Genomic DNA, 57671 nt, shown 5'->3' with positions numbered 1-57671 from the left:
AAATTTTAGACTTAACTAAAAATAAAGTTAAATGTCCAGTTGTTTCTGTCTCATCAACAGATAAAATTGGAATTGAAGATTTAAAGAATGAAATAATAAGAGTCTTACCTAAAGACAGCACTGAATTTAAATTGGTATCAGATTTAATTGAACCAAATGATTTAGTTGTTTTGGTAGTTCCAATAGATAAAGCCGCCCCAAAGGGAAGACTTATACTTCCTCAACAGCAAGTTATAAGGGATATTTTAGATACTGGAGCAATTTCTATAGTTACAAAGGAAGATAGTTTAAAAGAAACTCTATCTAGTCTAGGTAAAAAACCAAAACTTGTTATTACTGACTCTCAAGTATTTCCACAAGTAGATAAAGATACTCCAAAAGATATTCCTCTTACATCTTTTTCTATATTATTTGCTAGACAAAAGGGAGACCTTAAAGAATTAATTAATGGCGCTTATGCTTTAGAAAATTTAAAAGATGGTGATAAAGTCTTGATGGCTGAGGGATGTACCCATCACAGACAGACTGATGATATTGGAACAGTAAAGATTCCTAACATGATTAGAAAGAAAACTGGCAAAAATATTACTTTTGAATTTAGTTCTGGAGTATCCTTCACTGAAGATATAAATAAATATGCACTTGTAGTTCATTGTGGAGCTTGTATGATGAATAGAGCTGGAATGTTATCTAGAATAGAAAAGGCAAAATCTTTCAATGTACCTATAGTAAACTATGGTATTTTAATAGCATATGTAAAAGGTATTTTAGAAAGATCACTTGAACTTTTCAATTATTAAAAATTTAACCATATTTAATAATTACATATTTAGATATGACTAAAAATAAGATTAAATACTTTATAGATAAACTTTACAGCATAAATTCATTAAGCTTTGATGAACTACTATATTTAATAGAAAATATCGACAATGAAGAATATAACTTTGAACAAAATTTAAGAAACTATCTTTATAAGCAAGCTAGCGACATGAGAAATAAGCATTATGGAAACAGAATCTATTTGAGAGGACTTATAGAACTTACAAACTATTGTAAAAATAATTGCTACTACTGTGGAATACAATCTTCTAATAAAAATATCATAAGATACAGACTTTCACTTGATGAAATACTTGAATGTTGTGATATAGGATATAAAATAGGATACAGGACTTTTGTTTTGCAGGGTGGTGAAGATACATATTTTAATGATGATAAAATATGTGAAATTGTTTCAACTATAAAAAATAAATATGAGGATTGTGCCATAACACTATCACTGGGAGAAAAGAGTTATGACTCATATAAAAAATACTTTTTAAGTGGTGCAGACAGGTATCTTTTAAGACATGAAACTGCTACAGACAGTCATTATAAAAAATTACATCCACCAAACATTGAACTTAAAACTAGAAAGGAATGCCTAAAAAACCTTAAGGAAATTGGTTATCAAGTAGGTGCTGGATTTATGGTTGAGTCACCATTTCAAACCAATGAGGACCTTGTTCGTGATTTATTGTATCTAAAAGAATTAAATCCTCATATGGTTGGAATAGGACCTTTTATTCCACATCATGACACAATATTTAAAGATTATAAACATGGAGATTTAGAAAAGACACTACTTATGCTTTCAATTACAAGACTTCTACTTCCAAAAGTTTTATTACCTGCTACAACGGCCCTTGCATCTATAAACCCTAGTGGAAGAAATGCAGGTCTTTTAGCTGGCTGTAATGTAATTATGCCAAACCTTTCTCCTCAAGAATTTAGAAAACAATATTCTCTTTACGATAACAAAGCCTTTACTGGTCAAGAAGCTTGTGAGTATCACCAAAGTTTAGAAGAAAACATCAAGTCATTAGGACTTAAAGTCGACTATTCTCGTGGTGATAATATTGAATGGAGGCGTTTGTAAATGTTCATAAAACATGAACTAATTAATTCTTTATTAGAGGATGCAAAAAATTCAACTTATGATGATATTGAAAAGGTACTTGATAAGGCTGATAGAAGGGAAAAACTTACTTATAAAGATATAGCTACTCTTCTTGAAGTGGAAGATAAAAAACAACTAGATAGATTATTTAGTATAGCTGGGCAAATAAAAAACGAAATATATGGTAATAGAGTGGTTTTATTTGCCCCTCTCTATGTATCAAACTACTGTGTAAATGAATGTGTTTACTGTGGTTTCAGTACATGCAACAAATTTAAAAGAAAAAAACTTACTATGGATGAAGTAAAAGAAGAGGTTAAAATACTAGAAAAAATGGGTCATAAAAGACTTGCTCTAGAAGCTGGTGAAGACCCTAAAAACTGTGATATAAATTATATTTTAGATTGCTTAGATGCAATTTACTCAACATATAACGAAAATGGAAATATAAGAAGGGTAAACGTTAACATAGCTGCTACAAGTGTAGATGAATACAAGTTACTAAAGGAAAAGGGAATAGGAACTTATATATTATTCCAAGAAACTTATCATAAACCAACATTTATAAAGATGCATGGTCATTCTATAAAAAATGACTACTATTACCATTTAACAGCTTTTGATAGAGCTATGGAAGCTGGTGTTGATGATGTTGGTGCTGGAGTCTTATTTGGCTTATCTGACCCAAAATTTGAAGTTCTAGGACTTATGATGCATAATGAACACTTAGAGGAAAAATTTGGAGTAGGATTCCACACTATATCTTTCCCTAGATTAAAAAAAGCTGAAGGAATGAGTTTAGAAGATTTTCCTCACTTAGTTTCTGATGATATGTTCAAAAAAATAGTAGCTATAACTAGATTAGCTGTTCCTTTTACTGGAATTATAATGTCCACTAGAGAAACTGCTGATATGAGAAATGAATTGCTAAAATATGGTGTATCACAAGTCAGTGCAGGTTCTCTGACAGGTGTTGGAGGATATAAAGCATATGAAGATGGTGACAATACAGAACAATTTGAAGTTGGAGACCATAGAAGCCCTGTAGAGGTGCTTAAAGAACTAATAACTGATGGATATATCCCTAGTTATTGTACAGCTTGTTATCGCAAAGGTAGAACTGGAGATAGATTTATGAGTTTAGCTAAAAGTCGCCAAATCCACAATGTCTGTACACCAAATGCTCTTACTACATTAAACGAATTTCTAATTGATTATGGTGATGAGGAACTTAAAGCTATGGGCAAAAAACTTATCACAGAAGAAATAGCTAAGATAGAAAGAGAAGATATAAGAAACATAGTATCTAACAATATGACTGCCTTAGAACGTGGAGAAAGAGACTTATACTTATAAAATTTTATTACTTATATATTATTTATTGTATATTCTATGGGTTAGTAGTAATATTATCTAAAGGGAAAGTTTAAGGGAGGGAGATTAACATTGAAAGATAACAACAATACCAATAAAACTATTCAATTTGGAGAAAAAAAAGCTAGCCTAGAAAGCAATATTCAAAAAAATAAAAATATCAAACTTGATAATACACACAAAGTCATTCCTTACCCTAAAAATAGAAAAAAGGATGATAAAAAGAAAAGTAACAAGAAAAAGAATATAAATACCAATAAATCTAAAGTCAATAAAAATAATTATGGTCATTCTTTTTTTAACAACAAATACAAATATAAAAGAAAACCTTATGTTATTGCCTTATACACAGTAATTTTTATTCTTTTAGCAATATTAATTATAACTAAATTAACAGATAATACAAGTAAAGGTAACTACTCTCGTAATACTGTTTCTGATGCTCACAAGAATGACATCCAAAACATGACCCTTAATGAATCAACTAATCTTCTTACTTGTGGGTAATTTAAAAGAGTTATCTCATTTCAGAAATTACTTTCTAAAACTGAGATAACTCTTATTTTTATTTATATGTATTTTACCAACCTTGAGTTACTTCATATACTTCATCACCAATTCTACCATTTAAATAATCATCTATTGCAGAATCTATGATACTCATTGCTTTATCTACTTGTTCCTTAGTTATTACTAGAGGAGGTTGTACTCTTAAAGTAGATTGACCTAAGAATATCATTATTAAACCAGTTTGTATACATCTATAACATATCTTAGCTGTAGCATCTGGATTTTTTTCATTAGAGCCATTTCCTTTAACTATATCAACTCCTATAGATAATCCTAAAGCTCTTATTTCTCCAATTATATCGTATTTTTCTCTTAACTTCTCAAATCCTGCTTTAATATAATCTCCCATTTCTATACTCTTTTGAAGTAAGTTTTCTCTTTCAATTATTTCTATAGATTTTAAAGCAGCTACACATACTGTTGTATTTCCAGCTAAAGTAAATAGATGTGCTGGAGCATCAAGGCTTTGCATTATCTCAGTTCTTCCAACAACTGCTCCTAAAGGTAATCCACCTCCAACAGATTTTCCAAGAACTATAAGGTCTGCTTCAACTCCGAAATTTTCTATACCAAACCACTTACCTGTTCTTCCCATACCTTGTTGTATTTCATCACTTATAAGTAGTATTCCATTTTCTTTACATATTTTACTTAAACCTTGTACCCACTCTACTGGAGGTACTATTATTCCTGCATCTCCTGCAATTGGTTCTATAAATATTGCAGCTACTTCTTCTGCTGGTAAATAGTGCGCAAAAGCATATTCTATCTCATCTAAACATTCTTTAGCTGTTCTATTTTTATCAGGGTAATGGAAGTGATAAACTTCTGGTAACAATGGACCCATTTTTCTTCTCATATTTGTACTTAATGCAGATATAGATATAGCTCCATAAGTACTTCCATGATAAGATTCATACATAGATATTATTTTTGTTCTTCCAGTATACCCTCTTGCTAGTTTTATAGCAGCATCTATACAAGCAGAACCTGTTGCACTGTATAATACTTTTTTATCATTATCTCCAGGGGCTATTTCCACAAGCTTTTCAGCTAATTTTACAGGAGGATCACTATGGAAATACGCAAGTGTATATTGTGTGATATCATCCATTTGTTCTTTAACTGCTTGTGAGATTTCCTTATTTCCATGACCTACATTCGCAGAGCCTGCACTTGCTAAAAAATCAACATACTCATTACCTTCATAATCATATAACATTGCACCATCACCTGATTTAAATGCTACTGGATAGTAAGGTATTTTTTGTGTTTTAGCAACATATTTTTTTTCTTCTGTACTTATCATTTGACTAGTTATCTCGCTCATTGGCAAATCATCCCCTCTTTAAATAGATTTATGTTTTAAAATTATTGCGATTTATAAAGATATTTCTATATAAAATTCTTTATATACTTAATGTTATTATCTTTGGCACAAATTGTCAATATATGTTTTTACAATTTTCAAAATATTTGTTATTCAGGAACAATATATTTTATTCTTATCAAATAAACATTATTCCACAAAAAATAAAGGACTCTATTCTATTTTTATAGAGTCCTTTAAAAATTAACTTATAAATACCATTATTCTGTTTATTTTCTATTAAATTATATAATTATTTTTTATTTTCTCTAATAATACCTTTGAAATACTCTAATTGCTCTTGTTGTTTTTTATGTTTTATATATGGAAAAGCTTTGATAACTCTTTTTTGTAGGATAATATTGGACTCTATACGGTCTAATTTACTGTTTATTTTGTTTATTTTTTCTCTAGTTTCCAATTCATCTTTATTTACTGTTTTAAATAAAGCTTGTATTTCGCCTCTATCAAATTTATCAAGTTTCACATTTATATCACTAAGGTCTGCAATTATCTCATCTAACAAGCTTAACTTTATATCCAATTTTTTGAGTGTTATAATAGTAACAATCAAATCAATTATAGTCCAAAGTGTTGTAATTATAGCCATTGATATTAATATTCTATATGGAATTGTTCCTACAAAATACTTTATAAATGGATGTATCAACTTTACTATTATAACAGACATTACACCAAAGTATATTGCATTTTTTAAACATACTCTACCCTTTATATTGAATTTTCTGTCAGAATAATCCCACCATTTTGCATGAAATAAGGTCTCTAAAATAAATCCTGTAAAATACTCTAATATTGTTGTTAAAATCATGCCTAATAGAAATATTATGACTATATTATCAAACCTTTCCAATAATGATATTATAATCACTGCTCCAAAACCATAAACAGGACATATTGGACCATTTAAAAAGCCTCTATTAATTATTCTTTTGCTCGCTATAGAACAACCTATACTTTCTACTGTCCATCCTAAAAAAGAATATATAAAAAAGTACAAAACATACCTTATTATTTCCATAATTTATCTCTACTCCTTCACTAAGTTGTCTTATTTTATGCATAATGTAAAAATAGTTATAGAAATAGTTTTTTCGTTTTTTATGTTTGTTATTCTTTTATATTAAATTAATGTCCTATTCCTTTAATCCAATTAACAATTTGCTAGCTACAATCCCATGTTTATCTTTTGATTGGTTTTCTTTATCAATCCAAACATAAAATGTATCGTATTTCCTTAATAATGGTAAATTTTTAACATCAAATTCTTGATATTTAACTACATCACTTTTTGATTCTTCAGTAATCACATAAGATACTAATCTTGTATTTTCACTTAAATAAATTCTTATATTTCCATCACTATCAATTATATTTTCTGGTCTCTTTACTTTATTATTAGAACCAGCTTTAATGGTTATTGTGCCTTTTTCAAATCTCTCAAATGTACCAATTATGTCTACCTCATCTTTATTTATATCCTTGATTATTTCCTTATTTTCCTCAATTAATATTTTTGATATTTCTTTATTTGATTTAAATTTAAAGTTTAGCAAATCTTGATAATTTATAGAAATAATTCCTAGCCCTATAACTCCTAAAACCAAGCTAGTTCCTATTATAGCCTTGAACTTTATTATATTATTAGGAAATAATTTAGTCATATTTATGTAAATAGCAATACCAATTATACCACCCAATGAATTTAAAATAATATCATCTATATCACTACTTCCAAGAGCAAGAATATATTGTATTGTTTCAAATCCTAAACTAATAAATATAATTGCTGTAATCATAGTTTTTTTATTTAATTCTTTAAATACTATAGGGAAGAAAATCCCCATTGGAATAAATATGCCTATATTTCCTATAATATTTACAGTAGCTCTCATAAAACTAATATTATTATCTATGATAAATTGCCATATTGTATAAAATGGTATTAAATTTACAGACCTGAACATTCCTTTAAAAATAGCGTAAATTGGTACATCTTTAAATAAAATTATTCTTATAGTCAATAAAACATATACAAAAAATATTATGTACACAATTGATAGTAAAAATTTTTCTAATTTTTTATTTTCTTCCACTAATAATCACCTTCTCTCTTAATATTTCAATGGTAGCAATAAACATTTAAGACGATTTTAAAATTTTCTTAAAATTTCCTTAAATATTTATTAAAAACAAAAAAAAGCCTACACTAAAAAGTGTAGACCTTAACAAATCCTTAAACAAATATCTTCTAATGAATAACGAACAATATAATTGTTGAAAAAACAATAACTAATGTTAAAAGAAGCCTAGCATATAAAAAGTTTTTCTCTTTTAACATAACTCCTACTATTCCAAATATAAAAAATATAGATGCAATAAACTTGCCAAGAATATTGCTATTTGGATAATAACTAAAAAGCATAAAACAAAGCACAAATGTAAGTACCCCTATTGCATTAAATACAAATTTATTAGATGCTATTTTTCCTTTGTTAAAAAAGAAGCAAAATATTGATACTAAATCTAAAAATAAAAATACATAAAACATTCCTTTGAAAACGTCCATTTTTATACCCCCTAAAAATTCTAATTATAATATCCAGTTTATTTCACATAGTTATCAATATACTCAATAATCTCTATAATATCATAGGTTTATATTACTAGTGTATTACTTCATATTCATACATATTATAATCACACTCATACATATTTAAAGACTCATATGTTGCTTTTGCATTTATGTTTTCTTTTTCTACATATAATCTCATTCCAACAATAGTTTCATCTCTATCACACATATTTTTTATATAATTAAATAAATAATTAAAAATACCTTTTCTTCTATATTCTTTCTCTACATATACACTCTGAATCCAAAGAAAATTCCCATTTCTCCAATCACTCCACTCATACGTATACATAATCTGTGCAACAACTTTATCAAATACTGTATAGACATGATATTTACCTTTTCTTTCATCCAATAATAATGCTTTTACACCTTTAGTCAGAACATCCATATCAAGCTCTTTTCCTTCAGTTTCCTTAGCTAAATTATAATTAAATTTTGCTATTACATCCAAATCATCTATACGAGCTTCCCTTATCTCTATTAATTCTTCATTTTCATATAACTCTATATAATCCTTTTGTTGTTCCATGTTTATTCCCCCATATCTATTTTATTACATTGATGTTTTTGCTTAAATATATTTATAGAGTTTTTTCTAGCTTCATAAATGCATAATCAAGTGTAGCTTCTAAATTACCATTATTTTTTCCTCCACCTTGAGCTAGTACTTGGCTTCCTCCACCTTTACCATCTATAAGACTTATTGCATCTTTTAATAAATTTCCCATATTAATATTTTTCAAGTTTTTAGAACATGCAAAAATTAGATTTATTTTATCTTCAAATTTAGCAGCAAATAATGCAATATTATTTTCATCTTCTGTAATTTTGTTTGCTATTTTGTTTACATATTTTAAATCTTCATTATCATAGACCTTTTTAATAACTGAAATAGTATTAATTTTATTTGCATTTTCAATCATTTCTTTAACTTGATAATTAGCTACTACTTCTTCAATCTTTCTTTTTTTACTTAGAGCTTCTTCCACCTTATTATTTAAATTTACAATACCATTTATAGCATCCTCTTCACTGCAACTCAAATATCTACATATTTTAGTCAGATATATATCCCTCTTTAATACTTCATCCACTGCCCTTTTACCTGCTAGAAACTCTATTCTTGTACTTGACTTATGTTTTTCCCATTTCTTTATTTTTATCATTCTTAATTCACCAGTTGATTTTGGATGCACTCCACAACACGCATTTGTATCTAAATCACCTATTTTTATTACTCTTATCTCTTCATTAGTATTTGGCAAGTCACGTCTTAACCAAATCTTTTTTAGTTCTTTTTTTGTTGGAAGTAAGGTTTCTACTTGTATATTTTGACGAATAATTTCATTAGCAAGCAACTCTATCTCTCTAATTTTATCCTCTTCTAAATTACCTTCTATATCTACTGTACTATACTCATTTCCTAGATGAAAACCTGTCGTATTTGCATTAAAAGTTTTAAAAAAACATCCAGATAATACATGTTGTCCAAAATGTTGATGCATTCCATCCTCTCTTCTCTCCCAATCAATACTACACTTTACCTTATGTATCTTTATAGGTTTTTTATCTAATACATGGTATATATTTTTTCCATCTTCATACACACTTATTACATCATAATTCTCTATTTTTCCTAGGTCTCCAAACTGACCTCCTCCACCAGGAAAAAACGCTGTCTTATCTAATAAAACATGATACTTATTTTCTATTTCTTTTATTTCAATTATTTCTGCTGTAAAATCTCTTACATATTGGTTTGTATAATATAACTTTTCCATTATAATTCTATCTCCATTTTCTTAATTCTAGACTACTTTACTTTTTAAATACAAATTTCAACCTAAGCTTAATTTAATTGTATTAAAATAGAACTCATCCTATTATTTACTAACATCATCTACTATATTTTAACATATAGATATTAGTGTTAACAAATTTATAATTGTATATTATTCCAATATTTTATAACATGTATGCTTACTTATTTTCTTATATAATGAAAAGTATATTAAAACATGTTAAATTGTAAAATAAGCTTTAATCTCTTTTACTAATTTCATCCATTATTAATGATTTTGAAATATACATTGCTTCTATAATATTCTTAAAACGTGTGTGATGAGAAGTCCCCTCTGAAAATTTCATCTGTCCTTTTTCACATTTGCTAATAATCGAAGTTATAGGTGGTAAAGCTTCTATTAACTCTTCTTTTGTATATTTATCCATAATATCCTCAGATTCTATCAATGCCTTAGAAATATACAAGGCTTTTATCCTATTTCTAAGAAGGGAATGCTGAGAAGTCCCCTCTGAAAATTTTGGTTGTATTTTTTCACAATTAATAATACTTGAAGAAACTACTCTCAGTGCTTTCATCAATTCTTCCTTTGTGTAATAATTCATAACACATTTACTCCTTTATTTTTTAATTTGAAAAAACAGTATACCTCAATTTAATATCATTATCAACCGACATCATTATTATTTATGCACATATTCTACTCTTAAATATTTTAAATATCCGTGACATTACATATTTTAATAATTATTAATAATTTTAAATATACATATAATACTTTAACATTCATTAATATAGAGTATATTAACATTGATTTTTTAAAAATTTTAGTATAAAATCATATTAAATAAATTTTCTGAAATAATAGAATATTAAAATATACAAAAACAGCTTTTAATAACATCTATAATTTTCTTATAAATGTGTCGTTGTTTTAGGGGGAGTGATATAAAATGGCAATAAAACCAAGAAAAATATCTATTGTGGGTTCAGGGCATGTTGGGTCTCATTGTGGATTTAGTTTGATAACTCAAGGGGTTTGTGATGAACTCTTTATGATTGATATAGATGAGGTTAAAGCAAAAGCTCAAGCTTTAGACTTAGCTGATGCAGTTTCTTATTTACCACATAAAGTATCTATAGACAAGGGAACTTTTGATGATTGCCAAGATTCTGATATAGTAGTAATAAGCGTTGCTGACTCTTCAGAAGGACCTTTACGTAGACAAAACACAACTAGATTAGACCTACTAAGACCAACCATTGGAATGATAAAGTCTATAGTAGAACCTATAATTAACTCTGGTTTTGATGGTATATTTATAGTCATATCTAATCCTGTTGATGTAGTCACAAATTATATTTGGGAAAAATCTGGTTTTCCTAAAAATAAAGTTATTGGAACTGGCACAGCTTTAGATTCAACAAGACTTAGAAGACTTCTATCTGAAGAAACTGGAATAGCTCAACAGTCAATACAAGCTTATTCTATGGGTGAACATGGAGACTCTCAAATGGTTCCTTGGTCTCATGTTTCAATTGGTGGTAAGCCTTTATTAGACATGATAAAGGATAATCCAACTACTTATGGAGAACTAGATTTGCCATCAATAGTTGAAAAAAATAAGAAAACAGGTATAAGTATAATAAATGGTAAAGATTGTACAGAATTTGGAATAGGCACTGCTTTAGTAGAAATTGTAAAAGCTATATTACATAATGAGAAAAAAATTCTACCTGTCTCTACACTGTTAGAAGGTCAATACAATGAGACAAATGTATTTGCAGGTGTTCCTTGTGTTATAGGAAAAGATGGCATAGAAGAAATTATTGAAATCAATCTGACTGAAGATGAGCAAAATGAATTTAGTAAATCTTGCTCTGTTTTAAGAGAACATATTGCACTTTCAAAAACACTTTAGATTCAAAATTATTTTAAGAGAGTCTTATCTAACTCATTTAAATAACTCTATGATTATTGTAGAGTATCATGATATGTATACATAAAACAAAATGTGATGAGATGCTAAGTTTTACAATAAAACCTAGAAAAATATCAATAATCGGAATTGGTCATGTTGGTTCACATTTTGGATTTAACTTGGTAGCTCAAGGTGTTTGTTATGAGCTACTAATGGTCGACTAAGATACTTTTTTTAAATTTTAAAACTTTATATTAAAAGCAGGTAAATTACTCATAACAAAAATCTTTTAACTAAGTTAATGTTAAAATCATCTATACCTGCTTTTAATTTCAATACTAAAATATCAACCTACTTATTTCCATCAAATTTTATAACTTTGCTTTTTTTATTTATATTTTGAGATAATAATCCCTTTTTTAGTCCCATTAACAATTCTAAATCTTCTGGATAAAGATTTATTCCAAATTCTTCTAAACTAGATACTATACTATTTGTACTCATTATTTTATTTTCTATCAATAATTCGACTGCTCTTTTTAAATACATTGGACTTGAACCTTTCATTTTATCTAGAGGTTCTTCTCTTAACCACCCTTTTTTCTCCATCTCATTCATAAGATAATTATATTTTTTATAATTTATCTTACCTAGATTATATGCTCTAAAAAGCATAGCAGACATAGGTACAATCCACTTCTTCTTTAACTCTACATAATAATCTATGTCTTCTGGATGAATCAAGTCTTCTAAAAAACTCTCTTTTGGTAATAAAAATGCACATGCATACTCATCTGCTGAAAATTGCTTATTTGGTATTCTCAATTCACTTGACACTATATAACCAAGTTCATATGCTAAATCATAGTTTCTAATTGATGCTGATTTTTTATCATTACCCAGAGATATTAAATATTTAACTTCTTTTCCAATTCTCTGTTTTTGGGTAAAGATTGTTGCCCCTTTTTTATCTACATTCATACCAGATATTATAATTCCATTAGATTCTAGTAAGTTTACCATATTTACTATTGGGCTGTTATTTAAATTCCAAAATTCTCTTGTTTTATATGCAAGACTTTCTATATCATTTATGTTAGTATCTGACATTATTCTTTTACTTGGTAAATTTTCTTTTGGAAACTTAATATAACTCTCCATAAATGAGTATATTTTATGAATAATTATCATTTTTTCTCTATAAGAAATTTCTTCTACTCTAGGTAGTTTAGATTGAGGATTAAAATGACTATCCTCAACAATAACATTCATATTTTCATGTTTATAAAAATACTCTTTTGGAAAATTTAATATATTTGATAATTTTAATGTATTTTCCATATTAGGAATATATTTATTTTCTTCAAAAGCCTTCAAATCTTTCTTATTTATTTTCGTTTCCTTAGCTAACTGTTCTATAGTCTTTGCTCTAAAAACTCTAGCTGATTTTAATCTCTTTCCATTAAAGTCTTTTAAATTCATTTGTTTTCTCTCTTTCAAAATTAAATTCTTAATCTATCAATATAAATTATAATATTACAATTAATAATTTATCATATTATTGACAAAAAAACAAAAGATGAAAATATATCTTTTATTTTCACCTTTTATCTAAGTCTATAATAGCTAATCTTAATTATTTAAAAAGTTTTAGATATTCTCCATATCCTAAACCTTCCATCTCTTCTTTAGGTATAAATTTAAGAGAGGCAGAATTTATGCAGTATCTTAAGCCTCCAAGTTCTTTTGGCCCATCATCAAATACATGACCTAAATGAGAGTTTCCTTTAGCACTTCTTACTTCAACTCTGTACATACCTTGTGAGAAATCGCTTCTCTCAACTATAGATTTATCTATTACTGGCTTTGAAAAACTTGGCCATCCACATCCTGCATCAAATTTATCTTTTGATGAAAATAAAACTTCTCCACTTACAACATCAACATAAACCCCTTCTTTATCATTATCATAGTATTCATTTTCAAAAGGTACTTCTGTCATATCATTTTGAGTAACTTCAAATTGTATAGGAGTTAAAGTCTTTTTTAACTCTTCTCTATTTATATTATTTCCATCCCAGTGACTTTTTACAAAGTTATACCTACCTGAACCTTTATAATACATATTATAGTTTAATGGTCTTTTTTTATAATAATCTTGATGATTTTCTTCTGCATCATAAAATTTAGTTGCTGGAATTATAGCTGTTACTATTTCGCTATCAAATATTTTACTATTTTCTAAGTCTTCTTTTGACTTTAAAGCTATATTTTTTTGTTCTTCATCATGATAAAATATAGCAGTCTTATATTGAGTCCCTCTATCACCAAATTGTCCACCATCATCTGTAGGATTAATCTGTTTCCAAAATATATTTAGTAACTCATCATAGCTTATTATATCATCATCATAAGTTATTTGAATAGCTTCTACATGACCAGTTGTTCCTGAACATACTTCTTGATATGTGGGATTTTCAACATGACCACCTATATATCCAGAAACTACCTTTATAACTCCATCATATTTATCAAAAGGCTTCACCATACACCAAAAACATCCACCTGCAAAAGTAGCAAGTTTTATCATTTTCATCACTCCTTAAAAAAATTATATTTTATTTATTCCCTAAGAAGTAGCTTAATAATCTTGTATTTTCTTGTTTTTATCTAATTAGTAAAATAATGTTTGTAAATGTAATTATAAATTAAATCTATTTTCTATAAAAACTCTTTTTACTTATCCATCCAAAAGCATCCTTTATATCACAATTTTCGCCCAAAGATAACAGATATTCCAACTCATCATAATCATCCATAGCTACATTCTTTTCCATTTTTGGATTTAGTCTATAGTAATTATCTCCAAGAAGTTTTTGAGAAAATAACTGGCTCATTTGAGAATTTCCTTCTAATGTTATAGATATAATTGGTAAATCGGGTTCTTTATTAATTATCCAATCAATAGCTCCCCATTCAGTAGTATCTGCCTTTATACTATTATACACATATCCAGTTCCTATTGAAAAAAGTCTTGTATTTTTAAGTTTAAACCCACTATCAATGGCATGAATTATACATGCTAAACTTGGGTCAGTTGCTATTATTCCTCCATCGATATGTCGATTATACGTTGGAAAAAACACAGGAGCAGCACTACTTGCCATTGCTACATCTATAACCTTACTAGTCTTTGTAAGAGAACTTGGCATATTATTATAAAACACTGGTTTCCATGAGTTTTCTTCATTTCCTATATAAAAGCTTGGTATCATTACTAATTTTTTCAAGTCTTTTAATTCTAATTCTTCTGGAAATATACTTAGTAAAACTTCTTTTAAATTTTTATTTTCATACTTAGGTCTTAACATTTCTGCATAACTTTTACTGAAAATATGCTTTGAATTTTCTATTGAATAGAGTTCTTTTATATCTTTTGGACTTACACCATACGCAAGACCTAATGCGATTAAACTTCCTGTAGATGTACCTCCAAACATATTTATATTATCTAACAAATTTGGATACTGATTTACCATTCTCTCAAGTATGGCTATACTCAATGCTCCTCTTAATCCACCACCATCAAAAGTCAATATATTAAAATTAGAATTTTTCATATATATATACCCCCATACAAAATACCTTATCGATTTTAAATTTCAGTTAAAATAATTTCATTATAGTAGTATATATATTTTATGCAAGTTCTATATAACGATGTTACTATTTCGGTATTTAAAGTACTTTGTACTGTACATACCTTATAATATCTAAAATAAATATTATAGAATATAGTATTTGTTTTAGATATTATAAGTAATAAATTTAACGAATCAAAATAATTTCTGTACCTTAACATATTATAAAAAATAAATAAGAGGCTGTCCCAAAATAGAGATAAACCTCTTTTTTATTATTGAAATGATAAAAATATATTTGATTTCATAAAAAAAAGAGTGCCTCATGAACTAAAAAGTTAATTTGAGACACTTCCTTATTTATTTTAATTACAAATACTTCCCTTCTTGAATATACTTATTTTCTTTATCCTAGTATTTTCTTCATATCTTCTTCTGGAGTAGATATAGGTGTTAATGCAAATTTATCAACCAATATATTCAATACATTTTGAGATAAGAATGCTGGTAAAGAAGGTCCTATATAAATATTTTTGATACCTAAATGAAGTAATGTAAGAAGTATACAAACGGCCTTTTGCTCATACCATGATAATACCATACTAAGAGGTAATTCATTTACTCCACATTCAAAAGCATTCGCCAATGAGACTGCTACTTGTATCGCACTATAAGCATCATTACATTGCCCCATATCCATTAAACGAGGCAAACCTCCAATTTCTCCAAGGTCTAAATCATTAAATCTATATTTTCCGCATGCAAGTGTCAATATGACAGTATCTTTAGGGGCTTGTTTTACAAATTCAGTATAATAGTTTCTTCCAGGTTTTGCACCATCACAACCTCCAACTAATAAAAAGTGTCTTATATCTCCACTTTTAACAGCATCTACTACTTTATCCTGTACAGATGAAACTGTACCTCTTGCAAAACCAGTAGTTAATGTATCTCCTCCATTAATGCCAGTCATATGAACATCTTCTTTATAGCCTCCAAGTTCAAGAGATTTCTCTATTACACTAGAAAAATCTTTATCTTCATCAATATGAATCATTCCTGGATAAGCAACTACTTCTGTAGTAAATACTCTATCTCTATAACTGTCTTTAACAGGCATTAAACAGTTTGTTGTAAACAGTATTGGAGCAGGAATATTATCAAACTCTTTTTGTTGATTTTGCCATGCTGTACCAAAATTTCCTTTTAAGTGCTTATATTCTTTTAATTTTGGATATGCATGTGCTGGTAATAACTCTCCATGAGTATATATATTTATTCCCTTATCTTTTGTTTGTTCTAATAATTTGTGTAAATCATAAAGGTCATGTCCTGTAACTACTATGAATGGCCCTTTCTCAATTTTCATAGGTACTTGAGTTGGCTCTGGTATTCCATAAGTTTCAGTATTTGCTCTATCAAGTAATTCCATGCATTTTAAGTTTATTTCTCCAGTTTTCATAACCAATCCTAAAAGTTCATCAATCGCTAAGTCCCCTCCAACTGCTATTAATCCTTCATAGAAAAATTCATTTACTTCTTTGTCTGTATAACCAAGTACCATTGCATGATATGCATAAGCAGCCATACCTCTTAGTCCAAATAGAATTAATGATTTTAATGAACGTACATCTTCATTGTCATTCCACAAGTTTTTCATATCATAGTTATCATTTCTACTACATTTTGTTTCACAATCTAAACATCTAGGTACAAGTTTACTTTTTTCTATCTCAGTTTTTTCAATTTGTCTTTTTATAGCTTCATCATCAAAACTTACATTTGTTATAGTAGTGAATAATCCCTCTATCATAACTTTATCTGTTTCACTTGTTGGTCTATTTTTATTTCCAATAGTTGCTCTTGAAAGACCAATTAATACTCCTGTAAGCTCATCTTGTAAGTTGGCTGTACCCCCCTTTTTGCCACAAACTCCGTTTATAGTACATCCTTTACCCCCTGCTGTTTGTTCACATTGAAAACAAAACATATTCTCCATTTTTATTCCTCCATTTTTATTTATTAAAATTTATTACATTTTTTGTTATTAGCTTAATTAAATTTCTCCATCCACAATTTTTCCATCTACAGATATAGTAACTATTTGCCATGGTATCATCTTTCCACTATTTTGTAGAGCTGTCTTAACAGCATTTACTATACCACCACAACAAGGAACTTCCATACGTGTTACTACTATATTTTTAATATCATTCGTTTTTAAAATCTCTGTAAGTTTTTCAGCATAATCTACTTCATCAAGTTTAGGGCAACCAATTAATGTAACCTTGTTTTTCATAAATTTATTATGGAAATTTCCATATGCATATGCTGTACAGTCAGCTGCTATTAAAAGACTTGCATTTTTTAAATATGATGCATTAGCTGGTACTAGTTTTATTTGTACTGGCCACTGATTAAGCTGAGACCCTTGTGTTTCAGCTGCTATATTATTATTTACCTGTTCATTATCTGACACGTCTCTATTTATAGATTTAGACTGAGAGCCTGGACATCCACATGCTAGATTTGTATTTTGTTCTTTCTTTGCTTCCATGTTTGCTTTTACTGCTGCTTCATCATACTCTGCTGCTTCTCTATATTCAAATGAAATAGCATTTGTTGGACAAGTTGGTAGACAATCTCCTAGACCATCACAATAATCATCTCTTAAAAGTTTTGCTTTTCCATTTACCATTCCTATAGCTTCTTCATGGCAAGCTTCAACACATAATCCACAACCATTACATTTTTTCTCATCGATTTTAATTATTTTTCTCATCATTTATATCACCTCATAAAATTTTTTTAATTTAAAATATTGATTTTTTATATATTTATTTTCAAGACTTACATCTTTTTCTTTCAAATTTTTTGTAATAAGATTTTTATATCTTCTTGCTTTTATAAATTTAGTATAGTACAATAAAAACAAATTATCGGTTGCATATGCAACAAGGAAGTGATTGTTTGAAAAAAATTTTAGAAAAACATATAAGTCTGCTAAAAAAAATTCCTCTCTTTGAAGGAATTAAAAATGACGAACTTGAAGCAATGTTAGAATGTTTAGGTGTTGTTGATAAGATTTATCCAAAGGATAGCATAATATTCTCAGTTGGAAGTGAGGTCACTTCTATTGGAATTATGCTTAAAGGAAGTGCACATATAATAAAGGAAGATATTGAAGGTAATCGAAATATTGTAGCTGAACTATTACCTGGAGATTTATTTGGAGAAGTATTTGCATGTACTAGACTACATAAAAGCAATGTCACAGTGACTACAACATCTTCTTGTGAAATTTTATTTATAAAATTTAAAAGTGTAACTGGTATTTGTTCATCAACATGTGTATTTCATAATAGATTAATTGAAAACATGTTACAATTAATAGCTGAAAAAAATATTTTACTTCACAATAAAATAGAATTACTTTCTCGTAAAACGACTCGTGAAAAATTACTTATGTATTTTTCAAAACAAATAGAACAAACAGGTAGTCACAAATTTACAGTTCCTTTTTCAAGAAATGAAATGGCTGATTTTTTGTGCGTTGATAGGAGTTCTATGTCAAGAGAGCTTGGTAAGATGAGAGATGAAGGTTTGTTATCTTTTAATAAAAACAAGTTTGAAATATTCTGTTTTCAAAAATAGACTAGACATCTAAACTTGTCTACCTCAATATAAATTATGTTAATTGATTAAAATTATAAGTATTGTACTTGAATCTTAAATTTATATTTTTACTCAAAAAGTTAATAGATGTCTAATTTATCCAAAATTAGACATCTATTAACTTTATATATTAATTGGATTTATAATTAGCTTATTTTTTTTGTAGTAATTGATGTTTTATCTATAAGCCAGTCTTTTCCTTCCACTAATCGTGCAACTAACATTGATGTTACTGTATTACCAGTTGTATTTAATATAGTATTAGGAATATCAGTTATAGTAGTTATAACTGTCAACAATGGAATTGCTTCCACTGGAAAGCCGAAGATGCTAACCACGAGCATCTCTCCGATAAGTCAGCCCCCTGCTACAGGAGCCATAAATACTCCAACAACAAATACAGTTACAAATAATTGACCTATTGTTGCTGGATTTGCCATACCACTACCTAAAATACCTGATAAAAATGCAACTTTTATTATTACTGCTAAAACTGACCCATCTTTATGTATATTTATTCCAAGAGGTATAACTGTTTCTGATATATCATCGGGAACTCCTATATTTTTACTAGCCTCTAAATTTGATGGTATACATGCTGAACTTGAAGAAGTAGCTAATGCTGTTGCTATTGGTTTTATAGCATTCTTCCAAAATTGTCTAAACCCTTGTTTTCCTGCAGATAGAAAAGCATATAAACTATAAAATAATAAGAAATACAGTGCTGCTGTTAGAGAATAAATTACAAACACTCTTACATACCCTTGAATTATTTTACTTCCAAGTTCTCCAATTATTGTAGCTGTGTAACAACCTAACCCTATAGGAGCATAAAGCATGACTATACTTACTACTTTTAATATTGCCTCTGTTCCTTCCGATAATAGCTTTCTTATAGTATTTCCTCTATCCCCCATCATAGCTATTGCTGTTCCAACTAAAACTGCAAATATAACTAATTGTAATAAATTACTACTAGAAAATAAATCTCCAAAGTTTTTAACTGTAATACTTGATACTACTTGGTCTAATAATGTTCCTTTTGATTCTAAACTCTCTGCATCTTGAGCCACCATTAAACTTTTTACACTCGATACATCTAATCCTTTAGATGGATTAAATAATAATGCAGATGTAATACCTAAAACTGCAATTACAAGTGTTGTTCCCATAAATACTATAGCTGTATTTTTCATTATTTTTCCAAAGCGTTCCATATTTTTTACACTAGCAACACCTGAAGAAACACTAAGAAATACTAATGGTACTACTATCATTAATAGAGCATTTATAAATAAATCTCCAAATGGTTTTAGTATTGAAGCTTTTGGACCAAGTATTAATCCTACTATTGCCCCTATTATGGTACATAATAAAAGTATAATTGATGACTTATAATTTTTTAAAAAGTCCTTCATTTATATTTTCCCTTCTAATGTTTTATATTGTAAATTACTTAAAACTCTAAAAAAATTAAAGTGAATTATCTAATGCGCATTAATAATCTTTGTAATTTTCCCCAACAGCTACTTTAGCAAATACTGGAATATATGTCAATTTCTATAGTTTTTTTGTATCTTTAATGTGTTTTTAATAGTTCATATCTATATATAAATCCTAATAAAATTCTACTTTTAAAACTTTATTTCTATATTAATTTCAATAAAATAAACAATATAAAAAAATATATATAATATAGTTTAATTATTCTCAAGTTTAATAATTTATAATTTAAGATAAGGTTTTAGTATAGTCACTTTAATTACTACACTCTGTAATTTCATTAAGCTACTATTGTAAATACATATAATATTTTGTCAAATATTATTTTTTTATGCATTTAAATATTTTACGATATTTTTAAAACTAAAGTTCAAATAAGTTATGTTTCTAATTTAAAATTAAATAATAAATCCAATAATAAAAAAATACTCCTATTAAATCTATTCTCTAGCTCATAAATTTAATAGGAGTATCTTATATCTCTTAAAATACTTAACTTATATTTTTTTAATTAAATACTTCTTCTTTCCTAATGATATTTAAAAATTTTGCAGTTCTTTCATTTTTAGGATTATTAAATATCTCATTAGGAGTTCCTTCTTCAGCTATTACACCATTATCCATAAATATGATTTTATCAGCAACTTCTTTTGCAAAATTTATTTCATGAGTTACAATAAGCATTGTTATTCCTTCTTTTGCAAGTGATTTTATAACACTTAACACTTCTCCAACAAGTTCTGGGTCAAGTGCTGATGTTGGCTCATCAAATAATATTACATTTGGATTTACTGCCATAGCTCTAGCTATACCTATTCTTTGTTGTTGGCCTCCAGATAATTTTGATGGATAAAAATCTTTTCTATCCAACATACCTACTTTGTCTATTAATTTTAAAGATATCTCTTTAGCTTCTTGTTTACTTTTTTTATGTACTACTATTAATGCCTCCATTACATTTTCTAGTGCAGTTTTATTTTTAAATAGGTTATAATTCTGAAATACCATAGATGTATGTTTTCTTAAATTTGCTATATCTTTTTTTGTCGCTTTTTCTACATCTACCTTTACATCTCCAATCATTATCTTCCCTTTTGTAGGCTCAACTAGATAATTTAAACATCTAAGGAGTGTTGATTTACCTGTTCCAGATGGTCCAAGTATAGCTACTACTTCACTTTGATTTATCTCTAGATTTATACCTTTAAGAACTTCTGTCCCTTTAAAACTTTTATGTAAATTTTCTACTTTTATCATAATTCTCCACCTTTTTTAATAAATATACTCTAAAATTGACATAAATAATCTACTGCAAGTTGAGATAATAAGGAAGATGCTATGCTCAAACATTTTTCATCTATATCAAACTTACTGTTGTGCAATTTATAGTTTATATTTTTTTCTTTATTACCTGTACCTATATACATAAATAAACCAGGTTTTTCTTTCATATAAATAGCAAAATCTTCACCTGTCATTGCTGGAAAATCAATCATTTCAACATTTTCATCTCCAAGTATTTTGCAAGCACTTTTTCTCCCCAGTTCTATCATATTTTTATCATTTATAATAGCATCTCCTCCTGCACTCTTTTCAAACTTGCAGTCTGCTCCATGTGCTTTACATACACTTCTTACTATGTTCTCTAGAATTTTACTTACTTCAATCACTTTTTCCTGACTTACTGCTCTAATAGTTCCTTGAAGTGTACATATATCTGGTATTATATTTTTGGAAACACCAGAATTAAAAGAGCAAACAGATACTACCACTGGTACAACTGGATCAATTTTTCTTGATACTATCTGTTGAATAGACGAATACACTGCATTTCCAACTGCAATTGGGTCTATACAATTGTGAGGCTCTGCTCCATGTCCACCCTTTCCGATTATTGTTATTTCGAAAGTATTAGTTGCTGCCATTGCACAATTTCTAGCTATTCCAATTTTTCCTGATTCAATGGTTGGCCAACAATGACCAGCTGCTAATACATCTACACCTTCAAGTACATTTTCTTTAATTACAATATCAGAACCACCTTTTTCTTCACCAGGTTGAAATAGTAACTTTACATTTCCATTTAGTTCTTCTTTTATATCATTTAAAATCATTGCTGTTCCTAACAACCATGAAACATGTGCATCATGCCCACAAGCATGCATATTATCATTTATTGATTTAAATTCTAAATCATTTTCCTCTTTTATTGGAAGAGCATCCATATCCGCTCTAAGTAGTATGGTTTTACCACTAATATTTTTTCCTTCTATAGTAGCTAATACTCCTGTGCCAGCAACATCTATATATTCTATATTAAGTTTATCTAGTTCTTCCTTTATAAGTTTGGATGTTTTAAATTCTTTAAATGCCAACTCTGGATTATGGTGTATCTGTCGCCTTATTTTTATGATTTTTTCCCTATTTTTTAGTGCAATAGATTTTATTTTAGTTTCAATCATTTACAATACCTCCATAACTTATTTTTATTTATAAAGACTACTATAAATACATTATAATACACAGATAACTATAGATAAATTTAGTATACTTATCTATAGTTATCAAAACTTTATATTTTAGTTTTGGAGTACTTATTTTTGTATATCAGCACTTACATCCATTCCAAACCATTTTTCAGATATTTTTTTCACTGTTCCATCTGCAAGCATTTCCTCTATTGCTTTGTTTACATCTTCTTTTATAGTCTTAGATTTTTCATCATCTTTCTTAAAGAAATATGCTATGTTAGTAACTGATAATTTATCATCTAATACTCTTATCTTAATGTTAGCTTTTTTAGCATCACCTACAACAGTAAGTTCCGCATCAATCCAGGCACTAACTCTTCCTAAGTCTAAATCTTGAATACCATTAGTTCCATCACCATAAACCTTTTCTTCAAATAAATTATCTTTATTAACACTAGCTGCAACTTGTTGACCTTGAGAACCTTCTGATACTGCTACAACTTTTCCTTTTAAATCTTCAAGTTTATTAATTTCATTATTTCCATCTTTTACAGCGATACATACAGCATCAGAACCATAAGGTATAGAAGCATCATATTTTTCTAATCTTTCTTTAGACATTCCAAAGAAGTTGGCTGCTACATCAACTTTACCAGAATCTAACATACCAAATATAGAACTAAAACCTGTTGGCTCCATTTTTATTTCATATCCACTTCTTTTACCAATCTCTTTCCACATGTCAACTTCAAAACCTTTATGCTCACCATTATCAACATAAGAATATGGGTCGGCTGAATTAGATGAAGCTACATTTATAACCTTTTCATCCTTTGCTTCCTCTTTTTTTGAACAACCAGTAGTTACAACTGCTAATGCTAAAACTGCTACTAAACATTTTATAATATTTCTTTTTATCATATCTCTTCTCCTCACACCATTTTTATGTAAAAATACTTTATATGTATTTTTTTAATATTCTAATAATCGCTTATCTTCTTTTCTAACTTTTTTTGTCCCCATCCTAAAGGAGTTATTATACACCAATAAATTACCATAACTGCTCCATACACTTCAAAGAACTTAAAACTCAATGCTCCTTGTGACTTAGCAGCACCCATTATATCATTTACTCCAACAACAAAAGCTACAGAAGACCCTTTAATTAAATCTATGAAATTATTGAATAATGATGGCAAGGCAACTCTTATAGCCTGTGGTATCACTATTCTTTTCATGGTTTGTAAATTTGTTAATCCCATTGCATATGATGCTTCTATCTGCCCTTTATCAATTGAAAGTATGGATGCTCTTATAGTTTCAGACATATAAGCTCCCATATTTAAACTAAGTACTATAGAGGTTGCAAATACTGGGTCCATGTTTTTAACAAAATCACTCATATATGCCAGTCCAAAATATAGAAAGAATAACTGTGGCATAAGAGGTGTACCTCTAAAGATAGATACATACACTTTACATATTTGATTCAATACTTTCACTTTGTAATAAGATGATAACGCTACTATTGTACCTATAATTAATGAAAATACTAATGAACTTATTGCCAAAATAACAGTTATATTGAATGATTTCATTATTATTGGAAATAATTCTAAAAAATATTTCATACTAAAAATCATAAAATAAGTCCCCCCTCACTTAATGTTGTTTTTTGCAAGCTTTTGTCACATGTTAAATTATAATAGAATTTTCTTTATTTTTCCAATAGAAAAAAACTATTTTATTAACTGACTATATAGACCCTTTTGATACTATATTTTTTTGATATTTAGACTACTAAATGTCTTTTTTCTAAAATTAAAAATTTATTTACAAGAAGGAACATATTTATATAACCTATCTTTAAACACCAAAATCTAATATGCTTTTCCTATCCTTTTTTCAACCTTGATTTGTATATTACTCAATACTATAGATACCGCCCAATAAATTAGTATCGTTACCATATATATCTCAAAAAACTTAAAACTTGATGCAGCTTCTACTTGAGCTACTCCCATTAAATCCTGTATTCCTATAGTCAAACCTAAGGAAGACCCCTTAATTATATCTAGTGTACAACTTACAATAGGAGGTACTGCAGATGTAGCTGCTTGAGGTAAGATTATTTTAACCATTGACTGATATTTACTTAATCCAAAAGCATAACAGGCCTCTTGTTGTCCTTTATCAACACTCTCAATGGATGCTCGTATAATTTCTGCCATGTATGCAGATGAATTTACACCTAAACAAATTACTATTGCTAAATAAGGAGAACAATTTTTCATGAAGGAAAATATCATCGGAAATCCAAAGTAAAAGAAAAATATTTGAATTAAAAGTGGTGTTCCTCTAAAGAATGAAATGTATATTCTAGTTATGTATTTCAAAATTTTTGATTTTGTCTGTGTAAAAAATGCAAGTATCACACCCAATAATATTGATATAAAAAATGCAACAATAGATATTAGTATTGTTATTCCCAAGGCTTTAATTAAAAATGGAAATATACTTAGACAAAATTCAAAGTTCAAATTACTCATTAGTAGGCTCCTTAGTAATATCTTTTCCTAGCCAAGTTTCAGATATTTTAGTCAAAGTTCCATCTTTGTGCATATCTGCAATTACTTTATTTACTTCTTTTGTCCATTCTTCACCTTTTTCATTTTTTTGAAGTGCAAAAGAACAAGCACCAAATTGAATAGGAGGTTCTACCATTTTAAGATTTAATTTTTGTTCTTTTATGGCTATTAAAGCCTCAACGTCCTGTGCAACCACTGCATCTAATCTTCCCATTTCTAGGTCTTGATAGTTCCCTTTAAGAGTTGCGCTTGAATAATTTACTATTTTTATTTCGCCATTTGGATACTTTTCTTTTAGTATTTCATTTGCCACTGCTCCAGTACCCACACCTACCTTTTTGCCAACTAAATCATCTATTGATTTTATACTATTATCATCTTTTCTAACAATAATATTTGTTCCACTATAATTATAAGCATCTGAAAAACCATATTTTTCCTTTCTGTCTGGTGTTGCAGTAAGTTGAGCAGATACTACATCTGCTTTATCAGCTTCTAATAATCCAAATAATCCACTAAAATCAGTTAATACCCATTCAACTTTACAATTAGTTCGTTTAGAAAATTCATCCCAGAAATCCACTTCAAACCCTTTAAGTTTATCTTTCTCTTTAAAAGCAAAGGGGAAATACGTTCCTGATGTAGCAACTCTTATAGTTTTTTGTTCTTCTTTATTTTTATTATTTCCTGATGAACATCCTGTAATTAAAAGTGATGATGCTAAAACAAGCATAATAATTAACTTAAGCTTCTTCATAGTTTGTTCTCTCCTTTTAAATCTAATTTTATTTCAATTTTTTATATAATACATTTCCAATAGTTTGAATCACTTGAACCATTATAATTATTATAATTACAGTTCCATACATTATGGTATCGTTAAATGTTTGATAACCATATATCAGAGCAACTGACCCCAAACCTCCTGCCCCTAATGCTCCTGCCATAGCAGAACTACCAAGTATTGATACAGTTGCAAGAGTTATACTTGAACATATAGATGGTATAGCTTCTCTAAACATAATACTAAACAATATTTGTAAATTTGAAGCACCAAAAGATTTAGCTGCTTCAATCATACCTTTATCAACTTCTCTAAGATTACTTTCAATTAATCTAGCTATAAATGGAGATGCAACTATTATAAGAGGTAACATAGCTGCTTGTTTTCCAATAGAAGTACCTACTACAAATCTTGTAATTGGAGTTATAGACACCGCCAATATGATAAATGGAAATGACCTAATTATATTTATCATCAAATCTAAAATCTTATATATGTATTTATTAGGTCTAAGTCCTTCATTTGAAGTTTCTACTAATATAATAGCTAATATAAAACCGATTATAGAAGATATAACAGTAGCCCATGTAACCATATAAATAGTATCAAACACTGCAGGAATTATTATTTTATTTATTACAAGACTTGGATTATCCATTATCTAAAGCCTCCCAAATTATGCATCTACTATTTAAATACTCACTAATTATTTTTTTATCTCTAGCATCCATGTTTATAACAGTGGTACCTATAATATCATCTCTGAATTTTTCTAGCTTAGAAGACACAATTGAAAAATTAACTGGAATTTGTTTTGCCATTTCTGGAATCAATGTATTTTTAGCTTTATCCTGTTTAAATAATATTCTTATATTTACACCTTCTTCTGGCATAATCTCCGATTGCTCTCCTAAAAGTCTCTTTAAGCAGTCTGGTTGATTCAAGAATAGCTTTTGGACATCTCCCAATGCAGCTATCTTTCCATATTCTAATATAGCTACTCTATTACATATTTCTCTAATAACATCCATTTGATGAGTGACTAATACTATAGTTATATTTAGTCTTTCATTTATTTCTCTCAAAAGTGATAGTATAGATTTTGTAGTTTCTGGGTCAAGTGCAGATGTCGCTTCGTCACTAAGTAAAATTTTAGGCTCCAGTGATAAAGCTCTAGCTATAGCAACTCTCTGGCGTTGTCCTCCACTCAATTCTTTAGGCTTTTGATATATCTTATCTTCTATACCTACTATTTTTACAAGTTCCATTACTTTTTTTTCTATTTCATCTTTTTTATATCCCCAACACTTCATTGGAATAGCTATATTATTATATACATTTTGTCTTTCTAATAGAGAAAAATGTTGAAATATCATTCCTATATTCTTTCTGTATTCTCTGATTTTGCGATGTGAATTGTTTTTTATTTCACATCCATCTACCAAAATTTCACCCTTTTCATAATCTTCCAATAGATTTATACATCTTAAAAGTGTAGATTTCCCAGCACCACTTTTCCCTATCAAACCAAATATTTCGCCTTGCTCTATAGAAAGAGATATATCTTTTAACACATCTAAACTTCCAAAAGATTTATACAATTTAGACACATTTATCAAATAATCACCTCAAGTTTTTCACATAGAATTAAGCCGTTTTTTATACACACATAAAACAGCTTAATTCTTTTAAATAGTTAAATCTAAAAATTATGTTATTTATCTTCTATAAGAACTGATGTAGTACCATAATTTTTCTCTATTATAGCTTTTACTTTTTCTCCTTTTAACTCTTTAGTTAAAGCTTTAGCCCATTCTTGGTCTTTATTTTCACTTTTAGTAGCTAAAACTATACCATATTCTGACCCATGCTCATCAAAAGCTAAAGCACTTTCTGGGTCTTTGTCAGATTTCATTATTTGTATTGCTCTAACCACTCCTAAATCTACATCTGGAAGTGCACTTGGAATTTTTACAGTATCCATTTCTATAAATTCTAGATTGTGTTTATTTTCAACTACCTCTAAAGGACTATAAGTTTTGACACCATCTTTTAATTTAATTAAACCTTCATCTGCTAATAAAACTAATGCTCTTGATTTATTAGTTGCATCTGATGGTATAGCAACTTTCATATTATCTTTAACATCATTTAAGCTTTTTAATTTATCTGAGTATACACCCATTTTTGAATAATAAATAGGCTCTCCTACTGCTGACAAGTCTGTACCTTTATCTTTATTAAATTGCTCTAAAAACGCACTATGTTGATAGAAATTGGCATCTAAAGTTCCTTCAGCAACTCCACTATTTGGACTTATTATATCTCCATCAAAAAGAGTAACTTCCATTTTATAACCATCATTTAAATAATCTTTTTGTACTGCATCTAACATTTCTTTTATAATAGGGTCAGATGTACCTACTTTAACAGTTTTTACTTCTTTTTTAGCAGACTCACTTTCTTTTTTTTCATTATCATTTCCAGAACATGCTACTAATGATAATGATAGTATAGCTATTAGTGATAAACTAATTAATTTTTTAATTTTCATGACTTCCTCCAATGATATTTTTATTAATATTTAAAATGTACATAATTTACCTTTTACAGCATTTTTACTGTAAATTCTAGCAGCATTCATAAATGCATGTATGTTCTCAATAGGAGTTCCTACTGGAATTTGACAACCAGGAGATAACGTAAATCCACATGGATTGTCACTTGCCTTTAAGATACATTCCTTTACTGATTCCATTACATCATTAATACTTCCATTTCTCATAATTTCTACTGGTGGTACATTTCCAGAGATACCCATACTGTTTCCAATTGCTTTTTTAACCTCTTCTAAATCTTCGCAATTATCAACACTAAACGCAGAAAGACCTACATCAACTAAATCTTGCCATCTGTCTTTAGTCTTTCCACATATATGTATAGATGGTGCTGAACCTGTAATTTCTTTAACTCCTAGTACGAATTCTTCTAAATATGGTTTTACAAATTCCTTAAACTGCACTAAGCTTATCAGATTAGATGAAGCTACTGGTTCAGCTAGACTGACACTTGACTCACATTCTTTATAAATTACTTCTGTGTATCTTAGCATACATTTTACTGTATATTTTAAAAGTTTATGTAAATTTTCTTTATTTTTAACAGTATCTTTTAGTATATTCTCAGCTCCTCTTATAGCTACAACATTACTAATTGGACCTGCTAAACTTGAACCTATAAATCTTTCATTTGAAAATTCATCTGTTAAGACTTTTAATGCTTCTATAATAGCTGGCATTCTCCCATCTTTATAAGGGTCTATTATATCTAAAGAATCAAGCATTGAATAATCTTTGAGTACAGGCTCAACTATAAAAGAGACTGAATCTTTGGGATATTTTAACTTAGAACCAAGAGCTTCTCCTATGCCTCTAAGACCTAAACCTACACCCATAGAATCCACATTAAAATCTCTTGCTAAATTTCGTTCCATTTCAATCATCATTTCTGAAGAATAATAATAATCACTTATATTTAATCCATACATAACAGGTGCTGTTTCAGATAAAGAAAATGAACATGGTAATCTATCAACTTCTTTTCCTGATTTATATAAAATTGCCCTTTCTTTAGGTGTTAATTCATCTTTTAATATTTTCATCTCAACACGCCCCAATAATTAAAATTTATATTACTTCAAAGTTAAAGTGCTTATAATATTCTGACTGTATATATCTTTTCATTGAATACACTTTTATTAGTATTTTTAATACAATTTTGCCCAAACATTCTTCCTTTACATATACCTTCTTTCAATAGAACATCTGCATAAGTCATATTATTATTAAAGTTAAGTTCTTCAATCTCCATAAGTCCTAAATTCAAAAGTGAAGTTGTTGTTCTTCCACAGATATGTATACTTGCTTTACCATTTATTTTCTGTTGTAATTCTTTAAATATTTCTATTGTTATATCACTACTTAAGTTACAAAAAGTTCTCTTACCTAAAATATCCATATTTCCAGTTGGGTCAGCATAAGATATAATTTTAGCTCCAGATTCTACTCCTTTAACAGCATACTCTACAATAAAATCTTTTACATATTCTAGAATTTTGTATAAATCATTTTTTCTATTTTTCAAAGCTTTTACTATATTTGTTAAGTCTATTAAGCTACTCAAAATGGTAATTGGGCCTTCAATACTTAAAATAACATCTTCGTTTTCAGATGATAATTTTTTTATTGCCTTTAATACTTCATTAGCTTCTACTTCATCTAAATAAACTTTTTGAAGATTTAATAATTCTTCAATATCATTATATTTATAGCTTTTTACTCTTGGTGTACTCAATTCATCAATTGAAATATTTGCTCCTAAACTTTGTGCACACATAGTGTCACATAACGGAAGATAACAAACTCTATTTTTTGTACTTTCTTTTAAAAGTTTTGTAGCCTTTACCATTTCATCACATTTTAGATAAACATCTGGTATTTTTAGATTGTTTTCCTTTAGAAATTTTAACTCTTCCATTCCTGTAGTATCATATGTACATTTAAAATTGTATTTTTCTTTAATTTTAACTCACCTCCACTTACTTATTTACTCAACTTACTTATATCAAAGCTTAAACAACTTGCAAATAAACGTTCATAATCTTCTAGTAATGATAATTCTAAGTAATCACATGTTTTCAAAACATCATTTACTTCAGCTCTTTTTGATATATCTAAAAGGCATAAAATTGCACCACTTTTAGAGGAATTTCCAATATAACTAATTTTATCTTTAAATTCTACAGGAACCATTCCTACACCAACAATACTTTCAACCTTTAAATGTGCTCCAAATTGACCAGCTATTATTACTTTGTCAATATCTCTAGGATTTAACTTTAAATTATGTAACATAGATAAAATACCAGATAAAATAGCTCCTTTTGCCAGCTGAACTTGTCTAATATCATTTTGAGTAATATATATATTATATTTTTTAGATAATACTATACTTCTCTTTTTACCATCCTCTACCAAAAGATTTTTAAGAAAATTATCCTCATTAAAATCATCTTTTTTCTTTAGCCTTCCGCTCTTATTAATCAAACCCGCTTTATATATTTCAGATATAGAATCTAAAATACCACTTCCACAAATACCATTTGGATTTCCCTGTCCTATAATATCTATTTGTATTCCCTCATCTTTGATACTTATTCCCTCAATAGCTCCCTCACCTGCTCGTACTCCACAAGTTATATTCATTCCTTCTAATGCTGGTCCAGCAGCACACGAACATGCAATTAATTTTCCACAATCAGATAAAATCATTTCTCCATTAGTTCCTATGTCTATGAAAAGTATCTTCTGATTTACTTTTTTTAAATTTGTGACAATAGCACCTGCAGTAATATCAGCACCTATAAATGCAGACACACTTGGTAAGCAATAAAGCCTCGTGTAATTTGATATTTCTAGACCTATATCTGAAGCTAAAAAAGTCTTACTATCTTTAAACATCGGTCTATATGGATTTATTCCTAAACTTTTAGGATTTATTCCTAAGAGTAAATGTAACATTGTAGTATTTGCAGCAATTGATATATCATAAATGTTTTCCTTTGCTATTTTATTATCCTCACACAAATAATTAAATAGATTATTTAAACATTCAACAACCACTTTACTTAGAATTTCTGCTCCATTTTTCTCTTTTGATGCAAAATTAATTCTTGATAACACATCCAATCCATAGCTTTTTTGAGGATTTATAGAAGAAGCACTTTTAATTTCTTTACCAGTATTTAAATCTATTAATGATACCACCATAGTAGTTGTACCAATATCAACTGCAAATCCATACATCAAACTTCTTGTATCTCCATTTTCTATGGATATAATCTTTCCATCATACCTAGTTATTGTATAGGTTTCTCCTTCTTTTAAGTTAGAAAACCTTTTTATTACATTTAAGGGTAAACTTTCTTTATCTTCTAATAATAATTTTTCTACTGCATCACTTTGTAAAAGAGACTTTTCTGAAAATATCTTGCATTCTTTTCTTACAGCAGGATTTAAATCAAACTTAGGCATATAACCTTCATCTAATACTTCTACTTTTTTTTCATCATGCAACAATTCTATATCAATATCTCCATGTACTTGATATAAACATGCTAACCTAATATTATCTAAAACTTCTTCCTCACTTAAAAACCTTCTTTGTTCCTCTAAATTCTTATCTTTAATATTACTTAAGATTTTAACCTTACATTTTCCACAATACCCTTTACCTGCACAGGGGTTTTCAATCATTATTCCATTTTCTTTTAAAATTTCTAACAAATTTTTTCCAGAATCAAACTTTAATCTTTTTTGTTCTCCATATCTATCATTTACAGTTAATATGTACATTTTGACACCTACCATATGCTTAACATTCACTTTCTCGTGCACTCAGAACCATTGATTGTATATTTTTAATTGGAGTCCTAGCTCCTATTCCACATGCTGGAGATAAAATATTTATACCATTTTTTATACATCTTCTTCCTATTTCTCCAACTTTATCCTCAGTTCCATATTCAAGGGCATATGTACTTACATTACCAATAATTGCTTTGTTAGGAACATTTAATACAACCTGTTTTTCATCAGTTATTGAATCAAAACTTATACCTAAACTACGAATACTATTCAATTGAGGATATATAGTTTTTAATCTTCCACAAATATGTACTATGCTTGGAATATTATTTTCATCTTCATTTAATGAATCTAAAATTCTATTTATATATGGAACCACAAATTCTTCAAATTTTTTAGGTCCAAGTATTTCTCCTGTAGCACTTGGGTCAGCAATAGCTATTAAATCTGCACCAGCTTCAATTTGTGCCTTTGCAAATTTAATTATATTTTCTGTCACAAACTCTAAAAGCTTATGGACACTTTCTCTATCTTTTCTCAATTCTCTATAAAATATAGTAGGTTCAATTAAAGATGTAGCAACGCTTATTGGACCGACTACATTGGCAATGATAGGTACATCACTATCTTTATTTTTTAGATACTTAATTGCATCTATAACAACTTTTGCTCGTCCAATATTTATATCAAGTTCTTTTAATTTTGTGTAATCAGATATTGTGTCCATAGGATAAAAGTTCACTCTAGGTTCTGTGATTTTAGTTCCAAAATCAACTTTAGCTCCCATTGCCTCAGCTTCTATAGTCATACAAAATGGTACGCCACAATTTTCAAAACCATCATTTTCATAGATACCATAAGTGAGTTCTGCCATTTTAATAGCATCAAAATGTGCATCAGGCCAACTTATTCCTTTCATATCCATCACATCTTCTACAACCATGTTCATCATACCACCAGGGCAAATACAAGGAGGTCTATCAACAGACTCTCTATTTAAAACTTTCAATAATCTCTCTTTGCAAGTATACAAATTAATTTACCATCCTTTTTATATAATATAAATAACGCTTAGGATACTAATTTTTTTGCCAATTCAACAGCTTTTGCTGCTGATGGTGAATATCCATCTGCTCCTATCTTTTTAGCATAGCTTTCAGATATAGGACCTCCACCTATCATTATTTTAAAACTATCTCTTATTCCTTGACCTTTTAAATCTTCTATTAAAACTTCCATATTATCCATAGTTGTAGTCATAAGAGTAGACATTGCTATAATATCAGCATTTACTTCCTTAGCTTTTTCAACAAATTCACTCATAGGTATATCTCTTCCTAAATCGTAAACTTCAAATCCAGCTGTTTCTAACATTATTTTTACTATATTTTTTCCAATATCATGAGTATCACCTTGCACAACACCCATTACTATTTTTCCAGTTTTCTTTGAATCTTCTTTTTTAATATGAGGTTTTAAAACATCAATACCTGCATTCATTGCATCTGAACATAAAAGTAGTTCTGGAACATAATATTCCTCTTCTTCATATAACTCACCAGCTCTTTGCATTCCAACAGAAAGCCCCTTATCTATTCCTTCAAATGCGTCAAAATTTTGTTTTAAATATTCTTCAGCTATCTCTACTACTTGTTCTTCTTCCATCTCAACTACATTATGAGCTAATTTTTTTAACAATTCCTCTTTTTCTTTACTCATATATATTTCCCCCTTAACCAATTTAATTTTCATTTTTCCAATTTTTAAAATTGAACAATAATAGTAACCATAAGGTCATTTTTAAAATACTTTTATGTCAAAATAATTTATCTTATCTTAAATTTAATATTTTTATTATTTTTTGTCTAATATGAAAAATCTATTTACTAACTAGCATATATTCAAAGAGTCTATTCCATAATGTCAATATGAATATCTTAATCATATCTTCCGAAATCTTCTACTGCTTTCACCATAGCTTGTACATTACATGCTGGAGCAAGAGGAGTTAATGCACAATCTGGCATCAATATAAATCCTCCTGGAGAATATTTCATTTGTTCAATTGCTTTTCTACTCTCTTCATATACATCTTCAGGTTTCCCTGAATGTATAATAGAGTTTCTTACATTTCCACCAATAATGTATTCATCTCCCAAAACTTCTGCTGTCTCTCTCATATCCATCTCATAACCTAATGTAAATACAGTTCTTCTTGGTAATTTTAATTCATTTGTCCAGTATTTTAAGTTTTCCTTATGGTCTCCACAAAGATGTACTATCCATTTCTTAATCCCCCATTCTTGATACATATCTTGAATCTCTTTTATATATGGAATGGAGAATTTTTCAAAATCTTTTGAAGAAATTATTCCATGAGATTCCATAGGATATGCTGAAAATGTTGATATTTTTTCTACACCAAATATATCTATGCTTTTCTTTGTTATTGCCATCATGTAATCAGTCACCATTCTAAGAAGATGATGTATTACTTCAGGGTCTTTTCTTAAGGATTTTAATAATAGTTCTGTTCCTAGAATACTTTGTACTCCACCAAATGGAGAACCTGATGGAACTGAAAATCCAAACCCATTTTCCACACATATTTTAGCAAATTTCAAAGACCTAATTGCTGATGGTGCAGTGTCTACATCAGGTATTTTTAGATTTTTAACATCTTTTATATCCTCTATAGGTCTTCTTATCACTTTTGGTAGTCTTATTCTTGGAGTTTCTGAAAACATTAATTCACCACCAAAATCCCAAGTCTGCCATTCTGGAATAGCATAACCTGGAGTAGCATCGTACTTATGTAAATTTATTGAACACATTTGAGCTTTAAAAGCTTTTTCAGGTTCCATATAATATTCTTTTGAAGAATAATTTGAAATGTTAGCCGCATATAAAGTAACGTTTGGATTAACTGGTATACGGTCTAACTTTTCTTTATTCATTAATGCTTTCATTCTTTCAGCAGAAGTCAATTCCATCATCATCATCTCCTAATTTAATATATTGTTTGATAAATTATTATAGTAACATAGAAAAAATCACCTTAAAAATTTCAGCTTTTAAGGCAATTTCTTTCTCTGCATCTATTTATCTAACTTAACATTTTTTTGAGCATTTTTTAAAAAAGTATCATCTATAGCCTTTTCACGAGGTATTTCTTTTTTAATAACACCTGAAGCCATAGACATTCTATTTATAGCTGCATATCCATCATCAGTGAAACTTCCATCTTTAGAATATATATTATTATCTTTTATTTCTTTTACAGAATCTTCAAGCATTTCATTTCCTGGGAATAATGGTTTCAATGTTTCTATTATTTTTTCTGCAGAGTTTTCATTTGTCCATAATATAGCTTTATATATAGCATTTACATATTTTTGTACTGTTTCTGGATTCTCTTTTATATATTTATCTGTAGTAAATGTTATATACATTTCATAATTTTCAGAACCAATTAACTTTTTATGAACTTCTGGATTATATATATCTTCAACTAACTTATTACCTGCATCAAGTACAATTTTACGAGCAGATGGAGATACATAACTACCTGCAACATCTTCTTTTTCTAAAGCTGCAACTAATGCTGAGTTTGGAAGATTTACATATGTAGCATCAGTATCTGGATTAAGACCATTTTCTTTTAACACAGAACGTACAAATGCTCTAGGAGATGAACCACTATCAGCACCATTTATAGTTTTACCTTTCATATCTTTTACACTGCTATATTTTGGTGCTACCACAAATGAATATGGATATTTTTGTGTAGTTGAAAGTAATAACTTAGTGCCTTGATTTTTTTCATTAAAACCTAAAATCATTTCTGGACCATATAGACCAAATTGAGCATCACCAGATAACACTGGTGCTGTTGGCATATCACTTTGTACTGTAACAAATTCTACATCTAAACCTTCTTCTTCAAAAAATCCTAGTGCTTTTGCTAAGTATGCTGGTCCCCAAAGCTCACCTCTCACTGGTTCAGATACTTTAACTTTTTCTAACTGTTTTGTTTCTTTTTTAGCATTTTTTGAACTCTTTTCTTCTTCTTTTCCAGAGTTACAAGCAACCATACCCAATAACATAACACTACATAACAAAATCGAAATAAATTTTTTCATATTTTCTCTCCTCACATTATTTTTTAGTCAATACTCTCTCTCCACCTTAAAATTCTTTTTTCCACATGTTTTAATATATAATCAAGCATTGACATTATAAACATCATTAAAAAGATACAAGATAATACTCTTGTAATATTGTAAACACCTCCAGCTGCTTGTACCATCCATCCTAATCCCTGATTAGAACCTAAATATTCTCCAACTATTGCACCTAAAACTGAAGCCCCTGCTCCTGAACGTAAACTAGCCATAATCCAAGGAACACAGGAAGGTAATATTACTTTTTGTATAATCTGCAACTTGGATGCACCCATAATTTTTAATGTATTTATTAAATTTATATCTACATTTTTAAAACCTGCATATGCATTAAAAAACACCAAAAAGAACACCATTATTGCAGCCATAAAAATTTTGGCTTGTAACCCTATTCCAAACCAAATTATAAATAAAGGCCCTAGTGATAGTTTTGGTAATCCATATAATCCTACTAATATTGGGTCAAATATATCTGCTAAAAGTGGTATATTTCCAAATAAAAATGCTATTATTACTCCAAATACTACACCATAAAATAAACCAAATAATGAAGCTTTTAACGTTATATAAATATGGGGCCATATTTCACCTGTACCAAACATAGCTATTAAATCTTTTATGATACTCAATGGTGAACTAAAGAAAAAAGTATTAATGAAATTATTATCAGATAGATATTCCCAAACCATTAAAAATACTGCTATAAAAATTAAACAATAACATTTTTTTAGTATTTTTTTAAGCTCCATACTCGCCCATCTCCTCTTTTCTCCCTTTTATTACTTCAGACTTTATATCATCCCAAATTTGCTTTTCTAATTCTATAAATTGAGAGCTTGATTTACTTTCAATATTATTACGTGGTCTAGGTAAATCTACAATATATTCTGATTTAATAGATGAAGGTCTATAACTCATAAGTATAATTCTATCTGCTAATGTTATTGCTTCTGATATATCATGAGTAATATACACAATAGTATTTTTTCTTTTTTCCCAAATATTTAAAATTTCATCTTGTAACAATTCTCTTGTAAATACATCTAATGGACCAAATGGTTCATCCATAAAAATAACATCTGGATTTTGGGCTAAAGCACGCATTATAATCGCCCTTTTTCTCATACCTCCAGAAAGCTCATATGGATATTTTTCCTCAAAACCAGCTAAACCACTAGTTTGCATAAGCTCTTTTGCCAATTTTATTCTATGTTTTTTATCTTCTCCCCTTATCTCAAGACCAAGAGCAATATTATCAACTATCTTCCTCCAAGGAAGTAAAGTATCCATCTGTGATATGTATCCTATTTTATGTCTTCCAAAATGCAATGGTTTTCCATCAATTAAGACTTCTCCTTTTGTAGGTTTTAACATACCACACATTATGTTTAAAAGTGTACTTTTTCCACATCCACTAGAACCAACAATAGCTAGAAATTCTCCTTTTTTTACAGAAAGGTCTATATCATTAATAGCATGTATATGTTCTCCATTTTTAGATTGATAATAATGAGTAATATTTTTTAAAATTAATGTATTTGTATTTTCCATTTCAATACCCCTTATTTATATACTACAAATATAATACAATTTTCTATTTATTGTATTATACTTCGACTTTGAACAACATAAGTTTAATATTTTTTCCATTCTTTGTCCAATAGCAAAAAACTATCCCCCATAGCCATATTATAGTATCCAACTATATCCATAAAAAAAACTACATTAAGTTTGTTATAATACAAACTCAATGTAGTCTTTCATAAAAAACATCTTACAACTAAGTGTAAGTCACTATTTTTTGATTTATTTATTAAATTCTAATGCTCCTGTAGGACATACCATTACACAAGGTGAATCCATACCACATTCATATCTTTCAACACACCCATTACACTTATTTGCCTTGCCATCCTTGCTATAATTCAAAGCTCCATATTCACAAGCTTTCTCACAAAGTTTACATCCTATACAATTTTGATTATCCAATAAAACAAACCCATCATCTTTTTTAAAACAGCCTTTAGGGCATATATCCAAACATTTTGGCTCATCACAATGGATACATGCTAACGAAAAATATTCTATATTTTCACCATCTTCCATTGTAAATACACGTCTAAAAAATTCGCCATTATCTATATTATTATCATTTTGGTCTACACAAGCAAGTAAACATGCTCCACATGCTGTACATAATTCTTTATTAAATTTAAATAAACTTTTCATTTTATCCCTCCATCTATCTATTCATCTTTTCAATCTTACACTTACAACTTCTATATGCAGGGAATCCACTATAAGGGTCAAAATTATCACAAATGATGCTATTTACATCAGCTTCTCTGTATCCATGATACATATGTATATTTCTGTATAAAACTCTGTCTGTAACATTAACTTTCACATTTAAACTTCCTATCTTAGTAGTTATTTTTATATAATCTCCATTAATAACATCCAATTCTTTTGCATCTAAACTAGAAATATCACAACTAGCTTCATTTTTTAATAGCCTTGAAAGCTTTATGTCATGAAGTCTTGAATGTAATGCATTTGGAATTCTTGCTCCTGATGTCAATAGATGAGTATAATCACTATCTATATCATCATTAAATCCTCTATATGTTGGTAGTGCATCTAACCCAAAATCTTTATATTTTTCAATAATTACAGATTTTAATTCAAACTTAGATGTGCTAGTATCATATCCATCTCTTGTGTATGAACCTACTATGTATGGTTTAAAGTCTTTACATTTTAATGGCAAATCACTTTCTTTAAGTTTATCTACATCCACACATGTATCTTTGAACATATGTCTTATACTTGCTTCATAACCTGCCTTTAATAAGTCATCATCTATATCCATAACATTTGCTAAATCTGAAAGTATTTCTACATCTGATTTTGAATCATATAATGTATCAATAACCTTTTTAGTATATGTAATATATCCACCTGGATAACTCTTACATTCTTCTCTTTCAAAAGATGTACATGCAGGTAAAAGTATATCTGCATATTTTGATGCATCTGTCATAAATAAGTCTATATTTACAAAAAAATCTACAGTATCTAATGCTTTGAAAAGTCTGCCCGAATTAGGAAACATTCTAGCATTTATCCCATGGCAAAACAAAGCTTTTATTTCATATGGTGTTTTTTCTTCTATCTGCCTTGTTAAATCCATAGCCTGAAATTGAGTCACCATCTCATTCCATAGAGGAAACCTTTCTCCACCAATTCTTTCATTTATATTTTTAGGTAGAACCTCTTTTACAAAATCTTTCTCTAGTGCTTGAAATCCACCTAACTTACCAGCAAAGTAATCTTGTTTTGGTATATTACCACCTACTCTGTCATAATTACCTGTTATAGCTGATAAAGACATCATTGCTCTATAGTTTTGAAATCCATTTTGATGATGAACTATTGGAGCTGCACTTTCATTTATACAAAATGGACCTTGAGACAACATATCTACTGCTTTTATTATATCATCCTTAGAAACACCTGTAATCTTACTTACAGTATCTAAATCAAATGATTTGACATATTCTTTATATTCGTTAAATCCATATACATGTTTTTCTATGTATTCTTTATCTATTAAATCTCTTTGTATAAATAGATTTGCCATACCAAGAGCCAAGGCCCCATCAGTACCAGGTTTAACTCTCAAATGAAGGTCTGCTATTTTTTGAGTTGTTGGTGTTATTCTAGGGTCTACAATTATAAACTTTATTCCTTTTTCTTTTAATTTTATAAGATTTACACTATTTAAAAATTTAGAGTAGTATGGATTAAATCCCCACCCTAAGTAAGTCTTTGTATTTTCCATATCTTGCATTGTAAAGTTTCTCCCAGTCGCAACATTTCCAGCCATCTGTGCTGATGTTGAGCATGAGCTAGATTCTGTGCCATAATTAGGAGAACCAAAGGAAGATGCAAACCTTTGTAAAAACGGTCTATACCACTTTCCATAACCTGTAAAAAATGCTACATGCTTTGCTCCATATTCACTTTTTATTTTATTTAATTTCTCTCCTATTTCACTATAAGCCTCTTCCCATGATATTGGCTTAAACTTACCTTCACCTCTTTTACCAATTCTCTTTAATGGTGTCTTTATTCTATCTTCTCTATAGATATACTCTCTATTACAAAGACCTTTTGTACATAGCAATCCTTTGTTCATTGGATGTTCTTTTGTACCTTCTATTTTTATAATTTTACCATCTTTAACATATGCATCAATTCCACAATGTATCCCTGGAGAACAAATATCGCACAAAGTTCTCTTTATTTCTATGCCAGTTTCTTCACATGGTATTTTAGCTTTAAGCAAATTACAACTATTCATATTGACACTCTCCTTTCCTAATAATAAATATAATTATTAAACTTATTATACATTCTTTTCATTCAAATATCATATTTTAAATCCTATATATTATAATATTTAAGAATATTTTAATAATAAAGCTTTATATTTCTAATATTTATTTAGATAATTATTTTTCATTCATAGTTTATAAGATAATACGACAAAAATCTAATAGTAAATTGTTATTTGCATATATCTTATGATAGATAAAAGCTATTTATATATACTTTAATTTTAGCTATAGATTTAGAGTGTAAATTAAATGCATTTAGATTATAATATATACAGTGAGGTAAGGTGAATAAAATGAAAATAGATATGATATATAAATTAATAAAAAGAAATACAGAGCCATCAAGGTGGTCAAGAGGTGTAAAATACTACACTAATCAGTTGGTTGATTATATAGACATAGATATTGATGACCTACAGAATAATCTGCTGACATTTCGTGGTGGAGTCAATTCTGAAGATAATTATAGCTTTTATTTTAGCTCAATAACTATAGATATAAGACATTTTAAGATAATTGAAAATGATTGTGGTTGTGCTGATTGTCAATCAAAGGGTGTAAATCAAAGAATTTTCATATGTAAACATATAGTTGCTATTGTTATAAAAAGTTTAAGACAAATAAAAAGTAAAAAAGATGTTCCTCCTATTTTAATAGACATATTAGGTAATGATAAGGATAAAAGTTCTAATACTAATTCTAAAACTAACTTAGACTTAAGTAAGCAACTGCTTTCTTTTTTAGATAATACTAAAAGAGAAAGAGTTAATTTAGATGTATTAATAAATATAGATTCAAATAAAGCAATTGCCGAATTTAAAATTGGAATTGACAAGATGTATATTCTAAAAAATATTACTGAATTTGCATATTCAAAACTTAATGGATATGAGTTAGATTTTGGAAAAAAATTTACTTATAATCCTAGCATTCATTATTTTGCTGATGAAGATGAGAAATTAGTAGACATTATAGAAGAATATGGCACAAATCTTTCATACAATTTTTCTTCATCATATTCAAAGAAGTTTATGGAGATAAATGCAAGCTCTTTAAAACAGTTTTTAAATGCTATTAAATACAAAGATTTTACACTTATTTTTTCTAAAAAAGAATACCACCCAAAAATATTAAATGATACTTTGCCACTAAAGTTTAATTTTAAAAATATAGAAGATAAAATAGTCTTATCTTCTCAAGATTCGCTACCTGTTCCACTTACAAAAAAAAATGATGTACTTTTATATGATGGTAATCTATACTTGTTATCACATAAAAAAGCTCATGATTATTCAAAAATCTATCAAGTATTATCAAAATCTAAAGAACTTAAATTTGACAAGGAAGACTCTAAAGATGTTTTAGGATTATTGGTACCTAGATTAAGGGCTATATCTCAAGAAGTTTATTTAGATGACAATATAACAAATAATATAACAAAAGATTTTAAAGCTGAATTCTACTTTGATATGATTGATGGAAACATATGTTGTGATATAAAGTATATATATGACAATGAAGAGAAAAAATTTATACTTCCTAATACACAAAAAGAAGCTAAAATTGAGAATAAAATAACTTCTTCACAATTTATAAAGGAAAATAACAGTTATGTATTTAAAGGAAGCGATTATGACCTATTTACATTTTTAGATTCACAATTAGAATCTTTAAAAGAATTTGGAGATATATATTATTCTGAGAAGTTTAAATTGAAAAAGATATACAATTCTTCATCAATTCAAGCTTCAATCAATCAAACTAATCAAAATTATCTAGAATTTAATTTTAATATATCTGATATAAATCCAAAAGAGTACAAGTCTATTCTGAAAGCTTTTCAAGAAAAACGTACTTTTTATAAGCTTAAAGATGGAAACTTTATAGATTTATCAGAAAGAGAGACACAAGACTTTTTTGAATTAGTTGAAAATCTAGATATAATAGATAAATCAAAAAACAACAAAATTCATAATAATAAAGCTCTATATATAAATGACATGATAAAAGGTAAAAACTTAAAGTTTATAGATGGCAAAAAAGAATTGGATAGTATTTGTGAAAAATTCAAAAACTTTGATAGTATAAATTTGGAAATTCCAAACAACTTAAAAGCAAATCTTCGCGACTACCAAGTAAATGGTTTTAATTGGTTTAAAGTTTTAGATTATTATAAATTTGGTGGTATATTAGCTGATGAAATGGGTCTTGGTAAAACAATACAGACTATTGCATTTTTATTATCATTATCTAATAAAAAAAGTCTTATCGTTACACCCACATCGCTTATTTATAATTGGAAAAATGAATTTGAAAAATTTGCTCCAGATATAAAAGTTTTATTGATACATGGAAGTAAGAGAGATAGAGAAAAATGTTTTATGGAGTTACAAAATTTTGACATAATACTTACAACGTATGGAACCCTTAGAAATGATTTAGAAAAATATAGTGAAATAAAATTTGATTATTGTATCATAGATGAGGCTCAAAATATCAAAAATCCTGTAGCTTTGGTGACTGAATCTGTAAAAAATATAAATGCAGAAAATAAATTTGCACTTACTGGTACTCCTATGGAAAATAATCTTCTAGAATTGTGGTCTATATTTGACTTTATAATGCCTGGTTATTTATATAGTAAAACAAAATTCCAAGAGTTGTTCATAAATAAAGAAGATAATGTTAAAAATTTAAAAAAACTTATAAAACCTTTTATTCTTAGAAGAAGTAAAAAACAAGTTATGAAAGAGCTTCCAGATAAAATTGAGAAAAACTTTTTTGTCGAGTTAAATAAGGAACAGAAAAAGATATATAGTGTATATGCAAAAGATATACAAGACAAAATAAAAGATAAAAATCTAAAGAAAGATAAAATAGTTATTTTTTCTTACTTAACAAAGTTAAGACAACTTTGTTTAGACCCAAGTATAGTAGTAAAAGATTATGGTAAAAAAAGTTCAAAGATTGAAACATGTTTAGAAATACTTAGGGACAGTATAAATGAAAACCACAAGATATTACTATTTTCACAATTTACCTCTGTACTTAAAAACATAAGTAAAGAACTTGATAAGTACAAAATTGAATACCATTATATAGATGGTAAAACTAATGCTAAAGAAAGACTTGAGCTTGTAGATGAGTTTAATAATAGTATGGATAAAAAAGTTTTTTTGATATCTCTAAAAGCAGGTGGAACTGGTCTTAACCTTACATCTGCTGATATGGTAATTCACTTCGACCCATGGTGGAATCCATCAGTGGAAAATCAAGCTAGTGATAGGGCTCATAGATTTGGTCAGAAAAATTCAGTACAAGTTATAAAATTGATTGCTAAAGGAACTATAGAAGAAAAAATAATAAAATTACAAGAAAGTAAAAAAGAACTTATAAACCAATTTATAAATGGAGAATTATCCAATGAAGGTGTCTTGAAAAGCTTGTCTGATGATGAGATAATAGATTTATTTAATTAAAGTATTTAACCTTACAGCTTAACTATATAAATTTATTCTAAAATTTATATAGTTAAGCTACATTTTATGTAAATACTAAAACTTTAAATAATCGTATTACTAAATTATTCTTTTAAAAATTCCTTTGCTACATTTGAAAAATTCAATCCATTTGATAAAATGGCTGGATGACCACCTTCATCAAACAAGTACATTTTACAATTATTAATTTTTTCAATAAGTGCTGAAAAAGTATTTTCAAAAAAATCAGGAGATACTAAAGATACAAACTCATCTTCTTTACTTCCTGTTAAAAGTACATCTGGTTGCATAGTTTCTAGAGGTTTATGAAAAAATTTACCTATAGTTTTATAGTGTTCAAAAATAGCTTCTGTATCATTATCTACAACTTTTTCCCAGTTGTCTCCTTGATTATAAATATAAAAAGCTTTTGCCCCAGCATCCTTTTTTGATTCTTCACGCTCTATCTTCACATTTTTTACAAATGACTCTAAAGGAACTTCTCCCTCAAAACTGTCTGCTATTACTTTATTAACTAAGTCAGGTCTTTCAAGGGCAACATTTAATGCTACAAGAGCCCCTCCACTACTTCCAATTATATTTACCTTTTTATAATTCATTTTTTCTAAAAAGCATATAACCTGCATAGCCTCATCAAACCATAAATCTACAGAGAATTTATCCACCATTTCAGATTCACCATGACCTACAAAATCTATTAATATTACCTTATATTCATCTTTGTAAAAATCAACTACTTCATTAAACATCTTAGAAGAAGCAGTATTACCATGTAAAAAAAGTAATGGTATACCCTCTCCTATCTCGTTATAGTAACATTTCTTGTCATTATAAGTGAAATATGCCATACATTCCCTCCTCTAATATCTTTATAAATATATGTTTATAACTTATATCCATAGTGACTATTATTATAAACACATAATACCATTATAACTTACTTTTTAAAGTTTCGTAACTCAATAATTTTTTGAAAATATAAAATTATTTTATTAAACTTAATTCACACTCTTAACTTCAACTATCTCATATCTCTCTTTACCTTAACCATCTTTTTCTTTATAGGTATTTCCTTATATTTTTTTGATATTAAGTCTCCTTTATAATTCAATATATCTACATATGAACACAAATCTTGAACTTCTATTACACCTATATCATCATTAGCAATTTCTTTTAGGTTACTGAACGCCCCAACTATATCTAAAACTCTTATTTTCTTTTTTTTACCAGCATTTAAATATAATCTTACCACTTCATCTTCTGAATTTAGTTTTGTATCTTTGCCCTTTTGATAACTTTTACTGACTTTCTTTCTTTTTAATGCTTCTTTTAAAAGTTCTTTTGAATATTCATCAAACAATCTTTTCCCTGATATAACTTTACTTTTCTCTATTTCAGGTATTTCATATATTTTATATCCTATATATTCTTCTATGCCTTCTATATATTTTTCATCCCACGTATCCACTATAGTAATAGCTTTTCCACTACTTCCTTTTCTTCCAGTTCTTCCTATTCTATGTATGTAGTTTTCCTTATCATAAGGTACATCATAGTTTACAACTAAAGAAATATCATCGATATGTATTCCTCTAGATGCTACATCACTACTAACTAACACATTGAACTTTAAGTCTTTAAAATCTTTAATTACAAATATTCTTTTTTCTTGTGATAAATCAGCGTGTAACTGCCTTACCAAAAAACCATCTTTACTCATCTTATTATATAGTCTAGATACTTTTTCCCTAGTATTACAAAAAATTATTATACTCTTTGGATTTTCACTGTATATTAAATTTTTTAAAATTATATACTTGTCTTGTTCATTTACTTTTATTATTCTATCATCTATTTGTTTTACTTTCTCATTATTCTTATCTTCATTTTCACCTACATTTATAATGCCATAGTTTGGCATATATTTTTCACATATATATTTTATTTCTTCACTCATTGTAGCTGAAAATAGTCCTATTGTTTTCTCTTTAGGTAAACTTGATAATATTTTTTCCATTTGCTCAACAAAACCTTTATTAAACATTTTATCAGCTTCATCTATTACTAAATACTTTATATTTTCCAACTTAATAGTACCTTTATTTATATGGTCAATTATTCTGCCTGGAGTAGCTACAACAATATGAACTCTTTGCTTTAATTCTGCTATTTGTTCTTTTATAGATTGCTTACCAAAGATAGCACTACATCTAACTTTCTTTAATCTCCCTATTCCTGATATCTCCTCTTTCACCTGTAAAGCTAATTCTCTTGTTGGAACAACTATAAGTGCTTGAATATTATTGTACTCTACATCTATATTCTCACATACAGGTATCGCAAAACTTGCTGTTTTTCCACTTCCTGTTTTTGATTTCACTGCTATGTTTTGACCATTTAACAGTTTTGGAATAACCTCTATTTGTACTCTAGAAGGTATATTATATTCTAAATTTTTCAATGACTTAAGTATCTTTTCGTTTAATTTAAATTTTTCGAATGTATATTTCATATATTACCACCTTATTATATTTATCTTATCTCTTATATTTTTCTACATTATCTTATTATAATACAAGGTTGTAACATTTTTATATTATTTATTATACTTAAATAATATCTATATTATATAAAGTTACAGTTTAGTTCTAAATAAATTATAGATTTATATTTAAATACCCCTTGAATATATTGATAAATCAATACTTTCAAGGGGTATTTCTTGTGGATAACTAAACTAATGTATCTTTTACAGGTTTAAATTATACCAATATATTGTGTTTTAGTTTGTATCTAAAATTAAAAGGTATTAATCAACACCTAAGTCACCATAATCTCACATACTTATATCTTTGTTTAATATACCTTCTGCAATTAATCGTGCTATATAATCATAACCTGCTTCATTGGCTTTATTACAATCATCCACATTATCACAGAAAAAACTTTCAATCTGTATTGCAACTGGATTTGTGTTTCTCAATATATATAAATTTTCTCTTTTTTTAGCTCCTCTATTTTCAAATAATTCTCCAAGTTTATTAGATACTCTTTTAGCATATTCTAATCCTTCATTACCATAATAAAGCACTTCTGCGCCAGATTTTGTTCCATCACCTTTATTTAAATGTAGCTCTACTAGTAAATCGTATTTGCCACTATTTACTTTTGGAACTCTATAGAAAAATTCTTCTCTTTCTGACATAAAATGCCTTTCTGGACAAACTATTACATCTACTGTATTACCTTGACTTATAAGCATCTCAGCTAACATAGGAGCTAATTTTTTGTTATAATTGTATTCATCAACTATGCCACTTACACCTGTACTTTTACCACCCTTTAGTATACTATGACCTACTGTTATGCATATTTTCATTTACCTTTTTCACCTTCTTTTAAGCCAATTTTTATATAATAGTAATATGATTTTAAAGTTATTACTAATAATAATATATTAATTGAAGAAGGCAAAAGTTCTCTGTGATTATCATTTTTTTAACATATTTGTCTTATTTTATCATAAATCTACACTTTTAAAATATTATATTATACTTATTATTTAGAATTACTTAAAATTAAGAATTTCTATTAATTATTTATATATACAATATATATCAATATCTATGTTTTTCTATCTAATAAAATGCTAGCTTAATAAATTTAATTTTTAACTTTGAAGAGTTAATAATACAATAAAAGTGATGTATCTATAAATAATTCATCTGCATTTAGCTCATTTACTGATGTATGTTCAATTTTTATATTTATATTTTTCATATCCTCATAAACAATTCCAACTGGTGAACAAATAAAACAAGAAAATCCAAAAGTTTTTGTTATCTTTTTTACTTTATTCTCATTAAAATTTATTTGCTTCTTACAGTCACTTATATTCTTATTATTATTATTATTTTGTAAATCATTATCATAACCCATTTCTTTCTGAATATTATCAGACTTGCTCATTACTTTAAACTTACTATGATTTCTACAACTATAGTCCATTTCAAATTCTATACTTCCAAAAACTATTAAATTGCACAGATTTAAATCTTTTCCTTTGTTTGTAGGATTTTTTATAGGTTTAACATAAAGTATCTTACTATTTATGTTTACTTTTAATATATCTTTTAGGTTTTTAGGCATCTTTAAAGTATTGCTTATATTCAACTGCTTAAATACAGTTTTGTTTATGTTGGTATAAACACTATTACTTTCCACTGATATTCTTGTTGGAAATTTATCTAGGGTACACTTATAATAATAGTATATATTAGCATTATTCTTTATAACTCTATATGCTGAATTTGGCAAAACTACACTCTTAAAAGATATTATTTTTTTACAATTAGCATCTATTTTTCCTATGTAAAAACCTTGTTGTGGGTCTAATCCACATTTTGTAATACTATTAACTTTTACAGTATTATTTATAAATTCTATATATTTAGAAATATAATCTTTAAAAAATATATTTCCTGTTTTATATTTACTCGTATTTGTAACAATAATAGTGTAAGTCAAAATGTCGAATACAGATGCACATTTTTTATCAACATATTTTTCTACTTTTAAAATACTTCCACTTATATCATTTGAAAAGACATCATTAAAAGTAGTTTTAGTTATTCTCATTGCATCCACCTTTCTATAATCTAAAGATTACTCCATTTTAGAACTATTTTCATAACTTATAATTGCAGTCACACTAATAAATAAATTATTATCATCTAAAATAGACGATGCCATATCTTGTATAAGATACTTTAAATTAATTTTCTCTTTATTTTCTATTCTCCTAGGCATTTGTATAAATGTACTGAAAGGTATTTTTAATTTAAGTATATTTCTCTTATTAGAGCTTATATTTCTCTTATTCCCCACATAATCTAGTATCACATCAGTATCTATATCACCAACTAAAATTAATTTCTTACCCGTCATTTGCTCATCTTCTAATGATACACATTCCATCGTATCAACAAGACTTATATTATGAATATTCATATTACAAACAGATGTCTCCAATGAATTTACTATGGATTTTTTAGAAGCTAACTTAAAATTTTTATATGTATTAAATTGAGATAAATAAAAAGTATTTTCTAGTCTTTCACATCTTTCAAAATTATATATTACCTTATTATTTTCATACATAATCACATCAATCTCCCTATATCTATATATTAATACTATTCATAAAAACTCTTCTAAATTACCCATTTTTGATTATTCACCATATAGCTCTTATCCTTTTTAAGACATAATAATCTTTCATACATATTGATTTCTATATTAACAGTAAAAACTTATCTTAAAATTTTTCATTGAATATATACTATTGACTTTTGGAATATAGTTTATTATAATTTTAATAGACCGACAGTCGGTCAAAAAAAAAGAGAGGTGTCCTATATATGCAAAATTTAGATAAAACAAATAATTCTTTTAACAAAAACTTTAACCTTGTAGTACTCGGTCAAATTATATCTATACTGGGTTCATCATTATTAAGATTTGGTCTTTCTACTTATATTTTAGATATAACAGGTCGTGCAGATATATTTGCAACTTTATATGCAATATCAAATATTCCACTTCTATTGTCCCCAATTGGTGGTGCAATAGCTGATAGATTCAATCGTAGAAATCTAATGGTTATATTTGATTTTATGAGTTCTATAATTATCCTCATTTTTATCTGTCTTTTTTCTACTCTAAATGATTCTATTGTATTAATTGGAATTATTATGATACTCCTATCTATTATTAGTTGTATGTATCAGCCTACTGTACAGGCAAGCATACCTTTAATAGTAAATGAAAAAGATTTAGAACAAGCAAATGGAATTGTAAATGGAATAGGTGCGCTTTCAAGTATGTTTGCTCCTGTACTTGGAGGTCTTTTATACGGTCTTATTGGACTTAAGATGCTTCTTATTATAAGTTGCGTTGCATTTTTTCTATCAGCAGTAATGGAGATGTTTATTTATATCCCTTTTAATAAAAGAGACTTTAATGGTGACATAGTAATGACTATAGTTAATGACATGAAAAAAGGATTTTCTTATGTTGTAAAACAGCCTTATATTAGTAAAGCTATGATTCTGGCAGCTTCTTTAAATTTATTTTTAACTCCATTTTTACTTGTCGGAATACAATATATTTTGCGTGTAACAATGCACAGTAGCAATAATATGTATGGCATAGGAATAGGGATTATAGAATTTAGTAGTGTTTTAGGTGCACTTTCAATAGGTTTATTTGCAAAAAAAATGAAGATGAATACATTATATCGCTGGTTAATGCTAATTAGTATTTTAATGATTCCAATGGCTATTTCAATTTCTCCTTCAATGCTCAGACTAGGATATTATCCATCTTTTATATTATTATTTATTTGCATTATACCTATTGCTATGTCTATGACAATTATCACTGTATTTGTCCTAACTATTGTTCAAAAACAAACACCTAATGAATTATTGGGAAAGGTAATGGCCACTATTACAGCTGTATCACAATGTGTTGCTCCAGTAGGTCAAATTATGCATGGTAAATTATTTGAAGTTTTTAGCCTTAAAGTTTATATACCTATAATATGTATGTTTATAATTATGCTATTAATTTCAGTTCTTGCTAAGTATCTATATAAGAATGAGATATCATAATAAAATCATATTACAGCTAAAAATATACATTTCATTTCCTCAAAGATACTTTTTAATGTCAAATGGCTAGACTGATTCTTATTTCAGAATGACCATTTGACATAATGTTTATTTGTTTTTATTAAATTTATTGTTCTGGTTTATATACAACTTTATCATCATCATATATTACCAAAGATTTTGCTTTTATAACTTCATCCTCATACTTAACATCCTTTTGAGAGAAATTAGCTACTACTTTTAAATCTTCTCCATACTCAGTCATTTGAACTAACCTATCCTCAGAAATAAATTTAAAATCTGTCATTTCTCTTTTTATAGCCTTTTTATTAAATTCTGACCATACTTTATTGTGTGAAACTATTTCATCTTTGTGTTTTTCCCATTCAGTTCTATCTATATAATACATAGGTGGCGTATTATACAATACTTCTCTCATCATTCTGCTTCCAACTTCATCTTTAATTTTGAAAGTTCCCCATAACCACTGATGAGAAGATACAACAGAATCATTATAAACTAATCTAAATAAAGGAAGAGAGTAAGTTGGGTCTATAAATATTTTTTTATATTTTTCTTTTACAGGTATCTGTTTTGAAAATACTTCTGGTACTCCTCCTGTTGGAGAATAGTATCTACCGACATAGTATTCACTATCTTTATTCTTGCTCATGTCTTTATCAACCCAAGCAAATGCTGGTGTCTCAAGACCATGTGCAAATGCTATGGTACTACTTGAAAAATCATTTCCACCTTCTGAACCTATAACCATATTTGCATTATCTCTTATATATGACATCCTTTCAAGTCTAGCCTTTAAATCTTGTGCTTGAGTTGTTATGTGACTTTGAGAATAATCATCATAGATTTCACCTGTAGCATCACAATCTATAAACCAAGAATTAAATTTATATCCTTCATCCAATATACTTTGTACTCTCTCTTTCACACTTGGTAAAGACAATGTAGGATTTAATTTTCTTCCTTCTCCTTGAAATCCAGTTTCTTTTTCACCTTTTTTGTTTTCTATAGTAGCATTTTCATATAGAGATTTATCCTTAAATGATGCTGTACTCCATTTTTCTTCTCCTGGCTTGTGTATAGAATGATATGAATCATATGGCCCTACTATATATCCTAAATCATTAGCTCTCTTAACCATCTCTGGAGATACATAACCTTCTTTCATATCATCAAAACCTATCCAGGCATTTTTAATACCAGATTTATTGATGTCATTAATCACATCAATTGTATTATATCTTGTCCATGTAGCAACATCATTCACACTATCTCCTAGTTTTGATTTTAATAATCTCTTGTTAAATTCTATAAGTTCTACTCTATTTAATTTAGATATACCTTTGTCTAATACTCTTTTTATATCTCTATCCTTACTATTAAAAACTTTGTCATTATAAAAAGTATTCATTTGCATAACCTCATTAAATGCTTGAACTATTTGATTTTTTTGATATTTATCTATATAATTTTGAGTTTTTATTTGATTAGTCACTTCTATAAATTCACTATCATAAGACTTCATACTTAAAAGTTCTTTCATCCAATTAATCAAATCATCTGATAAGTTTCCTTTTAATTTATTCCATTTAATATCATTTATTGTGATTATAGATTTATCTCCAAAATAAATTTGTGGTGCTCCATAGAGTTTTTCAATATTTTTATTTTCCTTAGATTTTTCTTCTAATGTTTTAAATTCGTCTTTATCAACTATATAATTTTTATAAGTTTTTGCTACATCTGTAATATTCTTATTGGTCAAGTACACTTTAAACCCATACTCTTTATTTTTATTGATACTTGGATATTCATGTTTAAATGTAAAATTAATCTTATCTTTAGAACTAAATTCAATTTCATTGTTGAATTCATTTTCAATAATATATAACACAGAATATTTTGCTTTATTTACTGCAAAGAATTGCATTGAAAAAGATTCTATAACATTATAAGTAGACTCATTTAAATGTTCTTTCCAATACTTATCATTACTTGGTATAAACTTACCTTCATAAAGTGGTAGTACATAACTTTCACCTTCAACTTTAGGCCAATTAAAACTAGCTTCTTGTTCTGAATTAGATTTAATGTTTACATCTAAATAATTGTTCTCTTTTTTTATATTTATGTCTATGTTTTCATCAGGATATGTCCATGATGCTTCTGTTTTTGTCTTTTTGAAATTTGATACCTTCCTTTCTTTTAATGGCTCGGATATCTTTTCTCTTGAACCATTAGATTCAACTGATACCTCAAAGGTTTCAGGTTTCACTTCAAAACTAAAATCCAAATTTTTAACATTGTACATGGATGATTTGCTATTAGCCACCTCCCCACTACTGCAACCAGTAATAGTAGTTATAACAACCATGCAACTTATAAATATCGAGACTATTTTTTTCATAAAAGCCACCTCCTCGATAAATATATCATCCTTATGTTACATCAAAGTTACATGTTGCTTTGAATTTCACTATCTATTAATTGAAGATTGTATTGTTGAATTATTTCTATTAAACGGTCTGCATAGATGCTCTTTCCATTTTCATCTTTTGCTGTACTATAACCTGCTTTTTCCAATGCTTTAGCTTGATATATATACGTTTTTGCATCAAATACACCATTGGCTTTGTATCTTTTATTCGTAGCCAAAAACTTTGCATGGTCTTTTATAGATTCATTTTTATCATCATATATTCTAAATTTATCATCTATAATTGTATCTAAATGTTCTTTTGTCTCTAAAGTCACTGATTTACCTTTCCAAGAGGCATCTGCCTTTATGCCAAATAGATTATTGTGTTGTTTTGCTAAAGTTGATTTGCCCCAGCTAGATTCGATTATAGCTTGTGCAATAGTTATAGATGGAAGTATTTTATAATCTTCGTAATTTTGTATAGCTTCTTCTTTAATTTCGTTTATAAACTTCATATACTGTGTATCAGACTTCAATCTTTCTGGCTTTATGCCATAATCCTTAAGTTCGTCAATATAATTATCAACCAATCTTTTTTGTTTATTACTAAATTCTAATTCATCCAAGACATTACTTAATTTATTTATTTTATTATTTTCAGAAAAATTTTTAACAAATAAATCTGATACTTCTTTTATTTGTGAATCTTTAACTTCTTTTAAGTTGTTTTTATTCAATACAGCAACAATAGAAGCTACATACTTCCAGTTAACTTGTACATTATTTTTACTTGCTAAATCAGAATATTTTATATACTTACTAACCTCTATATCTTCCTTGTTTATATCTCTGGTGAAATACTCTTTTACTCCTACACCTATTAAAACTGATATTATCAGTATTATAACAATGAATTTTTTATTCTTCATAATTATTGTCCTCCCTTATATTATCTGCTGAATACAATATATCTTATTTTTGTTACATTTTCTTTACGAAATTTTGAAGATTTTATGAAGATTTATGAAATATATTTAACTAAAAGCGCAATTATTGTTATAATATATAGTTTTCTATTAAATAAAAATAGTTAAAATAAATTCATAATTAGATAAACTTATTTTAACTATTTACATAATAAAAATATTATTTAAATTTATTTCTATCAATTTTTATATATTTTTCTAATATATATTTTTTACCATATACAATAATTTTTATTGGCTTACCTTTTAAATTTTCTATTTTAATTAAATCACTACATACATCTACATTAATAATGTTATCTCTATAGCTTATGTTGAAAGAATAACCACTCCATTCTTTCGGTAACTTAGGGTCAAAAGATAATGTTTCATCCCATGTCCTCATACCTGCAAACCCATGCACAATAGAAAGCCATGAACCAGACATAGAAGTTATATGCAGTCCATCATTGGTATCATTATTATAATTGTCTAAATCAAGCCTAGCAGTTCTTGAGTATAATTCATAAGCTTTGTCCAAATCATCTATTTCAGAAGCAATAATGGAATAAATACTAGAAGATAAAGAAGATTCATGTACAGTATATTTTTCGTAGAAATCAAAGTTTCTCTTCTTTTCTTCTTTAGTAAATCTATTTCCAAAATAGTAAATTCCCTGTAATACATCTGCTTGTTTTATAAAACACGACCTAAGAATCCTATCCCAAGACCAATTTTGATTAAGAGGAAGATTTTCTTTTGGTAAATCCTTTACTTCTATAAATTCTTTATCTAAAAAATTATCATTTTGAACTATTATTTTTAACTCATCATCATATGGCAGATAGATTTTTTTTGATATCATTTGCCATAGCTCAACTTCTTCTTTAGCTACATTATTTCTATCAATACATTCACTATATTCTATATCTAATTTTAATACATTTTCTACAGCATATTCTAAGCACCATTTAGCTATATAATTAGTATACCAATTATTATTGACATTGTTCTCATATTCATTTGGTCCGGTTACACCATGTATCATATACAAATCTTTTTTTATAGATAAGTGAACTCTATTAGCCCAAAATCTAGCTATTTCTATTATTACATCGATTCCTTTTTCTTTTATGTATTCAAAGTCACCTGTATAATTTGCATAATTATATATTGCATATACTATACTTCCATTTCGGTGTATTTCTTCAAACGTTATCTCCCACTCATTATGGCATTCTACTCCATCAAATGTAACCATTGGATATAAAGCACCTTTAAGCCCTAGTTTTTTTGCATTATCTTTTGCCTGTTCCAATTGATTATATCTATATTCCAAAAGGTTTCTAGTTACCTTCTTATCTGCTACCCCTAGATATACTGGAACACAGAATGCTTCTGTATCCCAATAAGTAGCCCCTCCATACTTTTCTCCAGTAAAGCCCTTGGGACCTATATTCAATCTTGAATCTTCTCCATAATATGTTGAAAATAGTTGAAATAAATTGTATCGTATGCCTTGTTGACTACTTTTATCTCCATTTATTTTTACATCTGCACTTTTCCATCTTTTATTCCATAACTCTGTATGTTCATTTAATATATCATCATAATCTTTAGATATTTCTCTATTTAAAATATCTTCACATTTTCCTAATAGCTCACTTTCCTTATAGTCTCTAGTTGAAGTTATAGATACATATTTTTCTATACTAGCAACCTCATCTTTTAGAATATCCATTGTTATTGAATTCTCACAGTAGTTATATTCATTTGTATGAGATAGGTCTTTTATCTTACCTCTTGCCTTAATATACATCATTGCACCCACAGTAAATACTGGTGTATTAAATGCATTTTCCTTTGTTCTAGAAAGTATGCTTCCTCGATATTCTGAAGAACTTGAAGAAACTCCATTCCAGAACTCTTCCTCATAATTTGAATCCTCATTTTTTATGTTTGAATCTAAATATGGTATGAATTTTATTTTAGCATCAGAATTTAATGCTTTTATACTGTATTTAATTACTGCTAACTCCTTAACTGATATGCTTAAAAATCTAATAATGTTAACTTCAAATTTTTTATCACTTATGTGTACAATAAACCTACGATTTAAAATACCATTTTTCATATCTAATTCTCTATAAAAATTTTCAATCTTACATTTTGCTAAGTCTAATTCTATGTCATCTATAAAAATTCTTATTCCTATATAGTTAATTGAATTAGGGATTTTACCAAAGTATTCTGGATATCCATTTTTCCACCATCCTACACGAGTTTTATCTGGAAACCATACTCCAGCTATATAAGACCCCTTATGAGTATCTCCACTATAATTTTCCTCATAGTTTCCTCTCATACCCATATAACCATTACCTATACTCATTATAGATTCCGCTAATCTATTTTCTTTGATTTCAATCTTATCTTGTATAATCTTCCATTCATCTATATTATTAAATAAACATTTCATATAATTCTCCTAACCATATACTCATTATACTTTTCTTGTATATATTCGAAATTTAATTGACTTGTTGAATCTACAACTAAATTTGCTTTTTTTAAATTCTCATAGTTTCCAACACCAACAGAAAACATATTAGAAGAATTTATAGCATCTATCCCTGCACTTGCATCTTCTATTCCTATACAGTTTTGAGGATTTACATTAAGCCCTTCTGCTGACATAAGAAATATATCTGGATGAGGTTTGCTATTTTTACATTTTCCTGCATCAGCTATAAAATCAAATTTATCACTCATACCCAA

Annotated in this window: 50 protein-coding genes and 1 pseudogene (2 of these 51 running past the window's edge); 9 read left to right on the top strand and 42 right to left on the bottom strand. The window is 27.9% G+C overall.

Annotated features, from left to right (window positions below; genetic code table 11):
* The 4 genes from hydF to Q3223_RS04000 form a co-directional block, all read left to right on the top strand.
* A protein-coding gene (hydF, locus tag Q3223_RS04015; protein WP_054276931.1) for a [FeFe] hydrogenase H-cluster maturation GTPase HydF crosses the window boundary here: on the top strand, nt 1-800 show its 3' portion. The gene continues 409 nt to the left of window position 1, outside the view; only the last 800 of its 1209 coding nucleotides appear in the window; its start codon lies off the left edge, out of view; its stop codon occupies nt 798-800.
* A 35-nt stretch (nt 801-835) separates the two neighbouring features.
* Entirely contained in the window at nt 836-1921 is a 1086-nt protein-coding gene (gene hydE / locus Q3223_RS04010; protein ID WP_054270612.1) for a [FeFe] hydrogenase H-cluster radical SAM maturase HydE, read from the top strand.
* Nucleotides 1922-3298, top strand: coding sequence for a [FeFe] hydrogenase H-cluster radical SAM maturase HydG (gene hydG / locus Q3223_RS04005; RefSeq protein ID WP_054276932.1), 1377 nt, complete (start codon nt 1922-1924; stop codon nt 3296-3298). It begins immediately after the preceding gene.
* Nucleotides 3299-3388: 90 nt separating this feature from the next.
* Complete coding sequence (locus Q3223_RS04000; RefSeq protein WP_054276933.1) at nt 3389-3823, top strand: hypothetical protein; 435 nt, start codon at nt 3389-3391, stop codon at nt 3821-3823.
* Nucleotides 3824-3896: 73 nt separating this feature from the next.
* Here Q3223_RS04000 and Q3223_RS03995 read toward each other — a convergent pair whose 3' ends face one another.
* The 7 genes from Q3223_RS03995 to Q3223_RS03965 form a co-directional block, all read right to left on the bottom strand.
* Nucleotides 3897-5216 (bottom strand): aminotransferase class III-fold pyridoxal phosphate-dependent enzyme, encoded by a 1320-nt coding sequence (locus tag Q3223_RS03995; protein ID WP_054270615.1) that lies wholly within the window; start codon nt 5214-5216, stop codon nt 3897-3899.
* A 292-nt stretch (nt 5217-5508) separates the two neighbouring features.
* On the bottom strand, nt 5509-6297 hold the full coding sequence (locus Q3223_RS03990) for a putative ABC transporter permease (RefSeq protein WP_407811671.1): 789 nt from the start codon (nt 6295-6297) through the stop codon (nt 5509-5511).
* A gap of 115 nt (nt 6298-6412) precedes the next feature.
* On the bottom strand, nt 6413-7372 hold the full coding sequence (locus tag Q3223_RS03985) for a VanZ family protein (RefSeq protein WP_407811670.1): 960 nt from the start codon (nt 7370-7372) through the stop codon (nt 6413-6415).
* 155 nt (nt 7373-7527) lie between these two features.
* Nucleotides 7528-7845 (bottom strand): hypothetical protein, encoded by a 318-nt coding sequence (locus tag Q3223_RS03980; RefSeq protein ID WP_054270618.1) that lies wholly within the window; start codon nt 7843-7845, stop codon nt 7528-7530.
* Nucleotides 7846-7942: 97 nt separating this feature from the next.
* Nucleotides 7943-8443: a GNAT family N-acetyltransferase gene (locus Q3223_RS03975; protein ID WP_054270619.1), complete on the bottom strand. Its 501-nt coding sequence runs from the start codon at nt 8441-8443 to the stop codon at nt 7943-7945.
* A gap of 52 nt (nt 8444-8495) precedes the next feature.
* A complete protein-coding gene (locus Q3223_RS03970) occupies nt 8496-9695 on the bottom strand; it encodes a DHHA1 domain-containing protein (protein WP_231300714.1) in 1200 nt (399 codons plus the stop codon).
* Between the two features lie 259 nt (nt 9696-9954).
* Nucleotides 9955-10320, bottom strand: coding sequence for a hypothetical protein (locus tag Q3223_RS03965; protein WP_231300715.1), 366 nt, complete (start codon nt 10318-10320; stop codon nt 9955-9957).
* A gap of 348 nt (nt 10321-10668) precedes the next feature.
* On the opposite strand from Q3223_RS03965, the gene Q3223_RS03960 reads away from it, so the two are divergent.
* Complete coding sequence (locus Q3223_RS03960; RefSeq protein WP_231300716.1) at nt 10669-11637, top strand: L-lactate dehydrogenase; 969 nt, start codon at nt 10669-10671, stop codon at nt 11635-11637.
* A gap of 68 nt (nt 11638-11705) precedes the next feature.
* Entirely contained in the window at nt 11706-11861 is a 156-nt protein-coding gene (locus Q3223_RS03955; RefSeq protein WP_231300717.1) for a hypothetical protein, read from the top strand.
* 127 nt (nt 11862-11988) lie between these two features.
* On the opposite strand, the gene Q3223_RS03950 is transcribed toward Q3223_RS03955, so the two are convergent.
* The 5 genes from Q3223_RS03950 to Q3223_RS03930 form a co-directional block, all read right to left on the bottom strand.
* Nucleotides 11989-13119: an XRE family transcriptional regulator gene (locus Q3223_RS03950; RefSeq protein ID WP_231300718.1), complete on the bottom strand. Its 1131-nt coding sequence runs from the start codon at nt 13117-13119 to the stop codon at nt 11989-11991.
* Between the two features lie 154 nt (nt 13120-13273).
* Nucleotides 13274-14227: a peptide-methionine (S)-S-oxide reductase MsrA gene (gene msrA, locus Q3223_RS03945; protein ID WP_176702526.1), complete on the bottom strand. Its 954-nt coding sequence runs from the start codon at nt 14225-14227 to the stop codon at nt 13274-13276.
* A gap of 124 nt (nt 14228-14351) precedes the next feature.
* Nucleotides 14352-15257 (bottom strand): patatin-like phospholipase family protein, encoded by a 906-nt coding sequence (locus tag Q3223_RS03940; protein WP_074179629.1) that lies wholly within the window; start codon nt 15255-15257, stop codon nt 14352-14354.
* 427 nt (nt 15258-15684) lie between these two features.
* Nucleotides 15685-17277, bottom strand: coding sequence for a hydroxylamine reductase (hcp, locus tag Q3223_RS03935; protein ID WP_074179628.1), 1593 nt, complete (start codon nt 17275-17277; stop codon nt 15685-15687).
* A 57-nt stretch (nt 17278-17334) separates the two neighbouring features.
* A complete protein-coding gene (locus Q3223_RS03930; protein ID WP_223152905.1) occupies nt 17335-18063 on the bottom strand; it encodes a 4Fe-4S binding protein in 729 nt (242 codons plus the stop codon).
* Nucleotides 18064-18227: 164 nt separating this feature from the next.
* Between Q3223_RS03930 and Q3223_RS03925 the strand changes: the two genes are divergently transcribed.
* Nucleotides 18228-18932 (top strand): Crp/Fnr family transcriptional regulator, encoded by a 705-nt coding sequence (locus tag Q3223_RS03925; protein ID WP_054276943.1) that lies wholly within the window; start codon nt 18228-18230, stop codon nt 18930-18932.
* A gap of 167 nt (nt 18933-19099) precedes the next feature.
* On the opposite strand, the pseudogene Q3223_RS03920 reads toward Q3223_RS03925, so the two are convergent.
* The 21 genes and pseudogenes from Q3223_RS03920 to Q3223_RS03820 all read right to left on the bottom strand — a co-directional run bounded on the left by Q3223_RS03920 (nt 19100) and on the right by Q3223_RS03820 (nt 41274).
* Nucleotides 19100-20371 (bottom strand): annotated as a pseudogene (locus Q3223_RS03920) (dicarboxylate/amino acid:cation symporter).
* A gap of 592 nt (nt 20372-20963) precedes the next feature.
* The gene (locus Q3223_RS03915) at nt 20964-21713 is read right to left on the bottom strand and encodes an amino acid ABC transporter ATP-binding protein (protein WP_054270629.1); all 750 of its coding nucleotides are present in this window, start codon (nt 21711-21713) and stop codon (nt 20964-20966) included.
* A 29-nt stretch (nt 21714-21742) separates the two neighbouring features.
* Nucleotides 21743-22918: a M20 family metallopeptidase gene (locus Q3223_RS03910; protein WP_223152904.1), complete on the bottom strand. Its 1176-nt coding sequence runs from the start codon at nt 22916-22918 to the stop codon at nt 21743-21745.
* A gap of 132 nt (nt 22919-23050) precedes the next feature.
* Complete coding sequence (locus Q3223_RS03905) at nt 23051-23848, bottom strand: amino acid ABC transporter substrate-binding protein (protein WP_054276944.1); 798 nt, start codon at nt 23846-23848, stop codon at nt 23051-23053.
* 59 nt (nt 23849-23907) lie between these two features.
* A complete protein-coding gene (locus Q3223_RS03900) occupies nt 23908-24570 on the bottom strand; it encodes an amino acid ABC transporter permease (RefSeq protein WP_054276945.1) in 663 nt (220 codons plus the stop codon).
* Between the two features lie 237 nt (nt 24571-24807).
* On the bottom strand, nt 24808-25476 hold the full coding sequence (locus Q3223_RS03895; protein ID WP_223152903.1) for an amino acid ABC transporter permease: 669 nt from the start codon (nt 25474-25476) through the stop codon (nt 24808-24810).
* A complete protein-coding gene (locus tag Q3223_RS03890) occupies nt 25469-26272 on the bottom strand; it encodes a transporter substrate-binding domain-containing protein (protein WP_167640614.1) in 804 nt (267 codons plus the stop codon). Before Q3223_RS03890 ends, Q3223_RS03895 begins: the two co-directional genes overlap by 8 nt.
* A gap of 28 nt (nt 26273-26300) precedes the next feature.
* Nucleotides 26301-26957: a methionine ABC transporter permease gene (locus Q3223_RS03885; protein ID WP_223152902.1), complete on the bottom strand. Its 657-nt coding sequence runs from the start codon at nt 26955-26957 to the stop codon at nt 26301-26303.
* Nucleotides 26950-27918: a methionine ABC transporter ATP-binding protein gene (locus Q3223_RS03880; protein WP_223152901.1), complete on the bottom strand. Its 969-nt coding sequence runs from the start codon at nt 27916-27918 to the stop codon at nt 26950-26952. The genes Q3223_RS03885 and Q3223_RS03880 overlap by 8 nt, the downstream gene beginning before the upstream one ends.
* Nucleotides 27919-28013: 95 nt before the next feature.
* Nucleotides 28014-28853, bottom strand: a complete 840-nt coding sequence (locus tag Q3223_RS03875) for a MetQ/NlpA family ABC transporter substrate-binding protein (protein WP_054270637.1) — start codon at nt 28851-28853, stop codon at nt 28014-28016.
* Nucleotides 28854-28883: 30 nt separating this feature from the next.
* On the bottom strand, nt 28884-29960 hold the full coding sequence (locus Q3223_RS03870; RefSeq protein ID WP_223152900.1) for a uroporphyrinogen decarboxylase family protein: 1077 nt from the start codon (nt 29958-29960) through the stop codon (nt 28884-28886).
* 50 nt (nt 29961-30010) lie between these two features.
* Nucleotides 30011-30835 (bottom strand): uroporphyrinogen decarboxylase family protein, encoded by an 825-nt coding sequence (locus Q3223_RS03865; RefSeq protein ID WP_223152899.1) that lies wholly within the window; start codon nt 30833-30835, stop codon nt 30011-30013.
* Nucleotides 30836-30900: 65 nt separating this feature from the next.
* Nucleotides 30901-32712 (bottom strand): ASKHA domain-containing protein, encoded by a 1812-nt coding sequence (locus Q3223_RS03860; protein ID WP_219673353.1) that lies wholly within the window; start codon nt 32710-32712, stop codon nt 30901-30903.
* Between the two features lie 19 nt (nt 32713-32731).
* Nucleotides 32732-33757: a methylcobamide:CoM methyltransferase MtbA gene (locus tag Q3223_RS03855; RefSeq protein ID WP_223152898.1), complete on the bottom strand. Its 1026-nt coding sequence runs from the start codon at nt 33755-33757 to the stop codon at nt 32732-32734.
* Nucleotides 33758-33795: 38 nt separating this feature from the next.
* Nucleotides 33796-34443: a corrinoid protein gene (locus tag Q3223_RS03850; protein WP_074179621.1), complete on the bottom strand. Its 648-nt coding sequence runs from the start codon at nt 34441-34443 to the stop codon at nt 33796-33798.
* 218 nt (nt 34444-34661) lie between these two features.
* Nucleotides 34662-35720, bottom strand: coding sequence for a uroporphyrinogen decarboxylase family protein (locus Q3223_RS03845; protein WP_161803375.1), 1059 nt, complete (start codon nt 35718-35720; stop codon nt 34662-34664).
* 102 nt (nt 35721-35822) lie between these two features.
* Nucleotides 35823-36866 (bottom strand): ABC transporter substrate-binding protein, encoded by a 1044-nt coding sequence (locus Q3223_RS03840; protein WP_167640619.1) that lies wholly within the window; start codon nt 36864-36866, stop codon nt 35823-35825.
* Nucleotides 36867-36889: 23 nt separating this feature from the next.
* On the bottom strand, nt 36890-37657 hold the full coding sequence (locus Q3223_RS03835) for an ABC transporter permease (protein WP_054270645.1): 768 nt from the start codon (nt 37655-37657) through the stop codon (nt 36890-36892).
* Nucleotides 37647-38459, bottom strand: a complete 813-nt coding sequence (locus tag Q3223_RS03830) for an ABC transporter ATP-binding protein (RefSeq protein WP_054270646.1) — start codon at nt 38457-38459, stop codon at nt 37647-37649. Before Q3223_RS03830 ends, Q3223_RS03835 begins: the two co-directional genes overlap by 11 nt.
* Nucleotides 38460-38714: 255 nt before the next feature.
* Complete coding sequence (locus Q3223_RS03825; protein WP_054270647.1) at nt 38715-39137, bottom strand: 4Fe-4S dicluster domain-containing protein; 423 nt, start codon at nt 39135-39137, stop codon at nt 38715-38717.
* A 13-nt stretch (nt 39138-39150) separates the two neighbouring features.
* On the bottom strand, nt 39151-41274 hold the full coding sequence (locus Q3223_RS03820) for a molybdopterin-dependent oxidoreductase (RefSeq protein WP_167640620.1): 2124 nt from the start codon (nt 41272-41274) through the stop codon (nt 39151-39153).
* 330 nt (nt 41275-41604) lie between these two features.
* Between Q3223_RS03820 and Q3223_RS03815 the strand changes: the two genes are divergently transcribed.
* Nucleotides 41605-44790 (top strand): SNF2 helicase associated domain-containing protein, encoded by a 3186-nt coding sequence (locus Q3223_RS03815; RefSeq protein ID WP_407811669.1) that lies wholly within the window; start codon nt 41605-41607, stop codon nt 44788-44790.
* 104 nt (nt 44791-44894) lie between these two features.
* Here Q3223_RS03815 and Q3223_RS03810 read toward each other — a convergent pair whose 3' ends face one another.
* From Q3223_RS03810 to Q3223_RS03790, 5 genes are all read right to left on the bottom strand, one after another.
* Nucleotides 44895-45659, bottom strand: coding sequence for an alpha/beta fold hydrolase (locus Q3223_RS03810; protein ID WP_054270650.1), 765 nt, complete (start codon nt 45657-45659; stop codon nt 44895-44897).
* Between the two features lie 173 nt (nt 45660-45832).
* On the bottom strand, nt 45833-47326 hold the full coding sequence (locus Q3223_RS03805) for a DEAD/DEAH box helicase (protein WP_407811668.1): 1494 nt from the start codon (nt 47324-47326) through the stop codon (nt 45833-45835).
* A 324-nt stretch (nt 47327-47650) separates the two neighbouring features.
* On the bottom strand, nt 47651-48193 hold the full coding sequence (locus Q3223_RS03800; RefSeq protein ID WP_054270652.1) for an N-acetylmuramoyl-L-alanine amidase: 543 nt from the start codon (nt 48191-48193) through the stop codon (nt 47651-47653).
* Nucleotides 48194-48498: 305 nt separating this feature from the next.
* Complete coding sequence (locus tag Q3223_RS03795) at nt 48499-49452, bottom strand: hypothetical protein (protein WP_407811667.1); 954 nt, start codon at nt 49450-49452, stop codon at nt 48499-48501.
* Between the two features lie 27 nt (nt 49453-49479).
* Nucleotides 49480-49974: a hypothetical protein gene (locus Q3223_RS03790; RefSeq protein WP_407811666.1), complete on the bottom strand. Its 495-nt coding sequence runs from the start codon at nt 49972-49974 to the stop codon at nt 49480-49482.
* A 260-nt stretch (nt 49975-50234) separates the two neighbouring features.
* Here Q3223_RS03790 and Q3223_RS03785 point away from each other — a divergent pair, with 260 nt between their 5' ends.
* Nucleotides 50235-51488 carry an MFS transporter gene (locus tag Q3223_RS03785; RefSeq protein ID WP_074179614.1) on the top strand — a complete coding sequence of 418 codons (1254 nt, stop codon included), beginning with the start codon at nt 50235-50237 and terminating at the stop codon, nt 51486-51488.
* Nucleotides 51489-51615: 127 nt separating this feature from the next.
* Here the strand turns inward: Q3223_RS03785 and Q3223_RS03780 are convergent, their stop codons facing one another.
* The 4 genes from Q3223_RS03780 to pgmB all read right to left on the bottom strand — a co-directional run.
* Nucleotides 51616-53916 carry a glycoside hydrolase gene (locus Q3223_RS03780; protein ID WP_407811665.1) on the bottom strand — a complete coding sequence of 767 codons (2301 nt, stop codon included), beginning with the start codon at nt 53914-53916 and terminating at the stop codon, nt 51616-51618.
* Nucleotides 53917-53963: 47 nt separating this feature from the next.
* Nucleotides 53964-54857: a glycoside hydrolase family 73 protein gene (locus tag Q3223_RS03775; RefSeq protein ID WP_054270657.1), complete on the bottom strand. Its 894-nt coding sequence runs from the start codon at nt 54855-54857 to the stop codon at nt 53964-53966.
* Nucleotides 54858-55074: 217 nt separating this feature from the next.
* On the bottom strand, nt 55075-57372 hold the full coding sequence (locus Q3223_RS03770; protein WP_407811664.1) for a glycoside hydrolase family 65 protein: 2298 nt from the start codon (nt 57370-57372) through the stop codon (nt 55075-55077).
* A protein-coding gene (gene pgmB, locus Q3223_RS03765; protein WP_054276956.1) for a beta-phosphoglucomutase crosses the window boundary here: on the bottom strand, nt 57369-57671 show its end. The gene runs 378 nt beyond the window's last position; the window shows 303 of its 681 coding nt (coding positions 379-681); the start codon falls outside the window, past its right edge; the stop codon is at nt 57369-57371. The genes Q3223_RS03770 and pgmB overlap by 4 nt, the downstream gene beginning before the upstream one ends.

It is taken from the genome of Clostridioides sp. GD02367 (genome assembly GCF_045900275.1).
Classification (GTDB): Bacteria; Bacillota; Clostridia; order Peptostreptococcales; family Peptostreptococcaceae; genus Clostridioides; species Clostridioides difficile_A.
Note: the sequence above shows the minus strand (reverse complement) of the source record. Positions and strands in the feature narration are given on the sequence as shown.

Coding starts and splice junctions, on each gene's coding strand:
- Q3223_RS03860 (WP_219673353.1), bottom strand. CDS start 32,712: ATGTACATATTAACTGTAAATGATAGATATGGAGAACAAAAAAGATTA.
- Q3223_RS03810 (WP_054270650.1), bottom strand. CDS start 45,659: ATGGCATATTTCACTTATAATGACAAGAAATGTTACTATAACGAGATA.
- Q3223_RS03865 (WP_223152899.1), bottom strand. CDS start 30,835: ATGGAAGAGTTAAAATTTCTAAAGGAAAACAATCTAAAAATACCAGAT.
- Q3223_RS03830 (WP_054270646.1), bottom strand. CDS start 38,459: ATGGAAAATACAAATACATTAATTTTAAAAAATATTACTCATTATTAT.
- Q3223_RS03785 (WP_074179614.1), top strand. CDS start 50,235: ATGCAAAATTTAGATAAAACAAATAATTCTTTTAACAAAAACTTTAAC.
- msrA (WP_176702526.1), bottom strand. CDS start 14,227: ATGATAAAACTTGCTACTTTTGCAGGTGGATGTTTTTGGTGTATGGTG.
- Q3223_RS03885 (WP_223152902.1), bottom strand. CDS start 26,957: ATGGATAATCCAAGTCTTGTAATAAATAAAATAATAATTCCTGCAGTG.
- Q3223_RS03950 (WP_231300718.1), bottom strand. CDS start 13,119: ATGAATTTAAAAGACTTTAATGGAAAGAGATTAAAATCAGCTAGAGTT.
- Q3223_RS03820 (WP_167640620.1), bottom strand. CDS start 41,274: ATGAATAGTTGTAATTTGCTTAAAGCTAAAATACCATGTGAAGAAACT.
- Q3223_RS03965 (WP_231300715.1), bottom strand. CDS start 10,320: ATGAATTATTACACAAAGGAAGAATTGATGAAAGCACTGAGAGTAGTT.
- Q3223_RS03995 (WP_054270615.1), bottom strand. CDS start 5,216: ATGAGCGAGATAACTAGTCAAATGATAAGTACAGAAGAAAAAAAATAT.
- Q3223_RS03825 (WP_054270647.1), bottom strand. CDS start 39,137: ATGAAAAGTTTATTTAAATTTAATAAAGAATTATGTACAGCATGTGGA.
- Q3223_RS03805 (WP_407811668.1), bottom strand. CDS start 47,326: ATGAAATATACATTCGAAAAATTTAAATTAAACGAAAAGATACTTAAG.
- Q3223_RS03775 (WP_054270657.1), bottom strand. CDS start 54,857: ATGAAGAATAAAAAATTCATTGTTATAATACTGATAATATCAGTTTTA.
- Q3223_RS03790 (WP_407811666.1), bottom strand. CDS start 49,974: ATGTATGAAAATAATAAGGTAATATATAATTTTGAAAGATGTGAAAGA.
- Q3223_RS03845 (WP_161803375.1), bottom strand. CDS start 35,720: ATGATGGAATTGACTTCTGCTGAAAGAATGAAAGCATTAATGAATAAA.
- Q3223_RS03875 (WP_054270637.1), bottom strand. CDS start 28,853: ATGAAAATTAAAAAATTAATTAGTTTATCACTAATAGCTATACTATCA.
- Q3223_RS03970 (WP_231300714.1), bottom strand. CDS start 9,695: ATGGAAAAGTTATATTATACAAACCAATATGTAAGAGATTTTACAGCA.
- Q3223_RS03900 (WP_054276945.1), bottom strand. CDS start 24,570: ATGATTTTTAGTATGAAATATTTTTTAGAATTATTTCCAATAATAATG.
- Q3223_RS03770 (WP_407811664.1), bottom strand. CDS start 57,372: ATGAAATGTTTATTTAATAATATAGATGAATGGAAGATTATACAAGAT.
- Q3223_RS03795 (WP_407811667.1), bottom strand. CDS start 49,452: ATGAGAATAACTAAAACTACTTTTAATGATGTCTTTTCAAATGATATA.
- Q3223_RS03850 (WP_074179621.1), bottom strand. CDS start 34,443: ATGAGTAAAGAAAAAGAGGAATTGTTAAAAAAATTAGCTCATAATGTA.
- Q3223_RS03780 (WP_407811665.1), bottom strand. CDS start 53,916: ATGAAAAAAATAGTCTCGATATTTATAAGTTGCATGGTTGTTATAACT.
- Q3223_RS03905 (WP_054276944.1), bottom strand. CDS start 23,848: ATGATAAAAAGAAATATTATAAAATGTTTAGTAGCAGTTTTAGCATTA.
- Q3223_RS03840 (WP_167640619.1), bottom strand. CDS start 36,866: ATGAAAAAATTTATTTCGATTTTGTTATGTAGTGTTATGTTATTGGGT.
- Q3223_RS03835 (WP_054270645.1), bottom strand. CDS start 37,657: ATGGAGCTTAAAAAAATACTAAAAAAATGTTATTGTTTAATTTTTATA.
- hydG (WP_054276932.1), top strand. CDS start 1,922: ATGTTCATAAAACATGAACTAATTAATTCTTTATTAGAGGATGCAAAA.
- hcp (WP_074179628.1), bottom strand. CDS start 17,277: ATGGAGAATATGTTTTGTTTTCAATGTGAACAAACAGCAGGGGGTAAA.
- Q3223_RS03940 (WP_074179629.1), bottom strand. CDS start 15,257: ATGAAAAATTCTAATTTTAATATATTGACTTTTGATGGTGGTGGATTA.
- Q3223_RS03915 (WP_054270629.1), bottom strand. CDS start 21,713: ATGATAAAAGTAGAAAATTTACATAAAAGTTTTAAAGGGACAGAAGTT.
- Q3223_RS03895 (WP_223152903.1), bottom strand. CDS start 25,476: ATGAGTAATTTGAACTTTGAATTTTGTCTAAGTATATTTCCATTTTTA.
- Q3223_RS03975 (WP_054270619.1), bottom strand. CDS start 8,443: ATGGAACAACAAAAGGATTATATAGAGTTATATGAAAATGAAGAATTA.
- Q3223_RS03960 (WP_231300716.1), top strand. CDS start 10,669: ATGGCAATAAAACCAAGAAAAATATCTATTGTGGGTTCAGGGCATGTT.
- Q3223_RS03925 (WP_054276943.1), top strand. CDS start 18,228: ATGCAACAAGGAAGTGATTGTTTGAAAAAAATTTTAGAAAAACATATA.
- Q3223_RS03930 (WP_223152905.1), bottom strand. CDS start 18,063: ATGATGAGAAAAATAATTAAAATCGATGAGAAAAAATGTAATGGTTGT.
- Q3223_RS03980 (WP_054270618.1), bottom strand. CDS start 7,845: ATGGACGTTTTCAAAGGAATGTTTTATGTATTTTTATTTTTAGATTTA.
- Q3223_RS03955 (WP_231300717.1), top strand. CDS start 11,706: ATGATATGTATACATAAAACAAAATGTGATGAGATGCTAAGTTTTACA.
- Q3223_RS03910 (WP_223152904.1), bottom strand. CDS start 22,918: ATGATTGAAACTAAAATAAAATCTATTGCACTAAAAAATAGGGAAAAA.
- Q3223_RS03990 (WP_407811671.1), bottom strand. CDS start 6,297: ATGGAAATAATAAGGTATGTTTTGTACTTTTTTATATATTCTTTTTTA.
- Q3223_RS03870 (WP_223152900.1), bottom strand. CDS start 29,960: ATGAAAATATTAAAAGATGAATTAACACCTAAAGAAAGGGCAATTTTA.
- hydE (WP_054270612.1), top strand. CDS start 836: ATGACTAAAAATAAGATTAAATACTTTATAGATAAACTTTACAGCATA.
- Q3223_RS03800 (WP_054270652.1), bottom strand. CDS start 48,193: ATGAAAATATGCATAACAGTAGGTCATAGTATACTAAAGGGTGGTAAA.
- Q3223_RS03815 (WP_407811669.1), top strand. CDS start 41,605: ATGAAAATAGATATGATATATAAATTAATAAAAAGAAATACAGAGCCA.
- Q3223_RS03890 (WP_167640614.1), bottom strand. CDS start 26,272: ATGAAGAAGCTTAAGTTAATTATTATGCTTGTTTTAGCATCATCACTT.